The organism is Clostridium chromiireducens (genome assembly GCF_002029255.1).
Lineage (GTDB): Bacteria > Bacillota > Clostridia > Clostridiales > Clostridiaceae > Clostridium > Clostridium chromiireducens.
In genome coordinates this window covers 1-57,671 of sequence record NZ_MZGT01000019.1, presented here as the reverse complement: position 1 = coordinate 57,671, position 57,671 = coordinate 1, and the positions used below count along the sequence as shown (strand labels likewise).

The window sequence follows — 57,671 nt, the reverse complement described above, 5'->3', positions numbered from 1 at the left end:
TATTAATTCAAACAGAAGGAACAGGAGTAGATGTTTATACTCACTCTGAAATGTTACCAGCTCATTACTATCCACAATTAAAGAAATATTCTCATTTAGTAGGAAACTATGGAAATGCATGGTGGAAGCAAAAAGAAGAATTTGCAAGCTTTAATGGACCAATCCTTATGACTACTAACTGTATAGTGCCTCCAACTGAAAAGGATGGATATATAGATAGAATGTACACTACAGGTGCAGCAGGATTTGAAGGATGTACTCACATTGCTGCCGATGAAAACGGAAAGAAAGATTTCTCAGCAATTATTGAACAAGCTAAAAAATGTGCAGTTCCGACTCAAATAGAAGAAGGAGAAATCGTTGGTGGATTTGCTCACAATCAAGTGTTAGCATTAGCTGATAAAGTAGTAGAAGCAGTGAAAACTGGAGCTATAAAGAAATTCTTTGTTATGGCAGGATGTGATGGTAGACAAAAAGCTAGATCATACTACACAGACTTTGCAGCAGCTCTTCCAAAAGATACTGTTATATTAACAGCAGGTTGTGCAAAATATAAATATAACAAATTAGATTTGGGAGATATTGGTGGAATCCCAAGAGTTTTAGATGCAGGACAATGTAATGATTCTTATTCACTAGCAGTAATTGCATTGAAACTTAAAGAAGTATTTGCCCTTGAAGATATAAATGAATTACCAATAGCATTTAATATTGCATGGTATGAACAAAAAGCTGTAATAGTTCTTTTATCACTATTATACTTAGGAGTAAAGAATATTCACCTAGGACCAACACTTCCAGCATTCCTTTCACCAAATGTAGCTAAAGTTTTAGTAGAAAGCTTTGGTATAGGTGGAATCACAAATGTTGAAGATGATATGGCAATGTTCTTAAAATAGAATTCTAAATTTAAAAATTCATATAATTTGAATTAACAATAAATATAACCTTTAGGTATTTCTAAATGTAAGAAATGCCTAAAGGTATTTTTATTTTATTAAAAATTTATTCAATAATTATTTAAGAAGTAAGTTTAGAATAGAATAATACAAAGCATTAGGCAAACCATAGAAAAAAAGTCGGAAAATAAATTCGAATGAAAACGTATTAGTGATCCACTGAGATATTTACAATAAACATTAATAAGAATATAATCTGTATTATTGTAATACTTACTATAAAAGGAAAATACATTCATTTTTATTATTAGGTAGTGATTTTATAATATGAGGTTAGTTTTAAATATTATGGGGGAATAACTATGTTTAAAAAAATTCAATCACTATTAATAGGAAGGGCTCTTAAAACTACTGAATTAGCAGAAGAAAAGTTTAATGTTTTGTGGGGTCTTCCGATATTATCGAGCGATGCTATTTCATCAGTGGCTTATGCTAGTGAAGAAATATTACTAGTCCTTATACCTGTACTTGGTATGCGTGCGTATGCATCAATGATAGAAATAGCTATTTCCATTACGATACTATTAGGGATAATTGTATTTTCGTATAGGCAAATAATCGATAGCTTTCCTCATGGAGGAGGATCTTACATTGTTGCGAGTCAAAATATAGGTAAATTGCCTGGCCTTGTTGCTGCATCATCTTTAATAATAGATTATCTCTTAACTGTAGCTGTTAGCACTTGTGCAGGAGCTGCTGCCATTACATCTGCAATTCCAGCTTTATTACCACATCAGGCACTAATAGCTATTTTAGTAATAGGGTTAATTACTCTAGGTAATTTGAGAGGAATAAGGGATTCATCAAAGTTATTCGGGGTACCAACATATTTATTTATATTTTCAATAATGATTATGATAATAACAGGAATTTTTAAAGTTTTGGTGCTAAAAGAAAATCCGGTAGAATTATATACAATACCGCAATCTACGGGAGATTTGACTTTATTATTATTTTTAAAAGCCTTTTCCTCAGGATGTACTGCGTTAACAGGAATAGAAGCAGTAAGTGATGGAATACCAAATTTTAAAAATCCATCCCAAAAGAATGCTAAGATTGTATTAGGTACTCTTGCTTGTATTGTCTTTGTTATATTTGGTGGGATATCATACCTATCAACTATGTATAAGGCATCGCCAGGGCAAGATATTACAGTAATAGCGCAAATAGCTATTCAAGTTTTCGGCCAAAATAGCCTAATGTTTTTCTTTGTACAAGCTACAACTGCTATTATTTTAACACTTGCAGCTAACACTGCGTTTTCTGATTTACCTTTGTTACTATCAATATTAGCTAAAGATGGATATGTTCCAAGGCAGCTTGGAAAAAGAGGAACTAGATTAAGTTTTTCTAATGGCATAGTATTATTATTTTTAGCATCTTCAATTTTAGTATATATTGCTAATGGTAGTACACATGTGCTTTTATCACTATATGCAGTAGGTGTATTTATATCATTTACTTTATCACAGTTTGGGATGTTTAAGAAATGGACAAAGAGCAGAGAAGGAAATTGGAGGCATAAAGCTTTTATAAACGGATTAGGAGCCACAGTTACCGCAGTAACATGCATAATAATCGGAATTGAGAAATTTAAACATGGTGCATGGGTTGTACTTATATGTATACCAATCTTAGTAGTAGGAATGCTTAGGGTTAGAAGGCATTATACAAAAGTTAGGGAAAATTTAAGAATTGAAACAGATTTAGAAAGTTTAATTGTAAGGGAAGCTATAACTAAATATGTTATTGTTCCGGTCCAAACAATAAATAAATCTTTTATTAAGAGTTTAAATTATGCTTTAACAGTTGGAGAAAATATAGAGGTTTATCACGTGAGTACAGATGAAGAGATAACTAAAAAATTAATTGAAAAATATAATAGATTAGGAATAAGAGCGCCACTCATAATAGAGAATGCACCATATAGGAATGTCAATGAAAAATTGCTTGCTTATGTGGAAGAGAAACATAAACAGCTAAAAACCCATGAAGTTATAACAGTAGTAATGCCTCAATTTATTATACATAAATGGTGGCATCAAGCTCTTCATAATCAAACATCGATTCTACTTCGAAGAGCTATATTAAAGATGAGAAATGTAGTAATTATTACCGTACCTTATATAATTAATGAATAGCCTATATAAAAAAATGAGAGTAACCAAAGCTATTTTGGTACTCTCATTTTTTTGTTATTATGGAATATAATTTTTGCTTGGATATATACACATACAAAAATTATATATTTATGCAGATTTTTTATTAGAATAACTTACGTCAACATCATCTAAAGGAATAACTTTAGTTTTGTATTTAACCTTATAACCTATGTATAATATTATAAATAAAGGAAGGCCTATATATGCTGCAATTAATCCATTCCAATCAATCGCCTCAGGAGTAATATATGAATATCCTTGACCTATTATTATAATAATACACATTAATAATGCTAATATAGGACCAAATGGATATAAGCTAGCCTTATATTTTAAGTCATTTAAGTCTTTACCTTGGTGAACATATGCTTTTCTAAATCTGTAATGACATATTGCTATCCCTACCCAGGCAATAAATCCAGCAAGACCAGATGCCGCAACTAACCAAACGTAAACGGTACTTTCTGCATATAAACCTGTTAAAAAGCAGGCAGAAGCAATTAATGTAGTTAAAAGTACAGCATTTACAGGCACGCCTCTTTCATTTGTTTTAGCAAAAACTTTAGGTGCCATACCTTCTTTAGCCATCGCATAAAGCATTCTACTTGATGCATACATACCAGAATTACCAGCAGATAATACAGAAGTTAATATAATCGCATTTATCAATGAAGCAGCACCTGCTATACCAGCTCTTTCAAATACCATTGTAAATGGGCTGGTATCAAGACTAGCTTCAGTAAATGGTATTATTGCGCCTAAAACAATTATTGTTCCTAAGTAAAATATTAATATTCTCCAAAATATTGATTTTATAGCTTTAGGTATATTTTTCTCAGAATCTTCACTCTCACCAGCAGCAATTCCTATAAGTTCTGTACCTTGGAATGAAAAACCAGCGATTAAGAATATAGAGAATATAGACGTAATTCCTCCATGGAAAGGCCCATCTTCTAGAGTGAAGTTATTGAATCCTATTTGTTCTCCGCCCATTATTCCTACGATCATTAAAACACCAATTACAATAAATACAAGAACAGTAACAACTTTAATTCCAGCAAACCAGTATTCTGATTCACCATATGCTTTTGATGATAAAATGTTTAATCCTACTATAATTGCTAAAAACAATATACTCCAATATAGCGCGTTTACATTTGGGAACCAGTATTTCATCAACAAAGAACCAGCAACCATTTCAGCTGCTATTGTTATTGCCCAGTTATACCAATAATTCCATCCAAGTGCAAACCCAAGTGCAGGATCAATAAATTTATTAGCATAGGAACTAAAAGATCCTGGAATAGGCATATGAGTTGCCATCTCCCCTAAGCTTGTCATTAAAAAATACACCATTATTCCGACTAATGCATAAGCTACAAGTGCACCACCAGGTCCAGCCTGATGTAAAGTATCACCCATAGCAAGAAATATACCAGTACCGATAGATCCGCCTATAGCAATCATATTCAAATGTCTTGCTTTTAAGCTTCTTTTTAATTCGTTATTTTGTTCACCCATTTTTTCTCCTCCAGTATGGTTTTATAATTCCATAGGTAAGCAACTAAGATAATATAAACATTATAAAAATAAAAAAAGCCATGAGAGCATACTCATGACATAAATACGAAAATTATATATTCTATAAAAAATATTATAAACCATCGTATAATTACATTGAAAATAGCTCTCCACAAAATAATTCGTGACAGTCTTATGCATATTTTACATAAGCCCAGCAAATAGTATTAAAGCAATTAACTATTTACTTCGGCGAAAGATCCTTTCGTATCACATCATCAAGCTTACCTCCGCAATACTACTTTTAAATTTCGCGCCTCTATCTTAGTTATCTATCTATTATTTCACATATAATTATCTAATATAACTGGAGTTATGTCAATATTTTTAATTTTTTAATATAAAAATTAAAAATATATCACTTTTACTGAAATAAGAACAAAGCGGTTTTGTTGATATATTATTAATGTATTGATGAATATTTTAACAAATGCTTAGTAAAATCAACCAAAAGTATTTTAATTGACAACGATATAGGCTGCGAGTATAATTCAGTATAGAAATGCTTGTTATTGACAATGGGGTCAACTTTATTAAGGAAGGTTGACTTATTTTTTTAGAAAATTAAATATAGGGGGATACATTATGAAAAGATTAAAAAAAATAATTGCTGGGGTCTTATGTGTTGCAACTGTTGGTGTATTAGCAGGTTGTGGTTCTAAGAATGCAAGTAATGAAAAAGTGCTACGTGTAGGAATGGAAGCTGCATATGCGCCATTCAATTATACACAAACAGATGATGCTAATGGAGCAGTTAAAATTAAAGGAAGCAATGAATATGCCAATGGTTATGATGTTATGATGGCTAAAAAAATTGCTGACAAAATAGGTTACACAGTCGAAATAAATAAAATGGAATGGGATGGATTAGTTCCGGGAGTAAATTCAGGAAAAATTGATGTCTCAATAGCAGGTCAAAGTATCACAGCTGAACGTTTGCAAACTGTAGATTTTTCTGATCCATACTATAAAGCTAATATTGTGGCTCTTACTAAGAAAGGTACTGCTTATGAAAATGCAAAAAGCATTGCAGATTTAAAGGGAGCAATTTGTACATCTCAATTAAATACAGTTTGGTATGACATGTTAAAGCAAATTCCAGATGCTAATATTCAGCCTGCTATGGATACAGTTCCATCATTAATAGTTGCACTTTCATCAGGAAAGGTAAATGTTGTTGCAGTAGATAAGCCAACAGCTATGGCAGCAGCTTACTCGAATCCAGATTTAGTTATGCTTGATTTACAAGGTGATAAAGGATTTAAAGCTTCTGATGAAGATGTTAACATGGGAATTGCGATTAAAAAAGGAAACAAAGAATTAACTGACAAGATAAATAAAGCACTTTCAGAAATTTCAGAAGAAGAACGTAATAAAATGATGGAAGAGGCTATAAAAGTTCAACCATTATCAAAATAATACTAATAATAAATAAAGAGGAGGTTTATATGTATTAGCCTCCTTTTTTAATTAGATATTTCAAATGGTAAAATATATTTTTGGTGAGGTGGAAAATAATATGACATCAAATTTACCAGAGGGATTTTTTCAATGGGTTTGGTATCTTTTACAACAGTATGGCACTTTATTTATACAAGGAGCATTATATACACTTTTAATTGCTGTGATTGGTACGATAGCCGGGTGTATTATTGGTTTTTTGGTAGGTATAGTAAGAACTATTGAGGTAAATCCTGAAGCTAATAAAATTAAAAGTGGTCTTTTAAAAGGTGTGCAATGGATATTGACCGCTTATGTAGAATTCTTTAGAGGCACACCAATGATTGTACAATCTATGGTTATATTTTATGGTGCTATGGAGGTATTCGGCATTGATATGTCTCCATTGGCAGCAGGATTGTTAGTTGTTTCAATTAATACAGGAGCATATATGGCAGAGACTGTTCGTGGTGGTATAGCGTCAATTGATCCGGGGCAGACCGAGGGTGCAAAGGCAATTGGAATGACACATTTTCAAACTATGCTATATATAGTACTTCCTCAAACATTGAGGAATATTATGCCTCAAATAGGTAATAACCTAATTATCAATATTAAGGATACATCTGTATTGAACGTAATATCTGTAACAGAGCTATACTTCGCAGGTAAGTCAGCTGCAGGTGCTTATTACAAATACTTTGAAGTATTCTTTATAATATGTGTAATTTATTTTGTTATGAATTTGGCTGTTTCTCGCTTATTACGTTTTATAGAGAAGAAAATGGACGGGCCGGATAGCTATAAATTAGTAACAAGTGATTATATGTCAGGAGAAATTACTGAAAATAGTTCAACTATTAAAATCAAGGGAGGGAAACAATAATGGAAGCTATCGAAAATGTGAATGGCAATTCTCCTATATTAGAAATCAACCATTTAGGAAAAACTTTTGGAAATAACGAAGTTTTAAAAGATATTGATTTTAAAATAAATCAAGGAGATGTAGTTTGTATTATTGGAGCATCAGGATCAGGAAAATCAACCCTTCTTAGATGTATCAATATGCTAGAGACCCCTACTTCAGGTGAAATATTACATGACAAAGAGAATATATTAAGTAAACGTAAAGAAATAACTAGCTACAGGGCAAAAGTTGGAATGGTATTCCAACAGTTTAATTTATTTAGTAATATGACAGTACTTGATAACTGCATGATTGGAGTTACTAAAGTATTAAAGAAAGACAAGGATTATGCAAATAATATTGCAATGAAGTATTTGAAAAAGGTGGGAATGGCCCCATACATAAATGCAAAGCCTCATCAACTTTCTGGAGGGCAAAAGCAAAGAGTAGCAATCGCTCGTGCACTTGCTATGGAGCCGGAAGTCTTGTTATTTGATGAGCCAACTAGTGCTCTAGACCCAGAAATGGTAGGAGAAGTTTTAGCAGTTATGCGTGAACTTGCAAGTGAAGGGATGACTATGATTATAGTAACCCACGAAATGGCATTTGCAAGAGATGTATCTACTAGAACAGTATTTATGGAAAAGGGAGTTATTGTTGAAGATGACACCCCTAAAGTTATATTTAATAATCCTAAAAATAAGCGTACTCGCGAATTCTTATCAAGATTTATGGACAATTAAAATTAACTCCCGACAATGATTTAATATCTATAGTCGGGAGTTTTTTATTTTTCAATGGATTTACTAATCAATTTACCTATTCTAAGTTTAATTTATTCTTCAATATATAGTGAGTTATTATAAAATAGGCAGCAAAGAATATTAAGTTAATAATAATTACACCTATTAAAAGTAAATGAACTGGACCGAAAGAGTGAATATTATTAAATGGATTCCAATTACTTAATGAAAAAGTGATGCCTACAATTGATGAAATTGCTGTTGTAATTAAATTTAATACTATGAAAGCGCCAAAAGCTGAAAGAATTCTATGCTTGCTAAATAAGTGACCAATTGATATTGATGCATAAATCATAGTAATAAATTTAATGAATTGAACCAAGATAGCAATAAGACCTTCAAGTATTACAATAAAAATTTGTCCTCCAAACTCCGTATAAGCTTCTGAAAAGCCATGAGAAAGTTCAGAAAAGAATCTGGCAAATCCACTAGGATCAAATGCCATGATGATTATTGAAAGCACTGCGATGATCCCGCTTATTATATTCCAAAAAGTCGCAATTGAAAGTTTGCTTATAATATTGGTAATAGTAGTTACAGGAAGAGTATTCATTAAATAGCCTTCATCTCCAAGTAGGTTCTTATAAAATCTTTGTATTACTACAAAAAAAGTTACTATAAACACAGCAGCCATAGTACAGCCATATCCAAAGATACTTAGAATAAATGGTATTCCACCAAAGCCGTCAAGTTTATTTGAAAAACCAGTTCCAATAAAGATTTTATTTATAATGGCAAAGGCTAATAATGCTATATAAAGTGGTATTAGTATTCTACCAGTAGCTTTTATCTCATATTTCATCAATTTTCCTAACATCTAAATACCTCCCTAAATAGAGCATCAACGCTCTTTCCTTCACTTTCTCTAATTTCATCAACACTTTTAGTTAAGAATATATTTCCATAAGAAATGAATACTACATCATCTAATATTCTTTCAATATCCGAAATAAGATGAGTAGAGATAATAATAGTAGCATTTTCGTTATAATTAGTTATGATTGTATTTAAAATATAATCTCTAGCTGCTGGATCTACACCTGCTATAGGCTCATCTAGTAAATATAAATCTGCCTCTCTACTCATAACCAAGATGAGTTGAACTTTCTCTTTTGTTCCTTTTGACATAGTTTTTAATTTATCATTAGGATTGATATTTAATTTTGCCAACATGTTATATGCTCTCTCAGGATTGAAATTATCATAAAAATCTTTAAAGAAATTAATAATATCAGAAACTTTCATCCAATCATTTAGATAAGTTCTTTCTGGTAAGTAAGATACAATCTTTTTTGTTTCTACACCAGGTTTATTTCCTGCTATTAGAATTTCTCCACTTGATGGAGTTAAAAGGCCATTTGCAAGTTTTATAAGCGTACTTTTCCCGCTGCCATTAGGTCCTAAAAGCCCAACAATTCTTCCTCGATTAACTGTTAAATTTATACCTTTTAAGGCTTCAGCATTAGCATAAGTTTTAAATAAATTTTTACATTCTAAAATAGGGCTATTATCCAGGCTGTCATTTTTATAAGCAGAGATTGTATCAGTTTCATTAGAATTATACAAGATTTTATTGTCAACATTACTCATTATTTCATCTCCTTTGATATAACTTCTATAAGTTGTATTGTCTCTTGTTTTGTATAACCTATTTTCTCCATATTGAAGAGAAATTTTTCGATTTGCTCTTTTGCTAAACCGTTTCTTATATCTTTTATCATACTAATATCCTCCGTAATGAATCTACCACTTGTTCTTTGACTAAATACTAAACCTGTTCGTTCTAATTCAGTTAATGCTTTTTGCATTGTATTAGGATTTACAGCTGCATCAGCTGCCATCTCTCTAACTGAGGGTAATTTATCCCCCGCCTTATATATGCCTGAAACTATTCTAAGTTGAATTTGTTCCATAAGCTGCACGTAAATTGGTCTATCGTCATTAAAATTCCATGACATAGTCTCACTCCTTCATAAATTTTATCATTGTGTTACTGTACTAGGTTGTTAATACAATAATACAATGACAGTTATTTTATGTCAATATACAAATTAAAATATTTTTAAAAGAAAATATTTTATATATTCCGTTAATAATCATATAAATTATAAAAAATAAATCTTAAGTAGAATGGAAATAAGTCGATATTTATAGAGAAATGTTATAATTTAGCATAGATTTCTAGACATTTTGATATTTGCATAACCGTAAGTCTATTTACAGACAAAAAATGAGGGGGATTTTCATGATAAAATTATTAGAGAATAATGAACTTGATATGGAGGCTTTGGAAATAAAAGATATAATTGATATTAAGTTATTGCAGAAGTTTCAGGATGATTTTGCTTTCGCTATGAATTGCGCGAGCGTAACTGTAGATAAAGATGGGAATCCGGTAACTAATCCAAGTTCTTATACCACTTTTTGTGATAAATTCGTTCATTCAACTAAAATTGGAGATGATAGATGTGCAGCATCTCATAAGAGGATGGGAGAAGAAGCAGCAAGAACCGGAAAACCTTATGTAGGTTTATGTCACGCTGGATTAGTAGATTTTGCCGCACCAATAATTATAGAAGGAAGACTAATTGGAACTGTTCTAGGAGGGCAAATGTTAACCGAAGCCCCTAAAGAAAGTAATGTTATCCAAATAGCTAAAGAAATAAATGTTGATCCTAATTCATTTGTTAGCGCAGCTAATGAAGTTGGCAGGGTAGATATGAAACATATTGAAGCAGCAGCAAGTGTATTGTTTTTAGTTGTAAACTCCCTTGCTAAAAATGGTCATAATGAATTAAATTTAGATATTTTAACGAAAAAATTAAGCAATAATTTTATGCAGGTATCTGCTACAATAGAAGAACTTTCAGCTTCTGCAACTAATATTACATCTCAGCAAGAGGAATTAAATGGTGAAATAAGTCAAGTAGGAGAGATTACTGAAAAGATTAATGCAATACTTGATTCTATAAAGAGCCTTGCAGCTCAAACAAAAATGTTAGGGCTTAATGCATCAATTGAAGCCGCACGTGCTGGTGAAGTAGGAAAGGGATTCTCGGTTGTTGCAAAAGAGATAAAAAATTTAGCGGAGAATTCAAAAGAAACAGCAAAGAGTATTTCTGATTTAACAATTAAGATTCAGGAATCAGTTCAAGGGACTATCAAAAATTCTAAAATAACTCTTGATACAACTAAGGAACAAGCAAAAGCTATGGAAGCAGTAACACTAAATATTCAGGATTCTGTATATATTGTAGATCAATTAAGTAATATGATGGAAAATTTAAGATAATAATATGTAGTTACTTTCAATATTATTTGAAAGTAACTTTTTTATTGCACGAGGGCATTAAAGAACTTTAGCTGGATAAAAAGTAGATATTGCCTTGTTCTATTATATGTTTATTATCATTGTTATTGAATAGGAGAAATTATGTGATATAATTATATTTACAGGTGTATATACACCTGTAAATAATAAAAGAAAGAAGTGTAAATATGGGGGCAGATTTAGTTAAAGAAATATTAAAATTGAAAAAAGAAAAGAATGCGGTTATTCTTGCTCATTATTACCAGCCAGGATTTGTACAAGAATTAGCAGATTATGTGGGGGATTCTTATTATTTAAGTGAAGTAGCTAGAGATTGCACCGAAGAAACTATAATGTTTTGTGGAGTTAGATTTATGGCAGAAAGTGCGAAGATACTATCGCCGCATAAAACTGTTCTGATGCCATGTGCGAGTGCAGGATGTTCTATGGCAGATATGGCTAGTGGTAAGGCCTTATTAGAATTAAAGGAAAAGTATCCAGAAGCTTATGTTGTATGCTACATAAATTCGACAGCTAATGTAAAAGCACATTGTGATTTAGCTGTAACATCTTCAAGTGCACTAAAGATATTAAAAAATGTACCTAGTAAACAAATAATGTTTTTACCAGATAGAAATTTAGGAGAATATATTTCAGAATTCTTTCCTGAAAAAGAATTTATATTATGGGATGGTTTTTGCAGATGTCATAATAAAATAAGCAGAGAAGATATATTAAAAGAAAAAGAAAAACACAAAGGTGCGAAAGTATTGGTGCATCCAGAGTGTACAAAAGAAATTAGAGATATTGCTGATTATGTAGGAAGTACAAGTGGAATTATAGATTATGCAACTAAAAATGATGGAAATGAATTTATTATAGCAACAGAAGAAGGAATTTTACATGAATTGAAAAAGAAAAATCCTAATAAAGATTTCTTTATCCCTGGAGATAAAATATGTTGCCAGGATATGAAAAAGACAACTCTTGAAAATTTATATGATGCTCTATTGAATGGAAAAAATGAAATGATTTTAAATGAAGATATTAGAAAAAAAGCTTTGAAATCATTGGAAAATATGCACATATTAGCATCTGAAGATGCGAAAGACATTTAGGTAATAACAATGAACAGGTTTGTTGATGTATTAATAGTAGGTTCAGGAGTGTCAGGTCTTTATTGTGGGTTAAATTTAAGGGACGATTTAAATATTTTAATTGTATGTAAAGATAAGTTAAATTGCAGCAATACTTATTTAGCGCAAGGTGGAATATCTATGGCTAAAGGTATAGACGATATACCTTTATTTGTTAGTGATACTTTAAAAGCAGGTAAGTATGAAAATGATTTGGAAGCTGTTAATGTTTTAGCAGCTGAATCTGTATATAACATAAATAATTTGATAGAAATGGGACTTGAATTTGATAGGAATGAAGATGGTAGTCTTAATTTCACAAAAGAAGGTGCTCATTCTATAAGTAGAATAGTTCATACTAAAGACAATACAGGAGAAAGTACAGCAAAAATTCTAATTGAAAAAATAAAGCAAAAAGATAATATACATGTCTATGAAGATACTTTTTTTGTAGATATTATAGAAAAAGATAATAAATGTATTGGGGCTATATTAATTAAAGAGAACGAGCAGATAAATGTTTATGCAAAAACTGTAGTGCTTGCCACTGGGGGAATAGGTGGATTATTTAATAACTCAACAAATCAAAAAATATTAACCGGAGATGGAATTGCAACAGCAATAAAACACAACATAGAACTTAAGGATGTTAATTACATTCAAATTCATCCGACAGCATTTTATGAAGAAGGAAGAAATGAAAGAAGATTTTTAATATCAGAATCCTTAAGAGGGGAAGGCGGAATCTTAACTAATATTAATAGTAAGAGATTTGTAAACGAACTTTTACCTAGAGACGTGGTTTCAAAAGCTGTTTATGAACAAATAAAAGAAACTGAGACACCATATGTATACTTAGATATAAGATTTTTAGGTGAAGATTATATAAAGAATAGATTTTCAACAATTTATGAGGAATGTTTAAGAAGAGGAACTAATATAACAAAAGAGTATATTAAAGTATCTCCAGCTCAGCACTTTTTTATGGGAGGAATAAAGGTTAATATTAACTCACAAACATCCATGAAAAATTTATATGCGGTAGGAGAGACAAGCTGCACAGGAATACATGGTGCCAATAGACTAGCAAGTAATTCATTACTTGAAGGGCTTGTATTTTCCAGAAGGGCTGCACATTTAATAAACAGTACTGTGGATAAACAAGAAATAGAAGTTTCTACTGTGGAACAATTAAATAAATCCATAGAAGAAATGGTCTATGAAAATAGAAATTTGGTAACAGGGGTTATACAGGAATGGGGAGGAAAGTTAGATGATCAACTACTTAGTTGTAGATAAGATAATACGGGATGCACTTATCGAAGATGCACCAAATGAAGATATAACAACAAATTCAATTATAGATGAAAAGAGTACTGCTACAGTTGAACTATTATGCAAAGAAGATGGAATTGTTGCAGGTTTAGAAGTATTTAGAAGAGTATTTGATATATTGGGGAATGTTGAGATAGAGATTTATAAAAATGATGGTGATAAGGTATATGCAAAAGAAAAAATTGGTTTTTTAAAAGGTAATACAAGGAACTTGTTGATTGGTGAAAGAATAGCATTAAATTTATTGCAGAGAATGAGTGGGATAGCAACATTAACAAATAGATTTGTTCAGGAGATGAGCCATACAAGCACAAAACTATTAGACACAAGAAAAACAACACCAAATCTTAGAATTCTAGAAAAATATTCAGTAAAAGTTGGTGGAGGCTGTAATCACAGATTTAATCTATCTGATGGAATTATGCTTAAAGATAATCATATAAGTGCAGCAGGTGGAATAAAAAATGCTGTGCTTCTTGCAAGGCAAAATTCTTCGTTTGTTAGAAAGATAGAGGTAGAAACGGAAAGTATTGAAATGGTAAAAGAAGCATTAGAGGCAGAAGCTGACATCATAATGCTTGATAACATGACTTTAGATATAGCTAGAAAAGCAGTGGAAATGATAGAGGGAAGAGCTCTAACTGAGTTTTCAGGAAATGTGGAATTAAGTAATATAAGAGAAATAGCAGAAATAGGAGTAGATTATATATCTGTAGGGGCTTTAACTCACTCAGCTAAAATCTTAGATTTCAGCATGAAAAACTTAACTATACTTTAAAATTCATATAATTAAGTAACAACGTAGATAAACGGCATGTAACTTAGACTTAAGCATAACTTACCGAAACACAATATGTTACTTATTTCTAATAAAGTGATACACTCAAAGTTAATAAGTATGGGTAGTTACTTTAATTACAAGCCAAATATGCAATTTGAGTATCTATATGATATATTTATTTATAAAGCTTGATTCTGAAATTTAATATATGTTATTATAAAGTTAAATATAATATAAGATTAACAGAGTTGTTTCAAAGATATTTTCTAATTGAAACAACTTTTTATTTTAACAATCAATAAATTACAAAGGTTCTTTTGGATTTGTATCAAATGAAACGGATTTATTATTAGTATTCAATTATAATGAATACATAAAGTGAGTAATTTACTAGAATACATTATTTAAGTTAATAATGTATGACTAATATTAAAATATGGTGAAGATTTAGTGTAGGAGGAGAGTTTTATGATAAGAAGGGTTATTAAAATAGATGAAGAAAAATGCAACGGATGTGGGCTTTGTGCGAGTGCCTGCCATGAGGGTGCTATTGGAATTATAGATGGAAAAGCAAAGTTATTACGTGATGATTATTGTGATGGACTTGGTGATTGCCTTCCTTCATGCGTGACTGGGGCAATTACTTTTGAGGAGCGCGAAGCAGATCCTTATGATGAGGAAGCTGTAAAAATAAATATGGAGAAGAGAAAAATGGAGCAACAAAAGATTGAAATGAAAAAGAACGAAAATATATCATTTGGATGTCCTGGCTCACAAGCCCAAATGTTAAAGAATCATAATAAAATTGAAGTAAAAAAACAAACAAATTCAGATGAAGTAGTATCTCAGTTAAATCAATGGCCAGTACAAATTAAACTTGTTTCTCCAAATGCAGCGTATTTTAATAATGCAAATTTACTTATTGCGGCTGATTGTACAGCTTATGCATATGGAGATTTTCATAACAAATTTATTAAAAATAGAATTACATTAATAGGATGTCCAAAACTAGATGAAGGTGATTATTCAGAAAAGTTAACAACGATTTTGAATATGAATGAAATAAAAAGTGTTACAGTTGTAAGAATGGAAGTGCCTTGTTGTGGAGGAATAGAAAACGCAGTTAAAAATGCATTGAAGGCAAGTGAAAAGATGATTCCTTGGCAAGTAGTGACAATTTCAAGAAACGGCGAAATTATTGAGTAGAAGTAAAGAATAGTGTATACCTATATCTAAATTTTTAGATATAGGTATACACTAATTATTTTTAGATTAAACTTTAAAAAATGGGCTTAAAAATTAAGTGAATTTATAAAATTTAAATAAGTAAATTTAGTGAAAAATTATCTATGTAATAAATAAGAAAATAGAGGATATTATTAATACGTTGTAGAATACTATAACAATGAGAATTTTAAGGGGGAGTATATATGAATAAAAGGAAAGTGTTAATACCGATAGATGGGACAGAGAGAAGTATGCATTCTTTGGATTTTGTAAAAGAGATATTTCCCGAGGATACAATTGAAATCACAATAATGAATGTCAAAGAATTAGTACTAATTAATGAAATGATAGTTGCTGATGAAATAAAATTAGCTCAAGAATTGGGTGAAGAAATTTTAGAAGCTGCAAAAGAAAAAATGAAAGATTACAAGGTTGAGACGTATTTTACCTTTGGATATCCTGGAGATGAAATTGTGAAGAAGGCAAATGAAGAAAATATAGGTGTAATCGTTATGACTAGATCTACTAAAAGAGGTTTAAATAGAATTATAGGATCAGTAACAACAAATGTTGTTAAACGTGCTAAATGTATTGTGATGATAGTTCCTAATGATTTTACTATTAGTATTAAATAATTATTGCAATAGTTTCAAAGTAATTTTATAGGTTATCTTAAAAATTATAATTTTAAGGTAGCCTTTGTTTTGGAATCTAGAATTTTACTGTATTTAATGATATAATAAAGCAAAACTTATTTACTAAATTCATATAAATAGGTAATAATATAAATTATAAAGAAGTCTTTTATAAGTGAAACTTATCAGATGGTGTTAATCACTCCAGCTGAGCTTAGTTGAGCCTATCTAAAGTCAGAAATTTCTCTGCTTAACGATGGAAAGAGGAAAGTAGTGAAAAAGAAGGACATGAGATAAAATTTATTTTTTAGTATTAAGGAGTAAAAAATGAGAGCAGTTTATAGAAACCCAAGAGAGTTAGCAACATGTTTAAAGGATATTGTAGATACATATCATGATGATTTAATTTCATATGAAAAAATGGAAGAAAGAATCATGAAAATAGTTGATGCAAATAGAGATGCTATTTATAAGGAAAAAAGCATGTCAAACAAAATAGCCAATGTTTTAGGTGAAAAAAGAGTAGAGATAATTAATGAAGTTGTTGAGAGTAAAACGAAAGTAGAAGTTTAATCAGTTTTACAGTTTAGGAGTGAATTTTTAATGGGTAAGAAGATAATATTAACAGGAGATAGACCGACTGGAAAGTTACATATTGGACATTATATAGGTTCTTTAAAAAATAGAGTAACTCTCCAAGAGTCTGGATTGTATGAAAGTTTTATAATGATTGCAGATCAACAAGCTTTAACTGATAATGCAAGAAATCCTGAAAAGATAAGAAATAGTTTAAAAGAAGTGGCATTAGATTATTTGGCAGTTGGAATTGATCCAAGTAAGTCTAATATATTTATACAATCACAAATACCAGAATTAAATGAATTAACAATGCATTATCTTAACTTGGTTACACTATCAAGGCTTGAGAGAAATCCGACAGTTAAGCAAGAAATAAAGCAAAAAAACTTTGAAAATAGTATACCAGCAGGATTTCTAGTATATCCTGTAAGCCAAGCAGCAGATATCACTGCTTTTAAGGCGGATACAGTTCCTGTTGGAGAAGATCAATTACCTATGATAGAACAAACAAGGGAAATAGTTAGAAGTTTTAATTCTATATATGGAGATGTTTTAGTTGAACCTGAAGCCGTGCTTCCAAGTTCTAATGCAGGAAGATTGCCAGGAACTGATGGTAAAGCTAAAATGAGCAAATCAATAGGAAATTGTATCTATTTATCAGATGATGCAGATACAATTAAAAAGAAAGTCATGTCAATGTACACGGACCCTAACCATATAAGAGTTGAAGACCCAGGACAAGTAGAAGGAAATACTGTATTTACTTATTTAGACGTTTTTGCTACTGATAAGAACGCAGTGGAAGAAATGAAAGAGCATTATAAACGTGGTGGACTTGGTGATGTAAAAGTTAAGAGATATTTAAATGAAGTTTTACAAGCTGAATTAGAACCAATAAGAAATAGAAGGCTCGAATTTGAAAAAGATATTGATTCAGTATATAAGATGCTTAAAGATGGTAGTGATAAAGCTAGAGAAGTAGCGGCTAAGACATTGAGTGAAGTTCGTGAAGCGATAGGCATAGAGTACTTTTCAGTAAATTAGCAGAGTGAATATTCATTAGAGGGGGAACCAAAATGAAGGCTATTGGGATATTAAACTATCCAGTAGAAGATGTGTTTCATATTTTCATAAAGAACGCAAAAAGAGATTTTTCAGATTTTAAAGAAGAAGATGCGACAGGATGTAAAATTGAAAAGAGTATAAATACTGGTGGATCGGCTCCAGTGCAATGTACTGTTGAAATAACTGGATATGCAAAAAATGAAAAGTATCAGATTACCACTTCAACACGCTTTTCAACATGCGTATCAACCTATAATTTCAAAGGTCAAAAAGATGGTACAACTAAATTAGTGTTTGAAGAAGAACAGTCGACAGATAAATTTTTTGGATATATATCATTATTGGTTCAAAGATTTCTGGCTAGGCGTGCCTTTAAGTCAAAATATAATAGTATTATAGAAGCACTTAATAATGAATTACAAACATATAATAATAATAAAGAACGAAGTAAGCCTAAAAATAAATAATGATAACAGGATTGTTTAAAAATATTTTATATAAAACAATCCTGTTTTTTATTATGATATATTAAACCCAATTACCATCCTTGGAAATTTGAATTTTTTCACCATTAGGGCTTATACCTATTATATTATAAATTGTATATCACATAGGATTTATCTATACTTTAAGTTACACAATATAGTATAATAAGTTTGAATAATTACTTGAAATAAAGTAAAATATATTTTTATTCAAGTAAATTTTTATCCGATAGCTAGCATCCGTAACACCCTATAATATATGAAACTCATCTGCCTTACGTCAGATGAGTAAGCGATTCACACTAAATCATAGATTTAGGTTCTCTGCTTAAGTAGGAGATAACGGCTGCACGCTCCTGGACTAGGTGCCCCTTGAGGGTATAAGTTCAACTAAATTCAGATGGAGTTAAAACTCCACCTGAAAAGTTTCACTTTATAATAAACTTAGGAGGTTTTTAATGAAAAAATTATTGATTTTAGATTCAAATTCACTTATGAATAGGGCTTTTTACGCCTTGCCTCCTCTTACAAATAGCGATGGAATAAATACTAATGCCATTTATGGCTTTTTGAATATGTTGCTTAAAATGAAAGATGAAATAAATCCAGATAGTATAATCGCAACCTTTGATTTAAAGGCACCTACATTTAGACATAAGGAATATTCGGAATATAAAGCTGGAAGAAATAAAATGCCTCCAGAGCTTGCAGAACAATTTCCAATAATAAAAGAATTGTTTGAATTCATGGGGATAAAAATTTTTCAAGTAGAAGGTTTTGAAGCAGATGACTTAATTGGTACTGTATCTAAATTTGCTGAAAATAATGATACTGAAGTGTTTATAGTTACTGGAGATAAAGATGCACTACAATTGGCATCTGATAAAACTAAAGTTGTTATTACAAAAAAAGGAGTCAGTGAAACAGCAGTTTATGATAAGAAGAATTTCATGGATGAATTTGAAATTACTCCAGACCAATTTATTGATGTAAAAGGGCTTATGGGAGATAAGTCGGACAACATTCCTGGAGTACCAGGTGTCGGGGAAAAAACTGCTTTTAAGCTTATAAAGGAGTATGGTTCTATAGAAGAAGTACTTAAGAATATTGATAAGATTCCAGGAAAAAAACTTAAGGAAAATCTAGAGAATAATGTTGAGCAGGCTATATTTTCTAAAAAATTAGCTACAATTATGAGGGAAGTTCCAATTGAGCTAAGTGTAGATGATATTGCTTCTAATAATAAAGAAAATATTTTAGAAATTAAAAAAATGCTCATGAAGCTTGAGATGAAGTCAATTCTATCTAAATTTAAGGATACAGAAGTTTCTGATCAATCTAATATTGAAGTAAAAATTATTGATACAATTGAAGAAATGAAAGCATTATTTTTAGAAAAGAAAAATAGAATTTATATAGATTATACTTTAACAGATGCATCTATATATTCTAAATTAGAACTGGAATACTTGATTTTTGGGGAAGAAAACATTGGAACAATCATACATTTTAAAGAGATAAGTTCTAAAAATAATGAAGAAGCATTAAAGGCTTTAAGAAACTTAATGGAAGATGAAAGTATTAATAAAGTAATACATGATGGAAAGAACTTTGTTACATTTTTAAATAAAAATAATATTGAAATAAAAGGCTTTGATTTTGATACTGCCATAGCTGCTTATTTGATTGATTCTTCAAAAAGTAAATACGAAATTTTAGAACTAGTTAATTATTACATCGGAGAAAATCCAAATGAAGAGGATAATAATATTAAAGGAATTCTATGTAGTTATCTTCCAGAAATTTATGAAAAATTAAAAGAGAATCTCCATAAAGAAAATATGGATAAACTTTATTATGAAGTTGAACATCCATTAATTTATGTGCTTTCATTTATGGAGAGCATCGGGTTTAACATAAATAAAGGAATGTTAGATGAATTACAAGTAAAATTTAGAAAAGAAATTGATGAAACACAAAAAGAGATATATAAGTTAGCTGATGAAGAGTTCAATATAAGTTCACCTAAACAATTAGGTAAAATATTATTTGAAAAACTAGATTTACCAGTGTTTAAGAAGACAAAAACAGGTTATTCAACTAATCAAGAAGTCTTGGAAAAGTTAGTTAATAAGCATGAAATAATACCTAAGGTAATGTATTATAGGCAAATAACAAAAATTAATTCAACCTATGTAGAAGGTTTGAAAAATGTAATTGATCAGGATGGACGTATTCACTCTAACTTTAATCAAACTGTAACTACAACAGGTAGATTATCAAGCACAGAGCCTAACTTGCAAAATATTCCTATCAAATATGAAATGGGTAGAGAAATAAGAAAAGTATTTATTCCAATGGAAGAAACTGATATATTAGTTTCTTGTGATTATTCTCAAATCGAATTGAGAGTTCTAGCTCATATTGCAGGTGATGAAAATATGATAGATGCGTTCGAACATCATAGCGATATTCACACAAAGACGGCATCAGAAGTATTTAAAGTACCAGTAGAAGAAGTAACTTCTCTTATGAGGAGTAGGGCAAAGGCAGTAAACTTTGGTATAGTATATGGAATAAGCGCATTTAGTTTAGCAGAAGATTTAAAGATTACCAAAAAAGAGGCTGAAGAGTATATGGCTATTTACTTAGAAAGATATCCTAAAATAAAAGAATATCTAGAAAATGTAGTTAAAGAAGCTGAAGAGAAAGGGTATGTGTTAACAATTTTAAATAGAAGAAGATTTATTCCAGAGATAAAGTCTTCGAATAAAATAGTGAAGGCATTAGGTGATAGATTAGCGATGAACGCTCCTATTCAAGGAAGTGCAGCTGATATAATAAAGCTTGCAATGGTTAATGTTTATAATAAACTAAACGAAAAAAATTTAAAAAGTGAACTAATACTTCAAGTGCACGATGAACTTATTTTAAATGTTAAAAAAGATGAATTCGAGGAAGTTAAAAAATTAGTTGCGCATGAAATGGAAAATGCAATTAGATTAAAGGTTGCACTCGATGTAGATGTTAATTTTGGTGATACATGGTACGATGCTAAATAATGCACTGTATAATTAAAAAGGTGGTTTTTAGATAAATGATTAAAATTGGATTAACAGGTGGAATAGGCACAGGAAAGAGCACTGTTTCTAGTATTTTAAAGAGTGAAGGATTTACGATTATAGATGCAGATACTATAGCTAAAGAAGTACTTGAAAAATATCCGAAAATACTAGAAATGGTCCGTGCGCAATTTGGAGGAGGTTTCTTTGATTGGAGAGGGGAATTTAGAAGGAAAGAATTTGGTAATCATATTTTTAGATTCCCTAAACAAAGAATAAAATACGAAAGTATAATTATGCCTTATATTAAAGAATCAATTAAGGAAAAAATCGAGAGATGCGGACGAAAGGGCGAAAAAATAGTAATAATAGATGCTCCGACTTTAATTGAAAATGATATGCACGGTGAAATGGACTATGTTATACTTGTATATGCTGATAATTCAGTTCAAATTCAAAGAGTTATGAACAGAGATAAATTAACAAAAGTTGAAGCGGTTAGCAGGATAAATTCTCAAATATCAGTTGAAGAAAAAAAAGAGTTTGCAAATATCATTATTGATAATAATGGCGAATTAATTGAAACACAAAAGCAAGTTTATGATTTGATTGATTTTATGAAATTAATATGCTAGATTAAGGAGAAAATAATGAGATTTCTAAAAAAAACCTTTCGTACACTAATATTGTTATTAGTAGTTATAATAGCTATCGGAGTAAGTTCTAGATATATTATAAAAGAGAAGTTTTTTCCTTACAAATATCGAGAGTATGTGGATAAATATAGTATTCAATATAATTTGGACCCATTATTAGTATTAGCAGTAATAAAGACAGAAAGTAAATTTGATGATGATGCTCACTCCCATAAAAATGCGGTAGGGCTCATGCAAATAACTGTTGATACGGGAGAGTGGGCAGCTAAGGAAATGGGATATAGTACATTTTCAAAGGAAGATTTGTATGATGAAGAATACAATATCAAAATGGGATGTTGGTATCTAAAAAGATTAAGTGATACTTTTAATGATTTAGATTTAGCAATTGCAGCTTATAATGCGGGCCCAACTAATGTACAATCTTGGCTTGATAATGAGAAGTATTCTTCAGATGGAAGGAGTATTGATTATATACCTTTCGGAGAAACGAAAAAGTATGTAGATAAAGTTAATACTTACTACAATATATACGAATATCTGTATAACGAAGAAAAAGGATACTTTGATGCAGATAGAATAGTAGAGTTGATTAAAAGTTTTTTTGATGTGCATTTTTTAAGTTAATTATTAGCCTTACAGCTAATAATTAACTTAGGATTATTTTCGAAAACTTACTTGAAATTTTCGAAGAAATGAATTATTATTAAGTAGTTACTTTAATATTTTGCAGGTGTGGTGGAATGGCAGACACGCTATCTTGAGGGGGTAGTGTTCACATGGACGTACGGGTTCAAGTCCCGTCACCTGCACCAAATAGTGGCTCTAAGTGTTGAAAATAATAGAGTCAGGTACGACTTAAAGTCTCGTACGTTCTTTACGGAAGATATCCGGGGACGTGCGAGACTTTTTTTGATGTCTAAAAATTAGAGAACTAACCCAGGGAGACTTAAATATAAAAATTATACATTTTAAGATGATGGTAAATTATGAAGATGATATAAATGGTAATCATAAGAATATATCGATGAGCATTACGAATTAGAAATTTATCATATAAAAAAATAGAAAAAATGACTTTTAGTCATTTTTTGTGATATAATTTATTTATAAAAATAATGTAGATTTTTCTTATATAACTATACATAGGAAAACGATCATATGTCTTCGTTAAGAAACTTTCTGAACAAATGACATGAATTATTTAATATAATCATATATCTAGAGTTGAGCAATTAATAATAAAGATGCTACTATAGATTAAAAAGGTAAATTATATATAAATTAACATTTAGATTATATCAATAGAGGGATAAAGCATGAAGAATATAATAAAAATTTTTAAAAGAGATATTAAGAATATATTTACTAATTGGATAGCAACAGTTGTAGTAGTGGCTTTAATGATAATTCCTTCTTTATATTCTTTAATAAATATAAAAGCATCATGGGATCCATATTCTAATACTAATGGCATACTAGTAGCGGTTATTAATGAGGATAAAGGTACAGTATACAAAGAACATGATATCAATTTGGGTAATGAGCTTGTTGATAAGCTTAAAGATAATGATAAATTAGGATGGGTGTTTGTGGATAAACAAACTGCTCAAGAAGGTTTAATCATGGAAAAGTATTATGCAACTATAGAAATACCAGAGGATTTTTCTGAAGATGTTGCAACAATAGTTAAAAAGGATGTTGTAAAGCCTAAATTAATATATACAGTTAATGAAAAGAAAAATGTAATAGCATCTAAAATAACTGATGCTGGTGTTAAAACTGTGAAAAAGCAATTAGATCAAAATATAGCAAAGACTATTTCGGGAATAATGTTTAGGTTATTTGATGAAGTTGGAATAGACATAGATAATAATAGATCTGAACTTAGAAATATAATGGATTATGTTTATAAGTTAGATGAAGATATGCCAGAGCTTGAAAAAGTATTAGATGAAGCGATTAATGGGACAATAAGTATGTCAGAGTTAATAAATAAAACAAATGAACTTATACCTACAGTCGCAGATACTATTGACGGGACTTCAGATTTTTTGAATAACACTCAAGATTACTTAGATGAAACTCAAGGTGACATACGAAATGATTCGCCGTTAATTAAGGAGGACTTAGTTAATGCAGAAAATGCTCTTGATATAGCAAGTATCGAGCTTGGAAATATTGATGATAAAATATTACCAGAGGTTCAGAAAAAGACATTATTACAAGCATTAGATACAGCTAATGCTACAAAGATAACGGTTGATGATGCGAAATCTAAACTCAAGAATATAAGAAAGGTAATTGATAAAGTCAACAAGGTTCAAATTCCTAAGCCATTGATTGGTACAGCTATACAAGGTTCAGAAGAGATAAATAAAATTCAAGAAAGTATTGATAAGCAATCCAAGACCTTAGAAAATGTACAAGGTGTATTAAAAGAAGAGAGTAAGCGAATTTCTAAGATTATAGATAGATTAGATACTGTAAATGAAAATCTTGATAGACTTATTAATAGATTTAATGAAGATCTTGATAAGCTTGGTAATGGTGAGAAGTTACTAGATACTCAAGAATTTACTGATACAAGAAAAATATTAGACGATGCACACACTTTAGTTGCAGATATTATAGATAATTATGATTCTGAAATTATACCAACAATTGATAAGAGTTTTGATTCAATAAGAGAAATTTTGGATAATGGACTAAATTTATCGGCACAAGGAAAGAATATATTACCTGACATTCAAGAGATGCTAGATGCATTTAAGAATACTGCAGAGCTATCTAATGATGAATTAAATAAGCTAAAAGATAAATTTCCAGATATTAAGGATAATGTTCATGAATTAGCACAAAGGCTGAAAAAGATAGATAATAAAGAGGATATCGATGAACTATTAGATATGATAACTAATGATTGGGATGCTCAAAGCGACTTTCTATCCAGCCCAGTAGAAATTGAAGATAATAGATTATTTCCATGGCCTAATTATGGTTCAACAGTGACACCGTTCTATACTGTTTTATCCTTATGGATTGGTGGATATTTACTTTCAGTATTACTTGGAACAGAATCCCATCCAGTGGAGGAAGGCAAAGAACTAAAGAATTATGAGAAGTATTTTGGAAGATTGGCGCTATTCTTATTTATAGGTATAGGACAATCAATAGTGGCAAGTTTAGGAGCATTGCTTATACTGCATTCTTATGCAGTTCATCCTGTAATGTTTGTGTTCTATAGTATATTTATAAGCATTGTATTTAACTGCATAATTTATACTGCTGTAAGTCTTTTTGGATACGGAGGTATAATATTAGGAGTAGTATTACTAGTAATACAGGTTGCTGGTACTAGTGGTAATTTCCCGATAGAAGTTAATCCAATAGGGTTTCAAGAGTTATTTCCATTTCTTCCTTTTACTTATGCAATTAGCGGGGTAAGGCAGATAATGGCAGGGATAATATATTCCATATTACTTAGAGATAGTGGTATATTATGTATATTTATGATTGTATCAATTGTTAGTGGCATTTTGTTCAAAGAAACGATGGATGCAAAAAGAAAAGATATAGTTAATAAATTAAAAGAAAGTTCTATAATGAGTAGTTAAGGCACAATCAAAAAAATAATTTATATTGTGATTATCAGGGGAATTAATTATGAATAACATATTTAGAATTTACAAAAGAGATATTAATAGAATACGTACTAACTGGGTAGCGAGACTTATGATTATAGTAATTATAATTATTCCATCCATGTACTCATTAATAAATATAAAAGCTTCATGGGACCCGTATTCGAATACAAGTGGAATTAAAATTGCAGTTGTTAATGAAGACAAGGGAACTGTTTTTAAGGAGCGAGATATTAACTTAGGAGAAGAACTAGTTGATAAACTTAAGGATAATGACAAGCTAGGATGGGTTTTTACAGATAAAGAAAGTGCAAAGAAGGATTTATTATTAGAAAAGTATTACGCAACAATAGAAATACCAGAAAATTTTTCTAAGGATGCAACAACGCTGGTTGAAAAAAATATTGAAAAACCTAAACTTATATATACCGTAAATGAAAAGAAAAATGCAGTTGCTCCTAAAATGACTGACTCAGGAATAAAAACCGTACAAACTGAACTTGATGAGAATATTATAAAAACTGTTTCAGGAATATTATCTAGAATCTGCAATGAAAAAGGTGTTGATATACAAGAAAATAGACCTAAGCTTAGAAAAATTGTAGACAATATTTATGAATTAGATGATAACATGGCAGAACTCGAAGGGCTTTTAGATAGTGCTTTGAGTGGAACAGAAGATTTGACCAAAGTATTAACGAAGACAAATGATATGCTTCCAACAACATCAGATATGATTGATTCGTCAGAAGACTTTTTAAATGATAGTAAGACTGTGCTAGATGATACTCAAGGCCAGTTATCAGATATTTCACCAATAATAAAAGAAGATTTGGTGAAATCAGAAAACATTCTCGATAACTCAAGTATAAAACTTGAAAATTTAGATGAAAAGATATTACCAGAGGTAGCTAAGAAAACATTGCTAAATGTAAGGGATTCTGCAAGTGCGGTAAAAGAGACACTTATTGACACTGAATCAAGGCTTAAGAACATAAAGAAATTTATCGATAAATTAAGTAAAATAAAAATTCAAATTCCTTCTTTTGGTGATAATGGTACTGATTTGGAACAGCTAAAATTATTAAGAGAGCAGCTAGATAAACAAGCAAGTGATTTAAATAATATGCAGGATGATCTAAAAAATGTTAGCAAAATAATTTCAGATACTGTTGATAAGTTAAATACAATTGAAGACAAATTACAAATAGTAGCTGATAGGTCAGATGATGAAATAGATAAAATAGATAACGAAGGGCTAAATATTCAAACACTTAAAGATACTATAGATGTGATAAATGAAGCACATACTTTAGTTGCGGATATTGCAGATAGTTATAGTTCTGAAATAGTTCCATCAGTTGAAAAAGCCTTTAATTCGACTAGAGATATTTTGGATAACAGTTTGTCTATAGTTGGTGAGGCAAGAGATACATTGCCTGAAGTAGAAAATTTATTGAGTGTTTCGCAGGATGTAGCACATTTATCGATAGATGAACTAAACAATTTAAAAAATAAATTTCCAGAAGCTAAAGACAAGGTTCGTGAATTAGCTGATAAGCTTAGGGAAATGGATGAAGATGATAAGGTTGATGAATTATTAGATGCAATGACAAGTAATTGGGAAAATCAAAGTGGTTTTGTTGCCAGTCCAGTTGAAATACAAGATAATAGATTATTTCCATGGGTTAATTATGGTACAGCTGCAACTCCATTTTATACAGTACTTTGTTTATGGGTTGGAGCATTGCTTGGGTCAGCATTATTATCAGTTGGAGCTCCAGAATTTGAGGATGGAACTAAAATAAAGCCTTACGAAATGTATTTAGGTAAACTATTAATGTTTCTATCAATTGGTATATGTCAAGCGATCATTGCAAGCACGGGAGCTTTGTTTATATTAAACAGCTATTCTGTTCATCCAATAATGTTCATTTTGTATAGTGTGTTTATAAGTATAATATTTATCATCATTATATATACGGCAGCTAGTTTATTAGAGGCAGTAGGAAAAGCAATCATGGTGGTTTTATTAGTATTACAAATGGCAGGAGCTAGTGGTAATTTTCCAATAGAAGTTACTCCAGTCATATTTCAAAAAATATATCCGTTCCTACCTTTTACTTATGCTATAAGCGGAATGAGGCAGATTATGGCTGGTGTTGTATATTCAATATTGTTAAAAGACATGGCAATGTTGATTATTTATGCAGTTTTAGTACTTATAATTGGAATAGCAGTAAAGGGAAAAGTTAACAAACTAACAACTAAAACTATGGCTAAATTGCATATGAGTGGAATAATGCGTCATTAAACTTAATAATTGTTATTCATAATTTGGCAAGTTATTTCATATATTAAATAAGCTAAATAAAATTGTAAATTAGTTGAATTTTGGGGTGATATAATATATGAAAAGTGATCCGAAGAAAAAGAAGAAAGCTAGAATTATTCCATTCATCATATCCATAGCGATTCCACTTTTAGTTGGTGGTCTTGCAACAGTTTTTGTACCAAATATAAAATCTATATATGAAGGATTGGCAAAACCAATTTTTTCACCTCCCTCAATGGTTTTTCCGATTGCTTGGACAGTCCTATATATACTTATGGGGATAGCATCGTATAAAGTGTACATTCTGAAATATGATAACATAGATGTAAGTTCGGCAATGTTTGTGTATAGCATACAATTGCTATTAAACTTCTTGTGGACTATAATATTTTTTGGATTTAGACTTTACGGAATAGCGTTTATAGAACTAATTGTATTAATATTCTTTGTAATTCTAACAATAAAAAGGTTTTATTCAAAAGCGGGAATAAAAGTAGCTGCACTGCTACTCCCCTATTTAATTTGGCTTATATATGCGGGAGTTTTAAATTTCTATATTTGGATGCTAAATGAGATGTGAAATTTTCATTGATCCTACTTTATCATATTATCCTATATAGATATCCAATTTAAGACTTAAGTTTATACTTTGAAAAATATCTCAACTAGAAATAAGAAACATACTTTTTGTGGAAGGTTTCATTGGGAATTTTTATGGATGTAATTCTTAGGCTATAAGTTGTTCCAAATGTGCTAGTTCAAAGCTTGTTCTTTGAGGCTAGCACTTTGGGCACAACTTATAGCCTTAGAATTGCCCATCAAAATTCCCTGGAAACTGGAACAAAAGTATGTTTTTTATTTCGGTGAGTTATACTCATAAGTTTAAGTTATAGTTTGGTTATCTATAAATAAATTTCTCGTATTTAATTATTAGTTTTCAAAAAAATATATCTATTTTACTATTTGAAGAATATTAATAGTATATACTATCAATTTAGGGAGGAGTCTACTTTGGGATATTTTAATTATAAGAACAAATAATTTCAAAGTGGTATAAAGTATGAAGAAAGAATTAACTCCAAGTGAAGTGATTTTTAGTGCTTCAAGCACAGATACAGTTAGGAAAAGTAAAATTAATAAAATACCGGAATTAGAATATACTTTAAATAAAGTAAAAAAGGCTTTGAATATTGAAAAGGACGGATACAATATATATTATGTTGACTCATTTTCAAAAGAGAAGTTAAATGAATTAATAGAATATATTAAGAGTGTATACAAGAATCTTCCACCACCTAAGGATATCTGCTATGCAATTTCCCAAGAACAAATGAGTCCTATTGCATTATTTTTACCGAATGGAAGAGGTAATTTACTAAAAGAAATGATTGACGAACTTAAAGAGAAGTATTTTGAGTGTATAATGAATTTTTATACAAGCTCTTCTGATGATGAAAAAGAAAGCATAATTGAGGAAATAAGTGAAAAAAGAAATGATTATATAACTAAGCTTATGGATTCGGCTAAGACTAAGAATTTCGATGTTAAAGCAACTAGCGGTGGATTTGTATTTATTCCATTGAAAGACGAAGGCGACGAAATGACTGAAAATGATTATGAAAATTTAGAGTCAGATACTCAAGAGACTATTGAAAAGCAAGCATCAAAATTAAAAAAAGAAGCAGAAATTATTTTAGAGACATTGAAAGACATTGAAATAAGCTCTATTGAAAAACTTAAAGAGATTTATAGAGATTATATAAAGAAGAATATGCAGAAATATAAGGATGATTTATTACTACAATTTATATCTCAAGATGATGTATATAAGTATTTACTTCAAATGTATGACGATATTGAGGAAAAAGTGGTTGATTGTTATACGATTAATTTAGAGGAAGATGAAGAAAGTATAAAAGAGATATTCTCTAATTATGATATAAATGTAATTGTTGATAATTCTAATGTAAGTACCCCTAATGTTATCTATGAAGAAGACCCTACTATTGGGAATTTAATTGGAAATATTGAATATAGAAATAATAACGGTGGATATAGTACTGATATCTCCTTAATTAGCGCAGGAAGTTTATTAAAGGCTAATGAAGGGTGCTTGATAGTAAGATTGAGTTCTTTAATAAGCAGTGGATTGAGTTATTATTATCTAAAAAAAGCATTGATTCATGGGAAAGTAAATTATAATTATACTAAAAGTTACTTGGAAGTAATATCGATTGCTGGTTTAAAACCTGAGTCTATTCCAATTAATTTAAAAGTTGTTATTATAGGAGATTATGAGAGTTTTCAAATATTGCATGATAATGATGAAGATTTTAAAAGAATATTCCCAATTAGAATAGACGCTGATACTGAACTTAAATATAGCAATAATACTAAAAATTCTGTTGCATCTATGATTAAGGAAAAAATAAATAAAGATAATTTGCTAGATATAACAGATGACGCCCTTAATGAGATAATGAAATATTTGGCTAGGGTGGCTGGGCAAAGAAATAAAATATCTATAGATGATTATTATATTAATAAATTACTATATCTAGCTAATAACAATGCCAAAGATGAGGATAGAAAAAATATTGAGAAAAAAGATATAATTGAGGTTGCTTACGAGGATGAAAAAATTTTAGAAGATATAATGGATAATTATAAAAATAAGAAAATATTAATTACTACAAATGGAACTAAGGTTGGTGTAATAAATGCACTTGCTGTAGTTGGAAATGGTGCTTATAGCTTTGGTAAACCAATGAGAGTAACATGTTTATCTCATATTGGAGATGGAAGAATAATTGATATTCACAAGGAAAGTAAAATGAGTGGAAATATTCATGAAAAATCAATTAGTACTCTTCGAGGAGTTTTAAGTAATTTAATAAGTCCATATGAAAGATTGCCTGTAGATCTTCAATTAAGCTTTGAACAGACTTATGGAATGGTAGAGGGAGACAGTGCATCTGTGGCTGAAATTATTTGTATATTATCTGCATTAAGTAAGAGACCAATAAGACAAAATATAGCAGTAACTGGATCTATAAATCAATTTGGAGAAATTCAAGCAATAGGTGGGGTTAATGAAAAAATTGAAGGATTTCATAGAGTATGTAGTGCTATAGATAAAATAAGTGGTAAGGGAGTCCTAATACCAAGTACAAATGTTGATGAATTAATATTAAGAAGTGAAGTTGAAGAGGACATTAAAAAGAAGAAATTTCATATATATACTATGGATACCTTAGAAGATGCTATTGAAGTTTTAATATTAGATGAGGGTGAATCTATTAAAAGCTTTTATAAGGAAATAGAAACCGAAATTATGAAATATAAAAGTGGAAAGAAGAAGAATGGTAAATAATATTTAGAAAATAATTAGTGATATTAATCTTATATTTATAATAATTTAATTCAATAAAATAAATATTAATCAAATAAAAATAGATGTCTTTGCATTAGTAATAAGAAAATATTAAGCAATAGCACCTATTTTTATTTATTATAGCTTGATTTAATTAGTAAATAGAAAAAAATGTAATAAATAGTTTGACGTTGAATAAAATATTATGCTAAAATATGGTAAAAGGGTGAAATTAAGTCAAGGAGGAGGTGAAGTCAGAATATCTCATAATACTATATGTATATTCAGAATATAATATGTTAAAAACTTTATTAGTTTAAACTTTATTGTGTTTGTGAATTTTATAAGTAAATTTTATATATGAAATTTATTTGAGATATTCTTATTTAATATGTATTTAAAATTTGATAAAAAAGAAAATATTCTAATAATTACTCTCAGTGGGGAGTTAGATCATAATAGTGCAGAAGAAGTTAGAGTAAAGATTGATGATAGAATTGACAGAGATAACATAGAGAAAGCAGTAATGGATTTTTCAGGAGTAACTTTTATGGATAGTTCGGGAATTGGTGCGGTTATTGGGCGATATAAAAAGTTATCAAATAAAGGGGGGCGGCTTTGCGTAGCAGAACCTAGTAAGAATGTGAATAGAATTTTTGAATTAGCAGGTTTATATAAAGTAATTAAAAATTATAATACTGTAGATGAAGCAGTAAGGTGCATTTAGATGGAGGGGTTATCATGTCTGACAATAAAATGAGTGTTGAGTTTGTAAGTAAGTCTCAAAATGAGGCTTTTGCAAGAGTTGCTGTAGCGGCTTTTGTTTCTCAATTAGATCCAACAATTGATGAAATAAATGATGTTAAAACAGCAGTATCAGAAGCAGTTACTAATTCTATAATACATGGGTATGAGAATAAGGAAGATGGAATAATTAGAATCGAAGCAGAAATTAATGAAGATGAAGTAAAAATAATAATTAGTGACAAAGGAATAGGTATTGATGATATAGAGCAGGCTATGGAACCATTATATACATCAAGACCAGATCTAGAAAGGTCCGGTATGGGTTTTACTGTTATGGAAACATTTATGGACAATTTGGAAGTAGAAAGTGAAAAGGGAATTGGTACAAAGGTGGTAATTAAGAAGAAATTTAACGTGGTAAGTTAGGTGAAAAAGATGGAAAAAGAGGATTTAAAACGAGAGGATTATAATTATGACAAAAATCCAGAACTATTAGCTTTAGCTAGAAGTGGTGATACTGATGCTATGAATAAACTAATAGAGATGAATTTACCATTAGTATCATCTATCAGTAAAAAGTTTTTAAATAGAGGGTATGATTATGAAGATATATTTCAAATAGGATCAATTGGACTCGTGAAAGCTATAAATAATTTTGATCTAACTTATAATGTTAAGTTTTCGACTTATGCAGTTCCTATGATTATAGGAGAAATTAAAAGATTCCTAAGAGATGATGGGATGATAAAAGTAAGTCGTAATGTTAAAAGTTTAGCAAGAAAGATACATTTTCATAAGGAAGTCTTAACCAAAAAGCTTAAGAGATCGCCAACTATAGAGGAACTTGCGGAATATGCAGATGTTGATAAAGAAGAGATTTTGTTTGCGATAGAATCTTCAAACAGCCTGCAATACTTGTATGATACTATTCATCAAGATGATGGATCACCAGTTCTTTTAATCGATAAGTTAAGTGAAAAAAGTGTAGATGATGGAAATCTTATTGAGAGGATAGCTCTTAAAGAAGCACTGAATAGTTTAGATAATAAAGCTAGACAAATTATAATGTTACGTTACTTTAAAGATAAAACACAAGTTCAAGTAGCAAAAATGCTTGGAATAAGTCAGGTTCAGGTGTCTAGAATTGAAAAGAAAGTATTAATGGAAATGAGAAAAAAACTAGAGGACTAGTTTACTAAAAGACTAAAATCATAATAAAGAGTATATATTATTTTAATCATAGATTAAAATAATATATACTCTTTATTGTTTACCATAAAATAACACGGTTATCTTTCAGGGATTTGAAAATAATAGGTATATAGGTAAAAAGGAGAGTGACAAGTTTGGTTAGTAATAATTATGGAATTGAAGAAAATAAGATTATGGAAAAGTATAAAAAAATGGCAAGTGAGGCCACTCCTAAATCTAAAATACTAGAAGACTGCTTTAAAGCTTTTATAGTTGGAGGTTTAATTTGTGATGTAGGGCAATTCATTTATAATATAGCTGCAGGCTTTGGACTAGATCAAGAGCAGGTAATGAATATTGTTCCTATTATAATGATATTCTTAGGAGCTTTGTTAACAGGAACTGGTATATATGCAAAGATTGCTGATTTTGGAGGTGCTGGTACAGTCGTACCGATCACAGGTTTTTCTAATGCAATAGTTTCACCGGCAATAGAGTTCAAAAAAGAAGGTTTTGTGTTTGGAGTTGCATCTAATATGTTTAAAATTGCAGGACCAGTACTAGTGTATGGAATTGGTAGCTCAGTAATTATTGGTATAGTATATTACATAATTACTATTATATAGAAAATGATGAATGTTAAGATAAAATATATAAATTCAATTATTATTTAAAACTAGAAATATAGGAGGAATGGTTAGTATGCAAAGGGGCAATAAAAGGATGGGAGGTCAAACAGTAAAGTTGGATAATCCACCTAAAATAATAGCAGCACATTCAATTGTAGGACCCAAAGAAGGAGAAGGACCTCTAAGTAAATACTTTGATGAAATATTGGATGATGATACATTAGGAAAGAAAAGTTTTGAAAAAGCAGAAAGCCAAATGATGTTTACAGCTATATCTCAAGCTTTAAAAAAAGCAAATCTTAAGGAAGCAGATATAGATTATTTATTTTCTGGAGATTTATTAAATCAAATAATTTCATCAAGTTTTGCTGCTAGAGAATTTAGTATCCCGTTTTTTGGATTATATGGAGCATGTTCTACTATGTCAGAATCATTAAGTTTAGCATCAATCATAATGGATGGTGGATTTGCTAATCATGTGGTTGCAACAACTTCCTCTCACTTTAGTTCTGCTGAAAGACAATTCAGATTTCCACTTGAATATGGATCTCAAAGAGCGCAAACAGCACAATGGACAGTGACGGGCTCAGGGGCAGTGGTTCTTGGTCATGAAGGGAATTTTCCAGAAGTAACTTATGTGACAACAGGAATAGTAAAAGATTATGGGCAAAAAGATGCTAATAACATGGGCGCTGCGATGGCACCTGCAGCTGCTGACACAATAGTAAGTCATTTTAAAGATACAGGAAGAAAACCTGAAGATTATGATATTATAGCTACAGGAGATTTAGGGGTAATAGGGAAAGCGCTTACTGATAAATTAATTCAAGAATTTGGGTATGATATTAGCAAGCAGCACATAGATTGTGGTGAAATTATATTCGATAATGAAAATCAGAATACTCAATCGGGCGGTAGTGGATGTGGATGTTCGGCGGTTGTATTTACTGGATATTTGTATAAAAGACTTATGAAAAAAGAGATTAAGAAAATATTACTAGTTTCGACAGGTGCACTTATGAGCACAACATCCTCTCTTCAAGGTGAAACGATTCCAGGAATAGCTCATGCAGTGGCAATAGAAATGAATTAAATAAAATAGTAAAATCTTATTTTTAAAGAATATCTTACTATGAAAGGATGAAGCTTTAAATGAATTATATAAGTGCATTTATAATTGGAGGTATTATTTGCGTTATAGGACAGATATTAATAGATCTTACAAAGTTAACACCAGGAAGAATATTAGTATTATTTGTTGTTCTCGGAGCTGTCGTAGGAGCTTTTGGCTGGTATGATAAATTAGTTGAAATTGGTGGAGCAGGAGCAACGGTTCCATTGCCTAGTTTTGGAAACTCTTTAGCTAAGGCTGCGATAAAGGAAGTAAAAGAAACAGGTTTAATAGGAGCGTTTACCGGAGGTATTAAAGGAGCTGCTGCGGGAATTACAGCATCCATATTTTTTGGTTATTTTATGGCGCTTATTTTTAATCCTAAAACTAAAAAGTAAAGTCATTATTAGAAATATTAAATAAAGTAATGTTAAAGATGTACCCCATAAAATCTACAATAGTTATTATAATTTAATTTAATAGAGCAAAATAGTATTAAGAAAAATAAAAATGTATCGAAAAAATAAATAAATATTAAAATTTTGCCTTTTTATGCCTTAACACGTATAATTATACTATAAAGAAATGTGAATATATAAAATGATAAAGATAGCATACATATAAAATAGATAAATGAAGTGATTTAGAATGGTGGGGTTCATTTGGAAAAGTATTGTAATAATTCTTGGACTCAAATAGTTGAATTATTAAATAGTAATGTACAAAGTGGAATTAGTCAAAATGATTATGAGACACTAACGATGAAATATGGTACAAATAAGATTGATTTGCCTAGTGGAAATAAATTATATAAACATATACTTAATTCATTAAGACAAAGGTCAGTAATTATATATATAATAATTCCAATAATTTTATTTATGTTCGGGCAGTTTTTACTTGGTGGAATGGCAGTTGCAATGACAATATCAAATTTGGTATTAACGATAAGGCACTCTATTAAAAGGGATAAAGAAATTGGTGCATTAGAAAGATTGAATTCAGCAGATACAATAGTTATAAGAGATGGAATACAAAAAGTTGTTAAGTCTGAAGAATTAGTGATGGGTGACATTGTTAAGTTTGGTAAGGATTCAGTTATTCCTGCAGATATAAGGATAATAAGTGCAGAAGATATAAAGGTGGATGAAAAGAGTATAACTGGGGAAGCTTTTTATAAAGAAAAGTTTGAGAGTAAAATAGTAGGCATTATTTCATCTCTCACAGATATGAAGAATATTTTATTTAAAGGTTCAGTAATAAAATCGGGTAGAGGGGTAGGAATTGTCATCGCCACAGGAAACTCCACTCAATTAGGACGTATGCTTGCGATGTTAACCTATGCTAGTAATAGGAAACATAATTTTGGAGCAATGATAGCGAAGTTTTTAGAAAAATATCTCATAACATATTTTTCGGGAATTATTATAGTAGGGTCATATTTTGTATACATAGGACAGGATGCAGAAAAAAATTATATCTCTACAGCATTGTTTGCTTTAGGATGTTTCCCTGTCACAATAATTGCAAGACTTATTTATAAACGCGTAATTAAGAAGTTCTTAGATGATAATATAGAAATAATTAATTTTTCGGTTTTTAATTTAATAAGAGATGTGAATATTTTGTTTTTAGATAAAGTTGGAGCAATAAGTAAGAAAGAAATGGTTGTAAAAAAACTATTTTTTAATGATACTATCATATCCACGGATGATCCTTATACAAAAGAGATAACTTTTGATAGAATAGTAGAAATATCTTTATTATGTAATAATGCTATTTATAATGTAGGAGGTAACGCTGGAAATGGTGAATTAGATGAACTGGCTTTTCTAAACTATGCGGCTAAGAAAAAGATATATAAAGCAGCTATAGATGGCAAAAATTCAAAGATTTTAGAGATACCTATGGATTCGGATAAGAGATTTTCTACAGTCGTAAGTAAATTTAGTAAAAGGTATAGAGCGAATACCAGAGGGAATGTTGATGCAGTTTTAGAAACATGTACCCATATTATGCTAGAAGGTGTTGAAAAAGAGTTAACAGATGAATATAAAACTAAGATAAAAGAGATAGATATGAACTTATCTATAGAAGGGTTAATAACACAAGGATTTGCCTATAGAAATTTTACTTATGAGCCATCAAGATCCGAAAACATAGAAAGTAATATGGTATTCGTCGGAATAATGGCACTAGAGAATCCCCTTGAAGAGAATTTAGAAATAATTATAAATCGTATTAAAGATAAGGCAATAGTTCCGATTTTGTTTACTGAGGAAAGTAAATTAAGTGCAATAACTAATGCTAAAAAAGCAAATATAATAAGAAATGATAATCAAGTTGTGGCAGGAATAGAACTTGATTCTTTAAATCATCAGGAACTAAAAGATTTGCTATGCAGGGTAAGAGTATTTTGTAGAGTAAATCCTGAAATTAAGTCAAAGATAGTTTCACTATTTATAAAAGATGGTCATAAGGTTGCAACTACTGGTGAGACTTTAGGAGATCTGCCAGCACTAAACTTATCTAATGTTGGAATAGGCAAAGGAAAGGCTTCTTCTATAGTAAAAAAAGTAGCAGATGTATATATTCAAGAGAATTATCTCGATGGTTTTTTCAAAATAAGAGATTTTTCAAGAATTTTTAATAAGAATATAGATAGAGGTTTCAAAATATATTTTATGACCGTCTTCTCAGAACTTCTTGTTCTAGTGGGAAGCGCTATTATGGGACAAACTGAGAGTTTAGATTTTTGGAACGTTATTATAATAAATGGACTTTTATTTATTCCATTATCCCTAGTAACTTTATTAAACAATGGACGAAATATTAGCAATAATGAACTAATAACTAGATCTTTAATTTTGAGTGTAATAACTATGATTTCAATTTATAAAGTGGATGGAAAAGAAGCAACAATAATACCTTTAATTATAATATCTTTTGGAGCATTGTTAACTACATTATTTAATAGCCATGTATCTATAAGGAGATCATCCCAAGAACTTATTATGGCAATAATAGCATTGTTATTAATTGTTATATCTGCAGCTGGAATTATTCTAATGAATAGAATTTTTCTAAGAGATATAATTTTGATTGAATTAGTAGTATCAATAATATTTTTGATTATTTTTGAAATTTTAGCTATAAAGTGGCAAAACTCATTAATGAGGTGAGTTAATGTTATATAAAAGGATAGAAGAAGTAGGGAATCCATTAGTATATGTTTTTTTATCCCTAGCTATTAGTTGTATTTATTACGGAATAAGTGATAATTTTAAAGGGCTCGCTATATTTATAGTGGCCCTCTTTTTTCTTTGTGTATTCTATTATTGTGGATTTGCTTTTACTATTGTTATAGTACTTCTTTTTGGGATAGGGATTTTTATCAATATTTCTTATTATAATATGGAAGATGAGATTAATGGGGAAGTACGAATAGCGAAAGTAAGTAATTATGGTATTACAGGAACATATGAAGGGAAAAATATCATATTAAAAACTGATAAAAAGGATTTAGAGGTTGGACAAAGGTACAAAGTAATTGGAAAAATCGAAAATGATCAAGATAAATATAACGGAATAGTTGGATTAGTAAAAATACAAAGTATTAGCAAAGTTGACGGAGATTTTATTACTAAGCTATGCGATATTAAAAGAAAAATATATATGACACTTGAAGAAAACTTAGGAAGAAGAAAAGCAGGATTAATAGCATCTATAGCTTTTGGATACTGTGATTATTTAGATCCTGAGGATAAGGAAGATATGAAAAACTTTGGAGTTATACATAGTATTAGTGTTTCAGGATTGCATGTGGCTATAGTATATGGATTCTTAAGGACTTTTATGGGAAGTAAGATGGGACTTATGCTTTCAATCATATATGTTGTATTTACAGGAAGTAACTACTCTAGTATAAGAGCCTTTGTCATGCTTGCATGCGTAGAGGGCGGAAATATTCTAAAAAGAAATAATAATTCGATTTCAGCATTATGCCTATCTGCTGCAATTTTAGTAATTATTGAGCCATATAGCATTTTTAGCATATCTTTTCATTTATCATATCTGGCAACCTTAGGAATAATTATGTTTAATAATAACTTAAATGATAGGTTATATAAACTCAATTCTAGATTAAGGCAGCCATTAAGTCTTACTTTAAGTGCTCAGATTTTCACTCTGCCATACTTAATCTTAATATTTAAGGATTTTTCTGCTAATTTCATAGTTGGAAATATGTTATTGGTGCCATTTGTAGATTTAATGGTCATTAGTGGTAATATATTGGCTCTTTCCTATGTAATTCCACAATTATTTGATTTTTGCAGTTATATAAATTTAAATATAATAAAGGCATTCGATTGGACTTTAGATAAAATTGATAATTTTTCACTGCCGATATTTTATGGAAATGAGTATGTGGTATTTTTCTATCTATTTTTATTACTTAGTTTTTATTTAGTGAAAAAAGGTCATAAAGAATTTGTGTATCTGCCTCTCATATCGATTTTTGTGATAGGAATTCAATTATATAGTCCAATTCCGAGTATTGCTTATTATGAAGAGGGAGCTATTTTGATTAGCTATATGGGGGAAAGAATTTTAATAGCTAATAAAAATCAAATTGATATAAAGAGACTAGCCAATATTACACTTGCAACAAAATATTATAGGCAGGGAAAGTATGCAACTATTAATGGGATATGTAATATCAAATTAGAAGGAAAGGATTATATCTTAGAAACACCTAAAGAAAAATATTTACTAAGGGTCGTAAGTAATAAGAATGAATTCAAAGATTATGATATAATAAATTTTGATAAGAAAATAAATAATAGAATATTTATAATAAATGGAACTGTTATATAGATAAATAAACTAAAACTTAGAATTGTGGGGTGACTCACCGAAATAAGTAATATATTGTGTTTCGGTTTCTAGGAATTTTTATGGATGATTCTACGACTAGAGGTTGCACCCACAATGCTTGTCTCAACGACAGGCGTTGAACAAGCGTTGTGGAACAACCTCTAGTCAAGAATAATTACCATAAGAATTCCAATGAAACACTGCAAACAATATGTTACTTATTTCTGGCAGAGTGATACACTCAAAGTTAATAAGTATAGATAGTTATTCTAACTATAAATCAAATATATAATTTGGGTATCTATATACAGAGTCTAGGTTATAATTGACTTACATAAATTTGCTATAAGAAAGGAAATTAGAATTGATTACTTATGAAGTTTATGAACAAGAGATCCAAAAAGGAAATGTGAAAAAGGGGTATGTATTTTGTGGATTAGATGAAGAACTTATAAAAGATGGTATAAACTTAATTATTAAAAGAGAAGTAGCTGAAGAAGTTAAGGAGCTTAATTTAATTAAAATTGATGGCATGAATACAAGTTTTGATGATATTATGAATGCTTGTGAAACTATGCCTTTTATGGGAGAGAAGAAAGTAGTTATTGTTTACAGAGCAAGTTTTTTACAGGATAAAAGTGACTCTTCAGGTACTAAAATATATAACAATATTAAAGATTATGTATTAAATTTGCCGCCGTATACAATATTGATAATGTATTATTTGCTAAGTGATAAAAGAGATAGACCTAATAAGAATAAGAAATTAACTACATTAGGGAAGACGTTACCTATTGTTCATTGTGATAAATTAAAAAAAGATAAGTATTTAAAAAAGGTTTCTGATATATTTAAGGAGAAGGGTAAGCAGATTGGAAGAGTTGAGCTATCTTACTTTTGCGAAAAAGTACCTAATAATTTTGACATTATTAAAAGAGAAGCTGATAAACTTATATCATATTGTGATAGCAGAGAAATAAAAAAAGAGGACATTAATTTACTAATTTCGAATTCAAATGAGGATGATATTTTTGATTTAGTAGAGTTAATAGCTATAAAGAAAGTGGATAAAGCAATTGATATAATGAAAGAAATATTATATAAATCAGATCAACATATGTTAATAATAAGTGCAATACAAAAACACTTTTTGAGATTGTATGAAATGAAATGTAAACTTATTAAGGGAAAAAAAGTAGAGGATTTTATGGTAGAATACAGACTACCGCAATTTGTGTGTGAAAAATTAGTAACACAGACAAATAGGTTTACGGAAAAGCAACTAGCAGAATTAATTAGGCTTTGTGTGAAAACAGAAACAAAATTGAAATCTACAGGTATAGAAAAAAGTATGGAAATGGAATTTCTTCTAATAAATACATTAACAGTGAAAAAATAATATCTGTTTTAAATTAGGACATAAAAATAACCCATCTAGCTTAGATGGGTTTTAAGATTATGCCATAGCGTTTAACTTAGCAGCTAATCTTGATTTCTTTCTAGCAGCCGCATTCTTATGAACAACTCCCTTAGTAGTAGCCATATCTAATGACTTAACAACTGATGGAAATAAAGCTTTAGCTTCTTCATTATTCTTAGCTTCTACAGCAACTTCAAATTTCTTTATAGTAGTCTTTAAAGCAGACTTAACCATTCTGTTCTTTAAAGTCTTAGTTTCAGTAACTTTAATTCTTTTCTTTGCTGATTTTATATTTGCCATTCTTAATTCACCCCCTTAAATTTTTATAGGGTCTCTGCAGTTTTTGGGGAAATCTGCGTACGAGTTCATATTCAACAAACCTTATTATAGCATCAGAACTTATGTAATTCAAGTATTAAATTTAAAGAAAAAGGAAAAATAATACTGACTATATTTATAATGAGGTGTTAATATGATAAATGTTAGAACAGACCTTGTACTTGAAGCAAGAGAAATTTATAAAGAAAACCATAAAAATGAAGCAGATATAGATGGTATCGAGGTTATCGAGGAAAGTGAAAAGGATATTAGAGTAACTACTGTAAAAGTGAAAAATGAGGAAGGTGCTCAAAAGATTGGAAAACCAAAAGGAAATTATATAACCATAGATATACCAGATTTTACGGCATATGATGGAGAAACCATGGATAGAGTTTCAGAGGTGTTAGCTGAAGTTTTAGGAAGATTAATTGAGATCAATGTTGATAAGAGTATACTAATTGTAGGACTTGGAAATTGGCAGGTAACTCCAGATGCCTTAGGTCCGAAGGTTACTGAGAAAATAATGGTGACAAGACATCTCCAATCAGTAATGCCAGATGCTATTGATGATTCTGTTAGACCAGTGTGTTCAATAGCACCAGGAGTTTTGGGGATAACAGGAATTGAAACTGTGGAAATAATTAGGGGCGTTGTGGAAAAGATTAAGCCAGATTTAGTAATATGTATAGATGCATTAGCAGCAAGAAGGATTGAAAGAGTAAATACAACAATTCAAATAGGAGACACAGGGATATCACCAGGTGCTGGAGTTGGAAATAATAGAAAACAGATAAGTGAAGAGAATTTAGGAGTTAAGGTTATAGCTATAGGAGTTCCAACAGTTGTTGATGCAGTTACAATTGCTAATGATACGATTGATTTAGTCGTAGATTCATTAATAAGTAATTCGTCAAGTGGAAATGACTTTTATAAAATGCTAAAATCTCTTGATAAGAATGAAAAAGAAAAACTTATTAAAGAAGTGATATCTTCAAAATCTAATATTGATATGATAGTTACACCAAAGGATGTTGATTTAGTTATTAACTCATTATCCAAAATAATTGCTAATGGAATAAATATGGCGGTACAGCCTAACATGGATATGGAGGAAATTAATAAATTTATGGGTTAATTTAATTTTATTATTTTTACCTGAAATATTTAAGAAGATCAGAGCTGTTTTAAGATGATTTATAATTGTTTTAAAACAGCTCTATTATTGTCTGTAAAACATAATAACATAAATTAGAATAATTATGTAAATTCCATAATATAAATATAAAAGAGTACAAGGGGGGATTAAAGTGATGTATATGAGCAGAGGAGGAAAAAAAGGTGACATTAATAGGAGGATAAAAATAAAACCCAATATTAACATAGGCTTAATAGTACTCATTTTATTAATAGGGATATTATTTATAAGATTGGGTAATGTTTTAAAAAACAATAGAGAAAGAGGGGCATTTGCTTATGTTCAATTACTAAACTTAGGAATGCCAATAATAGAAGCCCAAGCCTATGATGAGGGAACATATGCTGAAAATAGAATTTCACTAAAAAGTGTATGCCTCCAGGTATTAGGATTAAACAATATTAGCTATATGGGTATAATAAAAAATGAAGTTAGCTTTTTTAATAATCTTGGTGATAATAAAAGTAGTAATTTAAGTTTGTCATTTAATCCATTCCATGTAAGTGAGGATAGTATATTAAAATCACCACAGAATGGGGATAAACAAAATGTGCAAATTGGTGATAGTAAAAACACACAAATTTATAATCCAAGTTTGAAAAAAGAATTAAATAAGTCAAGGCCAGAAGTATTAATATATCATAGCCATACTACTGAAAACTATAATGCATCAGAACCTGATAGCTTGAATGAAGATACTAATGTAGTTGGCGTTGGAGATGTTCTTACTCATGAACTTGAAGAAAACTATGGAATATCAGTAATTCATGATAAAACTGATCACTGCATTTCCTATAATGATAGTTACACAAGATCAGGAGAAACGGTAGATAAATATTTAAAAGAATATGGAGATTTTAAAATGATTATAGATTTGCACAGAGATTCAATCGAGGACAAATCTATTACAACAACTGAAGTATACGGTATGAGCGCTTCTAAGATAATGTTTGTAAATGCTAAAAACAGTACAAGATATGAAAAGAATAAAGAGCTTACGGATAAAGTATTTAATAAAACAGCTGAACTATTTCCAACTCTACCTACGAAGATATTAACATATAATAGAGGAAAAAATGCATTTAATCAAAGTAAGAGTGATGGATGTTTATTGTTTGAAATAGGATCACATACTAATACTCCAGATGAATCAAAAGTAACTGCAGAATGCATGGCACGTGTAATTGCAGAAATCCTAAATAAAAAATAGAAGTTCATACAAATACCACAACCAAAAAGAGAGGCATGTTTATTTCGTAGACATATCTCTCTTTTCTTCGTTTGTATATTTGCTTAGGCATAATTAAACTTGAATATATATTTTCCGCCCATAAGTAATATATAGAATGTATGTATCTAGACGATTTGTATAATACCTATTAAAAGTGGTAAGAATTTAGATAAAGATTAAATAACTTTAAATTGTTACTTGAAAAGGGTGTATTATATTGAAGAATATTTTTAAGAGTTATGCATTGAGAAGAGCGTTGCCTGTGTTTGTTGTATTATTTTTTGTTTTACTTGGAATTATAAAAATAGATATTATTAATACTAAAGCATTATCTCCTCTTGGGAATACAAGTGAAAACTATAAACTTGTAAGTGAAGAGTTTGGAGAGGATTTTTCGAATTTTATCAAGGATAACTCGTTTTTAAAGATTTATGAAGAATCAGAAAAAGATGTTTTGGTCAGACTGGGTAATAGTGAATTTAAAATAAGTAATGAATCTAGTTATATAAGAAAGATACAGGAAATTATTGCTAAGATAAAATTTTAATATTCATTATATATTTAGTTTCATCCGATAGGAAATTGAGTTTTAGTTTTATATGTCAGTTTAAATTTTTAATAGCTATTTTAAATGGATGTATGTTATAATTTAGCTGATTTAATTATAACGGGGGTGAAAAGACTGTTTTTAGCTGATAAAGACAGTTATGCGTATGAAAAGTGAAAGACAAAAACATATCAGGAATTTTTCAATAGTAGCACATATTGATCATGGTAAGTCAACCCTTGCAGATAGATTGCTTGAAACTACCGGAACCTTGACAAAAAGGGAAATGGAAGAACAAGTTCTAGATAATATGGAGATAGAAAAAGAAAGAGGAATAACAATAAAGTCTCAAGCAGCGAGACTTGTATATAGAAGAGATAACGGTGAAGAATATATCCTTAATTTAATTGATACTCCAGGACATGTAGATTTTAATTATGAAGTTTCAAGAAGTCTAGCCGCTTGTGAAGGGGCTATATTGGTAGTTGATGCAACCCAAGGAATTCAAGCTCAAACTTTAGCTAACTGCTATTTAGCACTAGATAATGATTTAGAAATAGCACCAGTAATTAATAAAATAGATTTGCCATCTGCAAGACCAGAAGAGATAAAAAAAGAAATTGAAGATGTAATAGGAATAGATGCAGAAGATGCACCTATGATATCTGCTAAAACAGGACTTAACATAGGTGATGTATTAGAATATGTTGTTGAACACATACCTTCACCAGATGGGGATGAAGAAGCACCTTTAAAGGCATTAATTTTTGATTCATATTATGATAGCTATAAGGGCGTTGTATGTATAGTTAGAGTAATGGACGGAAAAGTGAAAATTGGAACTAAAATTAAATTAATGGCTACTAATAAATTCTATGAGGTTACTGAAGTTGGGGTATTTACTCCAGGAGTGCTTACAATTCCTGAATTAAGTGCTGGTGATGTTGGATATATAACCGCATCAATTAAAAATGTTAGAGATGCTAGAGTTGGAGATACTATAACGGAAGCTAATAGACCAACAGATAAAGCACTTAAAGGTTATAAACCTGCAATACCTATGGTATATTCAGGAATATTTCCAGTTGATGGAGCAAAATATGATGAATTAAGAGAAGCACTAGAAAAATTACAAATAAATGATGCAGCATTAAACTTTGAACCAGAAACATCTATTGCATTAGGATTTGGATTTAGATGTGGATTCTTAGGATTATTACATATGGAAATAATTCAAGAGAGAGTTGAAAGAGAGTTCAATCTGGACATAATAACTACTGCACCATCAGTTATATATAAAGTAATCAAAACAGATGGTGAAATATTAGAAATAACAAATCCAACAAACCTACCACCTTTAACTGAAGTAGATTATATGGAAGAACCTGTGGTTAGGGCATCTATAATTACTCCAAAGGATTATGTTGGAGCAGTTATGGACTTATGCCAAGACAGAAGAGGAATATATATTGATATGGAATTCATAGAGGAAACTAGAGCAGTTGTAAAATATGATATTCCACTAAATGAAATAATATATGACTTCTTTGATACTCTAAAATCTAGAACTAAAGGATATGCATCTTTAGATTATGAATTTAAAGGATATATTAGAACTAAGTTAGTTAAGTTAGATATATTATTAAATGGAGATATAGTTGATGCATTATCAATGATAGTGCCAGAAGAAAGGGCATATCATAAAGGTAGAGGAATAACTGAGAAATTAAAAGAAGCAATTCCAAGACAAATGTTTGAAGTACCAATTCAAGCAGCAATTGGAGCTAAGATTATAGCAAGAGAAACTGTAAAGGCTATGAGAAAAGATGTGTTAGCTAAATGTTATGGTGGAGATATTTCAAGAAAGAAGAAATTGCTTGAAAAGCAAAAAGAAGGAAAGAAGAGAATGAGGCAGGTTGGATCTGTTGAAGTTCCTCAAGAAGCATTTATGGCTATATTAAAAGTAGATTAAAATATACTGAATTTAGTATTTTAAACGTATTTGTGAAGATATTGACCTAGTTTTCAAAAATTAAGATTAAAATAATAATATATGTTAAAGAAAATTATATTATTTTTAAGGAATTATTTGTATAATATTAATTAAGTATTACTCAAATAATTGTTTGTTGAAATCTAGGAGGGTTTTTATGTTTTTAAATGAATTAAGTAAAAATGAAGGAATTGCATTTATGCAGTTAGTAAAGAGTCTAGCAAATTCTGATAATACATTTGCAAAAGAAGAGAAGAATCTTTATTCTGATTATTTACAAGAGTTAGATATAAAGGAAAATGAAGTGCCAGATGATTCGGATTTAAATTCTATATACAGTACATTAAAAGATTCTTCTGAAAGAAACAGAAATATTATTTATTTTGAATTAATAGGGCTTGCACTTATTGATGGGGAATATGATGAAAATGAAGTGAAACTTTTAGAAGAAATAGGTGAACGTTTAGAAATAAAGCGTAATAAAAGAATATCTTTTGCTAATTATTTCTATAATTTTGTAGATGTATATAGCTTCTCAGTTGTTGATGCAGAAAGTAAGATTGCATTACTAAAGGAAGAAGCAGAAAAATTATTAGCCTAATTAAAGGTATTGCTAAGAATCCGAAATATAAAAATACTTACAGTATGATGAAAATTTAAGATTACTGCCAAACAACCGAACAGGAATATATGTGTTTACTCCGGTTCTTAGAAGATTTTGCTGGGTTATTCTAAGATTATAAGTTGCATCCAAAGTGCTTGCTTCAAAGACTACGCTTTTGAACAAGCGCATTTGGAACAACTTATAATCTAGAATAACAGCCAGCAAAATCTTCTTATGAACACTCCGTAAAAACATATATTCCCGTTCTTTGTTTAGTAGTAAGTTTAAAATAAGAATATATTAATGCAAGTATTTTTATATTTCTCGAGTTAGCAATACCAATACCTTTATTTAAGGATATTTACTATCTTTTATAACGTATATATCCTTTATAATACATCAAATATATAATATTTAGGCAAGTATATGCGAAATACTTAATGCGAGCAGCAAAACAAAGAAATAGAATACATATATGTGAAGCAGGCATAAAAAAAATGAGCAGCTGGGGTATCTTAATGGAAAGTTGTTCCGCTTTGAAGTGAGAGTCCAAATCTTGCATTTGGATACTCGAACTTCCTCAGCGAACGAATGTGAGTCGAGTTTCCTCGTCACAGGAAACGCAGAAGTGGTGCAACTTTCCATTTAGATATACCTTGCGAAATTTTTTGTAGTCCTGCGGAACATATATGTATTCTATTTCGGTTGTTCATTGCTTCACTTTAAGTTCTTCGCAGTACCTTTAAATAAAGAATTGGAGGGAAGTTTGATGAAAGAAATATCTTTATATATACATATTCCATTTTGTAAACAAAAATGCTTATATTGTGATTTTCCATCTTATTCTGGGAAAGAAATATTAATGAGTGAATATGTAGATGCATTAAATAAAGAAATATTACTGAAGGCACAAGATTATTATATAAGCAGCATATTCATTGGAGGAGGTACTCCATCCTATTTAACTAATGATAATTTGAAAAGCTTATTAGAAGTTATAAATACATTACATTTAAAAGAAGACATGGAATTTACTATTGAATGTAATCCTGGAACGTTAAATAAAAATAATTTGGATATAATGAAAAAGTTTAATGTAAATAGAATAAGCATGGGGTTGCAATCTACTAAAGACTCTATTTTAAAAGAAATTGGGAGAATACATAGTTACGAAGAATTTAAAAATAATTATTTATTAGCTCGAAGTGTTGGGTTTAATAACATAAATGTAGATTTAATGTTTGGATTACCGAATCAAACTATTGGACAGTGGAAAGACTCTTTAGAGGATATAGCAAAGCTTAACCCAGAGCATATTTCTGCTTATAGTTTAATAATTGAGGAAGGAACTTGTTTTTATAATCTATATGAAAAAGATAAATTAAATTTACCAGGAGAAGAAAATGAGAGAGAGATGTATTCGACTGCAAAAGAAATTCTAAGCAAATATGATTATCATCAATATGAGATATCTAACTTTGCAAAAGATGGGAAGGAATGTTTTCATAATAAAGTCTATTGGATGTGCAATGAATACGTAGGCATAGGAGTTTCGGCTAGTTCGTTTATAAATAATTCAAGAACTAAAAATATAGATAGCATAGAGGAATATATAGAAAAAATAAATAACAATGAGAATATAATTGAAGAATGCTATGAAAATAGTATAGAGGATAGTATGGAAGAATTTATGTTTATGGGGTTAAGAATGATTGACGGAGTAGATACACTTAAATTCAAAAAACGATTTAATAAAGATATTAATGAAGTTTATGGTGAGATAATTGAAAAAAATATAAAAAAAGAATTATTAGTTTGGAATTCGGAAAAACTATTTTTATCGCCTAAAGGTATTGAATTATCTAATTATGTCATGAGTGATTTCATATTAAAGTAGAGAAATATTATTACAAAATGATTTATTCAAGTACAGAGATTAGGATTCATAACAAATATAAACTGGATTGCGTAGATAATTAAAGTAAATAGGAGAAAAAGTGAGATAAATTGGCTAAATTGAATTATTATTAGCTATATATAGCTATAATAATTATAAATAGAATTGACAAAAAACATCATAAATAATATATTAAAAACATAGTCATTAGCACTCGAGCTTAATGAGTGCTAACAAAAAAGAGGTGAGGTTATGAGTATTGATGACAGAAAGATAAAAATACTTCAAGCTATTATCAATGACTATATTCGTACAGGAGATCCTGTAGGGTCAAGAACGATTGCTAAAAACTATAATTTAGGTATTGGTTCTGCAACCATAAGGAACGAGATGGCTGACCTTGAAGATATGGGATACTTAGAACAACCTCATGCTTCTGCAGGAAGAATTCCTTCTAGTAAGGGATACAGATTATATGTTGATAGGCTTATGGATAACCAAAGGCTGACAGTAGAAGAGGACTTGAAAATTAAGCAATATATAATTGATTCTGCAATGCTTGAAGTAGATAAAATAGTAAGGCAAACTAGTGCTTTATTATCTGAACTTACTAAGTTAACTTGTGTAATTGAAACACCATCAGTTAAAAAGAGTTTTATTAAATCAATTCAGCTTTTTAAAGTTGATGAGCATAATTTAGTATCAATCTTCTTAACAGATACAGGGCTTATAAAAAATCACATAATGAAATTAAATGGCAAAGTTCCAGAAGTAGAAACTTTAATTAGAATAAATCAAGTTATAAATAATAGATTGGTAAATCTTTCAATACAAGAAATTAATCTGGAAGTAATTAATAATTTGAAAAAAGATTTAGGAGAATATGAAGAAATATTTAATGCGCTTTTACCGGTTTTATATGAGACATTAAATACGTCTGACTCCACAGAAGTGTTTATGGAAGGAACAACAAATATCTTTAATTATCCTGAGTATAATGATATTCATAAGGCTAAGGAAATGTTATCTTTGCTGAATGATAAAGAATCTTTAATGGAGTTATTTAATCCACAGGATAATATTACAGTTAGTATAGGTGATGAAAATTATAAACCACAAGTTAAAGATTGTAGTATAATATCTGCTGAATATTCTTTTAATGACAGACCAATCGGAAAAATTGGATTGATTGGACCTAGAAGGATTAATTATTCAAAAGTAATAGCAATTATGGCTGAAGTCATAAAGGAACTTAATAATATTTTAAGTAATCCAAAATAGATGAAAACTTGTAGAGAAGAGGTGTGTTTTAGGTATATGGAGGAAAATAAAGATATGAAAAACGAAGAGTTAGTAAATGATGAAACAATAGTGGAAGATAGTGAAACGTCGCAAAACCAAGATCACAATGTGGTAGAAAATAATAATGCGAGCGAAGAAGCTTCTGAAAATATAGAAGCAGCAGAGGAAGATCAAGAAGATTTAACAAAAAATCAAGAAGAGGAAAATAAGAAATTGAGAGAAGAATTAGATACTACAAAAGACAGGCTTCTAAGATTAACAGCTGAATATGATAATTATAGAAAAAGAACTATTAAAGAAAAAGAAGGAATATATAGTGATGCATATGTAGATGTGTTAAAAGAAATTATTCCTATTCTTGATAATTTAGAGAGAGCTATTGCAGCTGATGGAAATATAGATGACTTGAAAAAAGGAATTGAAATGACAATAAAGGGCTGCAAGGATTCATTTGTAAAACTTGGAGTTGAAGAAATAGATGCTACAGGTGAATTTGATCCTAACCTTCACAATGCAGTAATGCATATTGAAGATGAAAATTTAGGTAAGAATGTGGTAGCAGAAGTTTTCCAAAAGGGATACAAAAAAGACGATAAGATAATAAGACATACAATGGTTAAGGTAGCTAATTAATATCAAATTACTTAAAATATATAAAAATTTAATTGAAAAATTCAATTTAAAATAAACTAATAAAGTTTTAGGAGGAAAAATATCATGGCAAAGATTATAGGAATAGATTTAGGAACTACAAATTCATGTGTAGCAGTTATGGAAGGTGGAGAACCAACAGTTATAGCAAACTCAGAAGGTGCTAGAACTACTCCTTCAGTAGTATCATTCCAAGCAAATGGAGAAAGATTAGTAGGTCAAGTAGCTAAAAGACAAGCAATTACTAATCCAGATAAAACAGTTATCTCGATTAAAAGACATATGGGAACAGGATATAAAGTTGATATAGATGGAAAACAATATTCACCACAAGAAATTTCTGCTATGGTTTTACAAAAAATAAAAGCTGACGCGGAAAGCTATTTAGGTGAAACAGTAACTCAAGCAGTTATTACTGTACCAGCTTACTTTAATGATAGTCAAAGACAAGCAACTAAAGATGCAGGTAAGATTGCAGGACTTGAAGTATTAAGAATAATCAACGAACCAACAGCAGCATCATTAGCTTATGGTTTAGATAAAACAGATTCAGCTCACAAAATCCTAGTTTATGACTTAGGTGGTGGTACTTTCGACGTATCTATTCTAGATCTTGGAGATGGAGTATTTGAAGTATTATCAACTAATGGTGATACAAAGCTTGGTGGAGATGACTTTGATGAGAAGATAATGAAATATATTGCAGATGAGTTTAAAGCTTCAAACGGAATTGATTTAATGCAAGATAAAATGGCAGTTCAAAGATTAAAGGAAGCTTCTGAAAAAGCTAAAATTGAATTATCAGCATCTCAACAAACAAACATAAACTTACCGTTTATTACTGCTGATGCAACAGGTCCAAAGCATATAGATTTAACATTAAGCAGAGCTAAATTTAATGAAATCACTCATGACCTAGTTGAAAGAAGTATTGAACCTATGAGAAAAGCATTAGCTGATGCTAAGCTTTCATTAAATGATATAGATAAAATAATATTAGTTGGTGGATCAACAAGAATTCCAGCAGTAGTAGAAGCTGTTAAGAACTTTACAGGAAAAGAACCATCTAAGGGAGTTAACCCAGATGAATGTGTTGCAGTTGGTGCAGCTATTCAAGCAGGTGTATTAACTGGTGAAGTTAAAGACGTAGTATTACTTGATGTTACTCCATTAACACTAGGAATTGAAACAGCAGGTGGAATAGCTACTCCATTAATTGAAAGAAACACAACTATTCCTACAAAGAAGAGTCAAGTGTTCTCAACTGCTGCAGATAACCAAACATCAGTTGAAATAAATGTAGTTCAAGGTGAAAGACAAATGGCTATGGATAACAAGTCACTTGGACAATTCACATTATCAGGAATAGCTCCAGCACCAAGAGGAATTCCTCAAATAGAAGTTACATTTGATATAGATGCTAATGGTATTGTTAAAGTATCTGCATTAGATAAAGGAACTGGTAAAGAAGCAAATATCACAATTACTGCATCAACTAACTTAAGTGATGACGAGGTAGAAAAAGCTGTAAAAGAAGCAGAAAAATTTGCTGAAGAAGATAAGAAGAGAAAAGAAAAAGTTGAAGTTGTAAACAATGCAGATCAAACTATATACCAAATAGAAAAAACATTAAATGAAGTTGGAGATAAAGCCACTGAAGATGAAAAAGAAGCAGTAAGAGCTAAGATTGAAGACTTAAAGAAAATTAAAGATGGAGAAGATGTTGAAGCGATTAAAGCTGCAATTGAAGCAGTAAACCAATCATTCTATCCAATAGCTACAAAGATGTACCAACAAGCTGGTGGAGCTGAAGGAGCAGGATTTGATCCAAATGCATCAGCTGGAGGAGCAGGAGCTCAAAGCGCACCACATGATGAGAATGTAGTAGATGCTGATTTTAAAGTAGATGAAGATAAATAATATATAAATTAATTGTACTAAACTACAGTTATCTAATATAATAGGATAGGGAAGGCAAGCTCGTCTTCCCTTTTCTACAGTAAATAAAACTAGGTGGTGAATTTAAACGAATGGCAAATAAAGACTATTATGAATTGCTTGGCGTTCAAAAAGGTGCAAGTGATGATGAAATAAAAAGAGCCTTTAGAAAATTAGCTGTAAAATATCATCCGGATAGAAATCAAGGAAATACTGAGGCAGAAGAAAAGTTTAAAGAGATAAATGAAGCTTATCAAGTACTTTCAGATCCAGAAAAAAAAGCTAGATATGATCAGTTTGGGTCAGCTGCCTTTGATGGTAGTGGCGGCTTCGGAGGAGGCGGCTTTGGAGGCTTTGACGGATTTGATATGGGCGGCTTTGGAGATATTTTTGAATCATTCTTCGGAGGCGGAGGATCAAGTTCTAAAAGAAGAAATGGTCCAGTAAGAGGAAATGACATTGAGTATACAATAACATTAACTTTTGAAGAAGCCGTTTTTGGAGTAGAGAAAGAAATTTCTGTTACTAGAAGTGAGAATTGTGAACATTGTCATGGAAGTGGAGCAGAACCTGGAACTAATGCGAAGACTTGTCCAACTTGTGGTGGATCAGGTCAAGTAAGAGTACAAAGACAAACTCCTCTTGGAAGCTTTGTTTCAACTTCTACTTGTGATACTTGTAGAGGTACTGGTAAAATTATTGAAAAGCCATGTTCAGAGTGTAGAGGAAAAGGTAATGTTAGAAAAACAAGAAAAATAAAAGTTAACATACCTGCAGGGGTAGATACAGGAAATGTCATGCCGCTTAGAGGACAAGGAGAGCATGGATTAAGAGGTGGAAGTCCTGGAGACTTATATGTAAGAATTAATGTTGCTCCATCAAAAGTCTTCACAAGAAAAGGAAATGATGTGTATATTGATGCTAATGTTTCTATGGCTAAAGCTGCATTGGGTACAGAAATAACTGTAGCTACAGTAGATGGAAATGTTAAGTACACTGTTCCACCAGGCACTCAATCAGGAACGATGTTTAGGTTAAAAGGCAAAGGAATACAAAGAGTTAATTCCAGCGGAAAGGGAGATCAATACGTAAAAGTTATTGTTGATATTCCTAAGACTTTAAGTAAGGAACAAAAAGAAGCTTTATATGAATTCATGAGATTATCAGGCGAAGAATTTGATGAAGCCAATGCTCCTACTCCTAAGAAAAAACTATTTGGTAAAAACAAATAAAAATTTTATTGAAACTATTTAAGTAATCGCAAGAGTTAAGCATTATTTAAATAGTTTCTTTTCATATTTTTAGAAAGATATGTGTTAAAAATGAATGAAATTTCACCGACAAAACCTATAGCTATAGTCTTGATTGAAAATATGGGGTATAATATATAGAAATAAATTATATTTAGGAGGAGAACAAGTGAAAGATTTAAAAGAAAAATTGTTAATTGAAATAGAAGAGTTTAGAGAATTAGGAAATAAATTTTTATCTGGTGAAGTATCTATTATGGATTTTAAAAAGGTTTCTGGAGGAATGGGAGTATACTCAGAACGTAGTAAAAAAGAATTTATGATAAGACTTAGAATTCCTTCTGGAATTAGTAGTTTTGATAATATGAACTGGTTATGTGATATAGCAGAAAAATATGAGTTAGATGGATTTCACCTAACTACAAGAGAAGCAGTGCAATATCATAACTTAACGATAGATCAGGTTTGCGGAATAATGAAAGACGGTATAGATAATGATATATATTCTAGAGGGGGAGGCGGAAATTTCCCGAGAAATGTAGCTATGTCACCATTATCAGGAGTAGATAAAGATGAGGCATTTGATGTAACTCCATATGCATTAGCTGTAAATAATCATTTTTTAAGCAAAATAACATCATATAAATTTCCAAGAAAGTTTAAAGTATCTTTCTCAAGCAGCGACTCAGATTATGGTCACTGTAATGTTGCGGATTTAGGATTTTTAGCAACCGTAAAGGATAATGAAAAATATTTTAGAGTTTTTGTGGGAGGCGGAATTGGAAGAAATCCTCAAATTGCAGCCGAATATGATGAGCTTATAAAACCAAGTGAAGTATTATATCATGTAGAGGCTATGACAAATCTATTCATAAAAGAAGGTAACTATGAAGATAGAAATAAAGCTCGTATAAGATATATATTAGAAAGAATGGGTAAAGAGAAATTTATAGAAACTTATAAAGAACATTTGAAAGATGTACTAGATAATAACGAGTTAGATTTATTTGTAGAATCTAAGGAAATTACTAAAGAAGGTAAAGAAATAGAATTAACACATTCAAGATTATATTCACAAAAACAAAAAGGATTATACAGCGTATATTTCCATCCAATTGGTGGGCAAGTTTCAGTTAAGACATTAAGAGAAATTTTAGATAAATTAAAAGCAGTAAAAGACTTAGAAATAAGACTTACAATGACAGAAGGGTTATATTTTAGAAATTTAAATGGTGATGAAGCTAAAGAACTTCTAGATATAACACAAAACATTGGAGGAGAAACAGCTTTAGCGCAAAGTGTATCATGTATTGGAGTGCCAATATGCCAAGTTGGAATTTTAGAGAGTCAAAAAATGCTTAATGATATAATTAATTACTTTGCAGATAAAGGCTACAATAAAGATATACTTCCAAGAATCCATATATCAGGATGTGGAAATTCTTGTGCAGTACATGAAATTGTTGGAGTGGGTTTGACTGGTAAACGTAAAAAAGTCGGCGATGCTGTTCAAGATGTATTTGAATTACATATTAATGGATCATTTGAAACTGGAAATGCAAGACTTGGAAAAATCTGCGGAGATTTACTTGCTAGCGAAATACCACAATTTTTATATGAGTTATCATTATATATAGAAAATAAAAATGTAGATTTCTATGAATTTGTACAAAACAACGAAGATGAATTGTTACAAATAGTAGATAAGTATAAAAAATAGGCAATAACGTATAACTATATATAAAGCGAAGCAATGAACAAACTAAATGTGAAAATACTTGAGGTATGAGGATATTTTAAGTTTACTGCCAAACAACCGAACGGGAATATATGTGTTTACTCCGGTTCCTAGAAGATTTTGCTGGGTTATTCTAAGAATATAAGTTGCATCCAAAGTGCTTGCTTCAAAGACTACGCTTTTGAACAAGCACATTTGGAACAACTTATAATCTAGAATAACAGCCAGCAAAATCTTCTTATGAACACCCCGTAAAAACATATGTTCCCGTTCTTTGTTTAGTAGTAAGTTTAAACTAAGAATATATTAATGCAAGTATTTTGATATTTTTATGGTGGCAATACTTTTAATGAGCTATATTTGTAAATTTTGATAAAATGTATATTTCGTTTTCCTAGGCTAGATATTGGTAAAAGATTTAAAGTGATAGTAAAACAAAGAAATAGAATACATATATGTGGAGCAGGCATTGAAAAATAAGCTAGTGGAACATATATGTATTCTATTTCGGTTGGTCATTGTTTCACTTTAAGTTCTTCGCAATACCTTTATTGTGTGAAAAAATTGCAATATAATTTTTTATATGTATAATTATTATGAATGATGAAATATGGAGTGAACTAACATGAGAATGAGAAAAAAACCATGGGCAAGACCTGAACTTGAAGGTTGTAATTTTTTCGTTGTAAATCCAAAAGAATATAAAGGAAAATGGAAAGAACTTTTTGGGAATACTAAACCAATATATTTAGAACTTGGATGTGGAAAGGGAACTTTTATGGCAGTACATAGTTCTCAAAATTCAGACAATAATTATATTGCAATAGATATAAAAGACGAGGTCCTAGGACTAGCGAAAAGGAATATTGAGAAAGCCTATGAAGAACAAAATAGGTCTGTCGATAATGTAAAGCTGATGGCTCAAGAGATAGGGCTTATTAGTGAAATTTTAGGAGAAGAAGACGTTATAAGTAGAATATACATAAATTTTTGTAATCCTTGGCCAAAGGAAAAGCATAAAAAGAGAAGACTAACACATACAAGACAGCTTGAACAATATAAGATATTTTTAAAGAGCGATGGAGAAATTTACTTTAAGACAGATGATGATGAATTATTTGAAGAATCCCTTGAATATTTTAAAGAAGCTGGGTTTAAAATTACATATATAACATATGACCTACATAAGAGTGATTTTAAAGGTAATGTAGAAACTGAACATGAGAGAATGTTTACGAAACAGGGGATAAAAACAAAATTTTTGATTGCCATGAAAGACAATTAGATTTATAATGACCAGAATTTAAGAATTTAAGAATTTAAGAATTTAAGAATTTAAGAATTTAAGAATTTAAGAATTTAAGAATTTAAGAATTTAAGAATTTAAGAATTTAAGAATTTAAGAATTTAAGAATTTAAGAATTTAAGAATTTAAGAATTTAAGAATTTAAGAATTTAAGAATTTAAGAATTTAAGAATTTAAGAATTTAAGAATTTAAGAATTTAAGAATTTAAGAATTTAAGAATTTAAGAATTTAAGAATTTAAGAATTT

The 57,671-nt window shown here is 30.0% G+C and carries 47 protein-coding genes, 1 tRNA gene and 1 riboswitch (1 of these 49 running past the window's edge); of the genes, 43 read left to right on the top strand and 5 right to left on the bottom strand.

Annotated features, from left to right (window positions below):
* Both hcp and CLCHR_RS08660 read left to right on the top strand, forming a co-directional pair.
* Positions 1-899, top strand: partial view of a hydroxylamine reductase gene (gene hcp / locus CLCHR_RS08665; RefSeq protein ID WP_079439309.1) — the 3' portion only. 745 nt of this gene lie to the left of the window's left edge; the window shows 899 of its 1,644 coding nt (coding positions 746-1,644); its start codon lies off the left edge, out of view; its stop codon occupies positions 897-899.
* Between the two features lie 362 nt (positions 900-1,261).
* Positions 1,262-3,100: an APC family permease gene (locus CLCHR_RS08660; RefSeq protein WP_079439308.1), complete on the top strand. Its 1,839-nt coding sequence runs from the start codon at positions 1,262-1,264 to the stop codon at positions 3,098-3,100.
* Between the two features lie 108 nt (positions 3,101-3,208).
* Here CLCHR_RS08660 and CLCHR_RS08655 read toward each other — a convergent pair whose 3' ends face one another.
* A complete protein-coding gene (locus CLCHR_RS08655; protein WP_079439307.1) occupies positions 3,209-4,642 on the bottom strand; it encodes an amino acid permease in 1,434 nt (477 codons plus the stop codon).
* Positions 4,643-4,797: 155 nt separating this feature from the next.
* Positions 4,798-4,972, bottom strand: a riboswitch (Lysine riboswitch).
* A gap of 315 nt (positions 4,973-5,287) precedes the next feature.
* On the opposite strand from CLCHR_RS08655, the gene CLCHR_RS08650 reads away from it, so the two are divergent.
* From CLCHR_RS08650 to CLCHR_RS08640, 3 genes are all read left to right on the top strand, one after another.
* A complete protein-coding gene (locus tag CLCHR_RS08650; protein WP_079439306.1) occupies positions 5,288-6,121 on the top strand; it encodes a transporter substrate-binding domain-containing protein in 834 nt (277 codons plus the stop codon).
* 100 nt (positions 6,122-6,221) lie between these two features.
* A complete protein-coding gene (locus CLCHR_RS08645; RefSeq protein WP_079439305.1) occupies positions 6,222-7,028 on the top strand; it encodes an amino acid ABC transporter permease in 807 nt (268 codons plus the stop codon).
* Positions 7,028-7,792: an amino acid ABC transporter ATP-binding protein gene (locus CLCHR_RS08640; protein ID WP_079439304.1), complete on the top strand. Its 765-nt coding sequence runs from the start codon at positions 7,028-7,030 to the stop codon at positions 7,790-7,792. Before CLCHR_RS08645 ends, CLCHR_RS08640 begins: the two co-directional genes overlap by 1 nt.
* Positions 7,793-7,868: 76 nt before the next feature.
* Here CLCHR_RS08640 and CLCHR_RS08635 read toward each other — a convergent pair whose 3' ends face one another.
* From CLCHR_RS08635 to CLCHR_RS08625, 3 genes are all read right to left on the bottom strand, one after another.
* A complete protein-coding gene (locus tag CLCHR_RS08635) occupies positions 7,869-8,669 on the bottom strand; it encodes an ABC transporter permease (protein ID WP_079439303.1) in 801 nt (266 codons plus the stop codon).
* Positions 8,663-9,367, bottom strand: coding sequence for an ABC transporter ATP-binding protein (locus CLCHR_RS08630; RefSeq protein WP_169896780.1), 705 nt, complete (start codon positions 9,365-9,367; stop codon positions 8,663-8,665). Before CLCHR_RS08630 ends, CLCHR_RS08635 begins: the two co-directional genes overlap by 7 nt.
* A gap of 74 nt (positions 9,368-9,441) precedes the next feature.
* The gene (locus CLCHR_RS08625; RefSeq protein WP_079439301.1) at positions 9,442-9,810 is read right to left on the bottom strand and encodes a GntR family transcriptional regulator; all 369 of its coding nucleotides are present in this window, start codon (positions 9,808-9,810) and stop codon (positions 9,442-9,444) included.
* Between the two features lie 287 nt (positions 9,811-10,097).
* Here CLCHR_RS08625 and CLCHR_RS08620 point away from each other — a divergent pair, with 287 nt between their 5' ends.
* The 26 genes from CLCHR_RS08620 to holA all read left to right on the top strand — a co-directional run bounded on the left by CLCHR_RS08620 (position 10,098) and on the right by holA (position 41,430).
* A complete protein-coding gene (locus CLCHR_RS08620; RefSeq protein ID WP_079439300.1) occupies positions 10,098-11,144 on the top strand; it encodes a PocR ligand-binding domain-containing protein in 1,047 nt (348 codons plus the stop codon).
* A gap of 206 nt (positions 11,145-11,350) precedes the next feature.
* A complete protein-coding gene (gene nadA, locus CLCHR_RS08615; RefSeq protein ID WP_079439299.1) occupies positions 11,351-12,280 on the top strand; it encodes a quinolinate synthase NadA in 930 nt (309 codons plus the stop codon).
* A gap of 9 nt (positions 12,281-12,289) precedes the next feature.
* Positions 12,290-13,597 (top strand): L-aspartate oxidase, encoded by a 1,308-nt coding sequence (locus tag CLCHR_RS08610; protein WP_079439298.1) that lies wholly within the window; start codon positions 12,290-12,292, stop codon positions 13,595-13,597.
* Entirely contained in the window at positions 13,575-14,411 is an 837-nt protein-coding gene (gene nadC, locus CLCHR_RS08605; RefSeq protein ID WP_341456890.1) for a carboxylating nicotinate-nucleotide diphosphorylase, read from the top strand. The genes CLCHR_RS08610 and nadC overlap by 23 nt, the downstream gene beginning before the upstream one ends.
* A 471-nt stretch (positions 14,412-14,882) precedes the next feature.
* The gene (locus CLCHR_RS08600; protein ID WP_079439296.1) at positions 14,883-15,620 is read left to right on the top strand and encodes an ATP-binding protein; all 738 of its coding nucleotides are present in this window, start codon (positions 14,883-14,885) and stop codon (positions 15,618-15,620) included.
* Between the two features lie 224 nt (positions 15,621-15,844).
* On the top strand, positions 15,845-16,276 hold the full coding sequence (locus CLCHR_RS08595; protein ID WP_079439295.1) for a universal stress protein: 432 nt from the start codon (positions 15,845-15,847) through the stop codon (positions 16,274-16,276).
* A gap of 327 nt (positions 16,277-16,603) precedes the next feature.
* Positions 16,604-16,849, top strand: a complete 246-nt coding sequence (locus CLCHR_RS08590; RefSeq protein WP_079439294.1) for a TIGR04540 family protein — start codon at positions 16,604-16,606, stop codon at positions 16,847-16,849.
* Between the two features lie 30 nt (positions 16,850-16,879).
* Positions 16,880-17,899: a tryptophan--tRNA ligase gene (gene trpS / locus CLCHR_RS08585; RefSeq protein WP_079439293.1), complete on the top strand. Its 1,020-nt coding sequence runs from the start codon at positions 16,880-16,882 to the stop codon at positions 17,897-17,899.
* 32 nt (positions 17,900-17,931) lie between these two features.
* On the top strand, positions 17,932-18,387 hold the full coding sequence (locus tag CLCHR_RS08580) for a DUF3284 domain-containing protein (RefSeq protein WP_079439292.1): 456 nt from the start codon (positions 17,932-17,934) through the stop codon (positions 18,385-18,387).
* A 476-nt stretch (positions 18,388-18,863) separates the two neighbouring features.
* The gene (gene polA / locus CLCHR_RS08575) at positions 18,864-21,467 is read left to right on the top strand and encodes a DNA polymerase I (RefSeq protein ID WP_079439291.1); all 2,604 of its coding nucleotides are present in this window, start codon (positions 18,864-18,866) and stop codon (positions 21,465-21,467) included.
* Positions 21,468-21,502: 35 nt separating this feature from the next.
* Positions 21,503-22,102, top strand: coding sequence for a dephospho-CoA kinase (gene coaE, locus CLCHR_RS08570; RefSeq protein WP_079439290.1), 600 nt, complete (start codon positions 21,503-21,505; stop codon positions 22,100-22,102).
* Positions 22,103-22,117: 15 nt separating this feature from the next.
* A complete protein-coding gene (locus CLCHR_RS08565; protein WP_079439289.1) occupies positions 22,118-22,750 on the top strand; it encodes a lytic transglycosylase domain-containing protein in 633 nt (210 codons plus the stop codon).
* Positions 22,751-22,852: 102 nt separating this feature from the next.
* A tRNA-Leu gene (locus CLCHR_RS08560) sits at positions 22,853-22,938 on the top strand.
* 504 nt (positions 22,939-23,442) lie between these two features.
* Positions 23,443-25,740, top strand: coding sequence for a YhgE/Pip domain-containing protein (locus CLCHR_RS08555; protein WP_079439288.1), 2,298 nt, complete (start codon positions 23,443-23,445; stop codon positions 25,738-25,740).
* 49 nt (positions 25,741-25,789) lie between these two features.
* Positions 25,790-28,081: a YhgE/Pip domain-containing protein gene (locus CLCHR_RS08550; RefSeq protein ID WP_079439287.1), complete on the top strand. Its 2,292-nt coding sequence runs from the start codon at positions 25,790-25,792 to the stop codon at positions 28,079-28,081.
* A 97-nt stretch (positions 28,082-28,178) separates the two neighbouring features.
* Positions 28,179-28,682, top strand: coding sequence for a TspO/MBR family protein (locus tag CLCHR_RS08545; RefSeq protein ID WP_079439286.1), 504 nt, complete (start codon positions 28,179-28,181; stop codon positions 28,680-28,682).
* Between the two features lie 480 nt (positions 28,683-29,162).
* Positions 29,163-31,475, top strand: a complete 2,313-nt coding sequence (locus tag CLCHR_RS08540; RefSeq protein ID WP_079439285.1) for an AAA family ATPase — start codon at positions 29,163-29,165, stop codon at positions 31,473-31,475.
* A 391-nt stretch (positions 31,476-31,866) separates the two neighbouring features.
* Positions 31,867-32,202, top strand: a complete 336-nt coding sequence (spoIIAA, locus tag CLCHR_RS08535; protein WP_079439284.1) for an anti-sigma F factor antagonist — start codon at positions 31,867-31,869, stop codon at positions 32,200-32,202.
* 14 nt (positions 32,203-32,216) lie between these two features.
* The gene (spoIIAB, locus tag CLCHR_RS08530) at positions 32,217-32,648 is read left to right on the top strand and encodes an anti-sigma F factor (RefSeq protein WP_079439283.1); all 432 of its coding nucleotides are present in this window, start codon (positions 32,217-32,219) and stop codon (positions 32,646-32,648) included.
* Between the two features lie 9 nt (positions 32,649-32,657).
* Complete coding sequence (gene sigF, locus CLCHR_RS08525) at positions 32,658-33,413, top strand: RNA polymerase sporulation sigma factor SigF (protein ID WP_079439282.1); 756 nt, start codon at positions 32,658-32,660, stop codon at positions 33,411-33,413.
* A 194-nt stretch (positions 33,414-33,607) separates the two neighbouring features.
* Entirely contained in the window at positions 33,608-34,039 is a 432-nt protein-coding gene (gene spoVAC / locus CLCHR_RS08520; protein WP_079439332.1) for a stage V sporulation protein AC, read from the top strand.
* 76 nt (positions 34,040-34,115) lie between these two features.
* Positions 34,116-35,135 carry a stage V sporulation protein AD gene (gene spoVAD, locus CLCHR_RS08515; protein ID WP_079439281.1) on the top strand — a complete coding sequence of 340 codons (1,020 nt, stop codon included), beginning with the start codon at positions 34,116-34,118 and terminating at the stop codon, positions 35,133-35,135.
* A gap of 59 nt (positions 35,136-35,194) precedes the next feature.
* On the top strand, positions 35,195-35,551 hold the full coding sequence (gene spoVAE, locus CLCHR_RS08510) for a stage V sporulation protein AE (protein ID WP_079439280.1): 357 nt from the start codon (positions 35,195-35,197) through the stop codon (positions 35,549-35,551).
* 264 nt (positions 35,552-35,815) lie between these two features.
* The gene (locus CLCHR_RS08505) at positions 35,816-38,335 is read left to right on the top strand and encodes a P-type ATPase actuator domain-containing protein (protein WP_079439279.1); all 2,520 of its coding nucleotides are present in this window, start codon (positions 35,816-35,818) and stop codon (positions 38,333-38,335) included.
* A gap of 4 nt (positions 38,336-38,339) precedes the next feature.
* Positions 38,340-40,031, top strand: coding sequence for a ComEC/Rec2 family competence protein (locus CLCHR_RS08500; RefSeq protein WP_079439278.1), 1,692 nt, complete (start codon positions 38,340-38,342; stop codon positions 40,029-40,031).
* Between the two features lie 364 nt (positions 40,032-40,395).
* The gene (holA, locus tag CLCHR_RS08495; RefSeq protein WP_079439277.1) at positions 40,396-41,430 is read left to right on the top strand and encodes a DNA polymerase III subunit delta; all 1,035 of its coding nucleotides are present in this window, start codon (positions 40,396-40,398) and stop codon (positions 41,428-41,430) included.
* Positions 41,431-41,487: 57 nt separating this feature from the next.
* Here holA and rpsT read toward each other — a convergent pair whose 3' ends face one another.
* Positions 41,488-41,751: a 30S ribosomal protein S20 gene (gene rpsT / locus CLCHR_RS08490; RefSeq protein WP_079439276.1), complete on the bottom strand. Its 264-nt coding sequence runs from the start codon at positions 41,749-41,751 to the stop codon at positions 41,488-41,490.
* Positions 41,752-41,923: 172 nt separating this feature from the next.
* Here rpsT and gpr point away from each other — a divergent pair, with 172 nt between their 5' ends.
* From gpr to trmB, 12 genes are all read left to right on the top strand, one after another.
* The gene (gpr, locus tag CLCHR_RS08485) at positions 41,924-42,907 is read left to right on the top strand and encodes a GPR endopeptidase (RefSeq protein ID WP_079439275.1); all 984 of its coding nucleotides are present in this window, start codon (positions 41,924-41,926) and stop codon (positions 42,905-42,907) included.
* A 172-nt stretch (positions 42,908-43,079) separates the two neighbouring features.
* Complete coding sequence (locus CLCHR_RS08480) at positions 43,080-44,177, top strand: stage II sporulation protein P (RefSeq protein ID WP_079439274.1); 1,098 nt, start codon at positions 43,080-43,082, stop codon at positions 44,175-44,177.
* Positions 44,178-44,415: 238 nt separating this feature from the next.
* Positions 44,416-44,745: a hypothetical protein gene (locus CLCHR_RS08475; protein ID WP_079439273.1), complete on the top strand. Its 330-nt coding sequence runs from the start codon at positions 44,416-44,418 to the stop codon at positions 44,743-44,745.
* A gap of 166 nt (positions 44,746-44,911) precedes the next feature.
* Positions 44,912-46,717 carry a translation elongation factor 4 gene (lepA, locus tag CLCHR_RS08470; protein WP_079439331.1) on the top strand — a complete coding sequence of 602 codons (1,806 nt, stop codon included), beginning with the start codon at positions 44,912-44,914 and terminating at the stop codon, positions 46,715-46,717.
* A 178-nt stretch (positions 46,718-46,895) separates the two neighbouring features.
* Positions 46,896-47,339 carry a hypothetical protein gene (locus CLCHR_RS08465; protein ID WP_079439272.1) on the top strand — a complete coding sequence of 148 codons (444 nt, stop codon included), beginning with the start codon at positions 46,896-46,898 and terminating at the stop codon, positions 47,337-47,339.
* Between the two features lie 772 nt (positions 47,340-48,111).
* Positions 48,112-49,239, top strand: coding sequence for a radical SAM family heme chaperone HemW (hemW, locus tag CLCHR_RS08460; RefSeq protein WP_079439271.1), 1,128 nt, complete (start codon positions 48,112-48,114; stop codon positions 49,237-49,239).
* A 252-nt stretch (positions 49,240-49,491) separates the two neighbouring features.
* Positions 49,492-50,520: a heat-inducible transcriptional repressor HrcA gene (gene hrcA, locus CLCHR_RS08455; protein ID WP_079439270.1), complete on the top strand. Its 1,029-nt coding sequence runs from the start codon at positions 49,492-49,494 to the stop codon at positions 50,518-50,520.
* Between the two features lie 36 nt (positions 50,521-50,556).
* Positions 50,557-51,174 carry a nucleotide exchange factor GrpE gene (gene grpE / locus CLCHR_RS08450; RefSeq protein ID WP_079439269.1) on the top strand — a complete coding sequence of 206 codons (618 nt, stop codon included), beginning with the start codon at positions 50,557-50,559 and terminating at the stop codon, positions 51,172-51,174.
* A gap of 84 nt (positions 51,175-51,258) precedes the next feature.
* Complete coding sequence (gene dnaK, locus CLCHR_RS08445; RefSeq protein ID WP_079439268.1) at positions 51,259-53,112, top strand: molecular chaperone DnaK; 1,854 nt, start codon at positions 51,259-51,261, stop codon at positions 53,110-53,112.
* 110 nt (positions 53,113-53,222) lie between these two features.
* On the top strand, positions 53,223-54,362 hold the full coding sequence (gene dnaJ, locus CLCHR_RS08440) for a molecular chaperone DnaJ (RefSeq protein ID WP_079439267.1): 1,140 nt from the start codon (positions 53,223-53,225) through the stop codon (positions 54,360-54,362).
* A gap of 187 nt (positions 54,363-54,549) precedes the next feature.
* Positions 54,550-56,100 carry a nitrite/sulfite reductase gene (locus tag CLCHR_RS08435; protein ID WP_079439266.1) on the top strand — a complete coding sequence of 517 codons (1,551 nt, stop codon included), beginning with the start codon at positions 54,550-54,552 and terminating at the stop codon, positions 56,098-56,100.
* Positions 56,101-56,743: 643 nt separating this feature from the next.
* On the top strand, positions 56,744-57,403 hold the full coding sequence (trmB, locus tag CLCHR_RS08430; RefSeq protein WP_079439265.1) for a tRNA (guanosine(46)-N7)-methyltransferase TrmB: 660 nt from the start codon (positions 56,744-56,746) through the stop codon (positions 57,401-57,403).
* The last annotated feature ends 268 nt before the right edge of the window (positions 57,404-57,671 follow it).

Excerpts from the sequence above, each read along its gene's own strand:
- CLCHR_RS08660 (WP_079439308.1), top strand. The coding sequence starts at position 1,262 with ATGTTTAAAAAAATTCAATCACTATTAATAGGAAGGGCTCTTAAAACT.
- CLCHR_RS08655 (WP_079439307.1), bottom strand. The coding sequence starts at position 4,642 with ATGGGTGAACAAAATAACGAATTAAAAAGAAGCTTAAAAGCAAGACAT.
- CLCHR_RS08650 (WP_079439306.1), top strand. The coding sequence starts at position 5,288 with ATGAAAAGATTAAAAAAAATAATTGCTGGGGTCTTATGTGTTGCAACT.
- CLCHR_RS08645 (WP_079439305.1), top strand. The coding sequence starts at position 6,222 with ATGACATCAAATTTACCAGAGGGATTTTTTCAATGGGTTTGGTATCTT.
- CLCHR_RS08640 (WP_079439304.1), top strand. The coding sequence starts at position 7,028 with ATGGAAGCTATCGAAAATGTGAATGGCAATTCTCCTATATTAGAAATC.
- CLCHR_RS08635 (WP_079439303.1), bottom strand. The coding sequence starts at position 8,669 with ATGTTAGGAAAATTGATGAAATATGAGATAAAAGCTACTGGTAGAATA.
- CLCHR_RS08625 (WP_079439301.1), bottom strand. The coding sequence starts at position 9,810 with ATGTCATGGAATTTTAATGACGATAGACCAATTTACGTGCAGCTTATG.
- CLCHR_RS08620 (WP_079439300.1), top strand. The coding sequence starts at position 10,098 with ATGATAAAATTATTAGAGAATAATGAACTTGATATGGAGGCTTTGGAA.
- nadA (WP_079439299.1), top strand. The coding sequence starts at position 11,351 with ATGGGGGCAGATTTAGTTAAAGAAATATTAAAATTGAAAAAAGAAAAG.
- CLCHR_RS08610 (WP_079439298.1), top strand. The coding sequence starts at position 12,290 with ATGAACAGGTTTGTTGATGTATTAATAGTAGGTTCAGGAGTGTCAGGT.
- CLCHR_RS08600 (WP_079439296.1), top strand. The coding sequence starts at position 14,883 with ATGATAAGAAGGGTTATTAAAATAGATGAAGAAAAATGCAACGGATGT.
- CLCHR_RS08595 (WP_079439295.1), top strand. The coding sequence starts at position 15,845 with ATGAATAAAAGGAAAGTGTTAATACCGATAGATGGGACAGAGAGAAGT.
- CLCHR_RS08590 (WP_079439294.1), top strand. The coding sequence starts at position 16,604 with ATGAGAGCAGTTTATAGAAACCCAAGAGAGTTAGCAACATGTTTAAAG.
- trpS (WP_079439293.1), top strand. The coding sequence starts at position 16,880 with ATGGGTAAGAAGATAATATTAACAGGAGATAGACCGACTGGAAAGTTA.
- CLCHR_RS08580 (WP_079439292.1), top strand. The coding sequence starts at position 17,932 with ATGAAGGCTATTGGGATATTAAACTATCCAGTAGAAGATGTGTTTCAT.
- polA (WP_079439291.1), top strand. The coding sequence starts at position 18,864 with ATGAAAAAATTATTGATTTTAGATTCAAATTCACTTATGAATAGGGCT.
- coaE (WP_079439290.1), top strand. The coding sequence starts at position 21,503 with ATGATTAAAATTGGATTAACAGGTGGAATAGGCACAGGAAAGAGCACT.
- CLCHR_RS08565 (WP_079439289.1), top strand. The coding sequence starts at position 22,118 with ATGAGATTTCTAAAAAAAACCTTTCGTACACTAATATTGTTATTAGTA.
- CLCHR_RS08555 (WP_079439288.1), top strand. The coding sequence starts at position 23,443 with ATGAAGAATATAATAAAAATTTTTAAAAGAGATATTAAGAATATATTT.
- CLCHR_RS08550 (WP_079439287.1), top strand. The coding sequence starts at position 25,790 with ATGAATAACATATTTAGAATTTACAAAAGAGATATTAATAGAATACGT.
- CLCHR_RS08545 (WP_079439286.1), top strand. The coding sequence starts at position 28,179 with ATGAAAAGTGATCCGAAGAAAAAGAAGAAAGCTAGAATTATTCCATTC.
- CLCHR_RS08540 (WP_079439285.1), top strand. The coding sequence starts at position 29,163 with ATGAAGAAAGAATTAACTCCAAGTGAAGTGATTTTTAGTGCTTCAAGC.
- spoIIAA (WP_079439284.1), top strand. The coding sequence starts at position 31,867 with ATGTATTTAAAATTTGATAAAAAAGAAAATATTCTAATAATTACTCTC.
- spoIIAB (WP_079439283.1), top strand. The coding sequence starts at position 32,217 with ATGTCTGACAATAAAATGAGTGTTGAGTTTGTAAGTAAGTCTCAAAAT.
- sigF (WP_079439282.1), top strand. The coding sequence starts at position 32,658 with ATGGAAAAAGAGGATTTAAAACGAGAGGATTATAATTATGACAAAAAT.
- spoVAC (WP_079439332.1), top strand. The coding sequence starts at position 33,608 with ATGGAAAAGTATAAAAAAATGGCAAGTGAGGCCACTCCTAAATCTAAA.
- spoVAD (WP_079439281.1), top strand. The coding sequence starts at position 34,116 with ATGCAAAGGGGCAATAAAAGGATGGGAGGTCAAACAGTAAAGTTGGAT.
- spoVAE (WP_079439280.1), top strand. The coding sequence starts at position 35,195 with ATGAATTATATAAGTGCATTTATAATTGGAGGTATTATTTGCGTTATA.
- CLCHR_RS08500 (WP_079439278.1), top strand. The coding sequence starts at position 38,340 with ATGTTATATAAAAGGATAGAAGAAGTAGGGAATCCATTAGTATATGTT.
- rpsT (WP_079439276.1), bottom strand. The coding sequence starts at position 41,751 with ATGGCAAATATAAAATCAGCAAAGAAAAGAATTAAAGTTACTGAAACT.
- gpr (WP_079439275.1), top strand. The coding sequence starts at position 41,924 with ATGATAAATGTTAGAACAGACCTTGTACTTGAAGCAAGAGAAATTTAT.
- lepA (WP_079439331.1), top strand. The coding sequence starts at position 44,912 with ATGAAAAGTGAAAGACAAAAACATATCAGGAATTTTTCAATAGTAGCA.
- CLCHR_RS08465 (WP_079439272.1), top strand. The coding sequence starts at position 46,896 with ATGTTTTTAAATGAATTAAGTAAAAATGAAGGAATTGCATTTATGCAG.
- hemW (WP_079439271.1), top strand. The coding sequence starts at position 48,112 with ATGAAAGAAATATCTTTATATATACATATTCCATTTTGTAAACAAAAA.
- hrcA (WP_079439270.1), top strand. The coding sequence starts at position 49,492 with ATGAGTATTGATGACAGAAAGATAAAAATACTTCAAGCTATTATCAAT.
- grpE (WP_079439269.1), top strand. The coding sequence starts at position 50,557 with ATGGAGGAAAATAAAGATATGAAAAACGAAGAGTTAGTAAATGATGAA.
- dnaK (WP_079439268.1), top strand. The coding sequence starts at position 51,259 with ATGGCAAAGATTATAGGAATAGATTTAGGAACTACAAATTCATGTGTA.
- dnaJ (WP_079439267.1), top strand. The coding sequence starts at position 53,223 with ATGGCAAATAAAGACTATTATGAATTGCTTGGCGTTCAAAAAGGTGCA.
- trmB (WP_079439265.1), top strand. The coding sequence starts at position 56,744 with ATGAGAATGAGAAAAAAACCATGGGCAAGACCTGAACTTGAAGGTTGT.